At 49.3% G+C, this 57,671-nt stretch carries 42 protein-coding genes, 1 tRNA gene and 1 rRNA gene (1 of these 44 running past the window's edge); 18 read left to right on the top strand and 26 right to left on the bottom strand.

The annotated features are described in order from the left end of the window. The 3 genes from alr to JMI88_RS33980 all read left to right on the top strand — a co-directional run. On the top strand, nt 1-1,658 hold the 3' portion of the coding sequence (gene alr, locus JMI88_RS33990) for an alanine racemase (protein WP_201366478.1). It extends 1,000 nt beyond the left edge of the window; only the last 1,658 of its 2,658 coding nucleotides appear in the window; its start codon lies beyond the left edge, outside the window; it ends in the stop codon at nt 1,656-1,658. 205 nt (nt 1,659-1,863) lie between these two features. Next, nucleotides 1,864-2,844, top strand: a complete 981-nt coding sequence (locus JMI88_RS33985; RefSeq protein WP_201366477.1) for a diacylglycerol/lipid kinase family protein — start codon at nt 1,864-1,866, stop codon at nt 2,842-2,844. Nucleotides 2,845-2,913: 69 nt separating this feature from the next. Further along, nucleotides 2,914-4,665 (top strand): dynamin family protein, encoded by a 1,752-nt coding sequence (locus tag JMI88_RS33980; RefSeq protein WP_201366476.1) that lies wholly within the window; start codon nt 2,914-2,916, stop codon nt 4,663-4,665. A 71-nt stretch (nt 4,666-4,736) separates the two neighbouring features. Here the strand turns inward: JMI88_RS33980 and JMI88_RS33975 are convergent, their stop codons facing one another. Next, nucleotides 4,737-5,147, bottom strand: a complete 411-nt coding sequence (locus tag JMI88_RS33975) for a hypothetical protein (protein ID WP_201366475.1) — start codon at nt 5,145-5,147, stop codon at nt 4,737-4,739. 323 nt (nt 5,148-5,470) lie between these two features. Here JMI88_RS33975 and JMI88_RS33970 point away from each other — a divergent pair, with 323 nt between their 5' ends. Continuing rightward, on the top strand, nt 5,471-6,667 hold the full coding sequence (locus JMI88_RS33970; protein WP_201366474.1) for a phosphotransferase: 1,197 nt from the start codon (nt 5,471-5,473) through the stop codon (nt 6,665-6,667). A 113-nt stretch (nt 6,668-6,780) separates the two neighbouring features. Here the strand turns inward: JMI88_RS33970 and JMI88_RS33965 are convergent, their stop codons facing one another. The 9 genes from JMI88_RS33965 to JMI88_RS33925 all read right to left on the bottom strand — a co-directional run bounded on the left by JMI88_RS33965 (nt 6,781) and on the right by JMI88_RS33925 (nt 16,123). Next, entirely contained in the window at nt 6,781-7,557 is a 777-nt protein-coding gene (locus tag JMI88_RS33965; RefSeq protein WP_201366473.1) for an SDR family oxidoreductase, read from the bottom strand. A 38-nt stretch (nt 7,558-7,595) separates the two neighbouring features. Next, on the bottom strand, nt 7,596-8,693 hold the full coding sequence (locus JMI88_RS33960; RefSeq protein ID WP_201366472.1) for a Gfo/Idh/MocA family protein: 1,098 nt from the start codon (nt 8,691-8,693) through the stop codon (nt 7,596-7,598). A gap of 243 nt (nt 8,694-8,936) precedes the next feature. After that, entirely contained in the window at nt 8,937-9,545 is a 609-nt protein-coding gene (locus tag JMI88_RS33955) for a TetR/AcrR family transcriptional regulator (protein WP_201366471.1), read from the bottom strand. A gap of 280 nt (nt 9,546-9,825) precedes the next feature. Further along, complete coding sequence (locus JMI88_RS33950) at nt 9,826-10,035, bottom strand: helix-turn-helix domain-containing protein (protein WP_201366470.1); 210 nt, start codon at nt 10,033-10,035, stop codon at nt 9,826-9,828. A 459-nt stretch (nt 10,036-10,494) separates the two neighbouring features. After that, on the bottom strand, nt 10,495-11,709 hold the full coding sequence (locus tag JMI88_RS33945) for a hypothetical protein (RefSeq protein ID WP_201366469.1): 1,215 nt from the start codon (nt 11,707-11,709) through the stop codon (nt 10,495-10,497). Beyond that, on the bottom strand, nt 11,690-12,358 hold the full coding sequence (locus tag JMI88_RS33940; RefSeq protein WP_201366468.1) for a sigma-70 family RNA polymerase sigma factor: 669 nt from the start codon (nt 12,356-12,358) through the stop codon (nt 11,690-11,692). Before JMI88_RS33940 ends, JMI88_RS33945 begins: the two co-directional genes overlap by 20 nt. Nucleotides 12,359-12,962: 604 nt before the next feature. Beyond that, complete coding sequence (locus JMI88_RS33935) at nt 12,963-13,493, bottom strand: DUF4352 domain-containing protein (protein WP_201366467.1); 531 nt, start codon at nt 13,491-13,493, stop codon at nt 12,963-12,965. A 186-nt stretch (nt 13,494-13,679) separates the two neighbouring features. After that, nucleotides 13,680-14,228 carry an RNA 2'-phosphotransferase gene (locus JMI88_RS33930; RefSeq protein WP_201366466.1) on the bottom strand — a complete coding sequence of 183 codons (549 nt, stop codon included), beginning with the start codon at nt 14,226-14,228 and terminating at the stop codon, nt 13,680-13,682. Between the two features lie 86 nt (nt 14,229-14,314). Beyond that, a complete protein-coding gene (locus JMI88_RS33925) occupies nt 14,315-16,123 on the bottom strand; it encodes an FAD-dependent oxidoreductase (RefSeq protein WP_201366465.1) in 1,809 nt (602 codons plus the stop codon). A 693-nt stretch (nt 16,124-16,816) separates the two neighbouring features. On the opposite strand from JMI88_RS33925, the gene JMI88_RS33920 reads away from it, so the two are divergent. The 3 genes from JMI88_RS33920 to queG are packed head-to-tail and all read left to right on the top strand — an operon-like array spanning nt 16,817 to nt 20,103. Beyond that, on the top strand, nt 16,817-17,893 hold the full coding sequence (locus tag JMI88_RS33920) for an ABC transporter ATP-binding protein (protein WP_236023186.1): 1,077 nt from the start codon (nt 16,817-16,819) through the stop codon (nt 17,891-17,893). Beyond that, a complete protein-coding gene (locus JMI88_RS33915; RefSeq protein WP_201366464.1) occupies nt 17,890-18,798 on the top strand; it encodes an ABC transporter permease in 909 nt (302 codons plus the stop codon). Before JMI88_RS33920 ends, JMI88_RS33915 begins: the two co-directional genes overlap by 4 nt. A 57-nt stretch (nt 18,799-18,855) precedes the next feature. Then, nucleotides 18,856-20,103: a tRNA epoxyqueuosine(34) reductase QueG gene (gene queG / locus JMI88_RS33910; RefSeq protein WP_201366463.1), complete on the top strand. Its 1,248-nt coding sequence runs from the start codon at nt 18,856-18,858 to the stop codon at nt 20,101-20,103. A 363-nt stretch (nt 20,104-20,466) separates the two neighbouring features. Here queG and JMI88_RS33905 read toward each other — a convergent pair. After that, nucleotides 20,467-23,432 (bottom strand): 23S ribosomal RNA (locus JMI88_RS33905). 634 nt (nt 23,433-24,066) lie between these two features. Here JMI88_RS33905 and JMI88_RS33900 point away from each other — a divergent pair. Then, the gene (locus JMI88_RS33900) at nt 24,067-24,357 is read left to right on the top strand and encodes a hypothetical protein (protein ID WP_201366462.1); all 291 of its coding nucleotides are present in this window, start codon (nt 24,067-24,069) and stop codon (nt 24,355-24,357) included. Nucleotides 24,358-24,471: 114 nt separating this feature from the next. Here the strand turns inward: JMI88_RS33900 and JMI88_RS33895 are convergent, their stop codons facing one another. Continuing rightward, complete coding sequence (locus JMI88_RS33895) at nt 24,472-24,807, bottom strand: winged helix-turn-helix transcriptional regulator (protein WP_201366461.1); 336 nt, start codon at nt 24,805-24,807, stop codon at nt 24,472-24,474. Between the two features lie 204 nt (nt 24,808-25,011). Here JMI88_RS33895 and JMI88_RS33890 point away from each other — a divergent pair, with 204 nt between their 5' ends. Continuing rightward, nucleotides 25,012-26,367, top strand: coding sequence for an NYN domain-containing protein (locus JMI88_RS33890; protein WP_201366460.1), 1,356 nt, complete (start codon nt 25,012-25,014; stop codon nt 26,365-26,367). Nucleotides 26,368-26,516: 149 nt separating this feature from the next. Further along, nucleotides 26,517-27,584, top strand: a complete 1,068-nt coding sequence (locus JMI88_RS33885; protein WP_201366459.1) for a M42 family metallopeptidase — start codon at nt 26,517-26,519, stop codon at nt 27,582-27,584. Between the two features lie 172 nt (nt 27,585-27,756). Here JMI88_RS33885 and JMI88_RS33880 read toward each other — a convergent pair whose 3' ends face one another. From JMI88_RS33880 to JMI88_RS33870, 3 genes are all read right to left on the bottom strand, one after another. Continuing rightward, on the bottom strand, nt 27,757-28,215 hold the full coding sequence (locus JMI88_RS33880; RefSeq protein WP_201366458.1) for a hypothetical protein: 459 nt from the start codon (nt 28,213-28,215) through the stop codon (nt 27,757-27,759). Between the two features lie 389 nt (nt 28,216-28,604). After that, complete coding sequence (locus JMI88_RS33875; RefSeq protein WP_201366457.1) at nt 28,605-29,600, bottom strand: DUF6585 family protein; 996 nt, start codon at nt 29,598-29,600, stop codon at nt 28,605-28,607. Between the two features lie 24 nt (nt 29,601-29,624). After that, nucleotides 29,625-29,695: transfer RNA gene (locus tag JMI88_RS33870), tRNA-Gln, on the bottom strand. A 317-nt stretch (nt 29,696-30,012) separates the two neighbouring features. Between JMI88_RS33870 and JMI88_RS33865 the strand changes: the two genes are divergently transcribed. After that, nucleotides 30,013-31,230: a Gmad2 immunoglobulin-like domain-containing protein gene (locus JMI88_RS33865; RefSeq protein WP_201366456.1), complete on the top strand. Its 1,218-nt coding sequence runs from the start codon at nt 30,013-30,015 to the stop codon at nt 31,228-31,230. Between the two features lie 867 nt (nt 31,231-32,097). On the opposite strand, the gene JMI88_RS33860 is transcribed toward JMI88_RS33865, so the two are convergent. Then, on the bottom strand, nt 32,098-32,952 hold the full coding sequence (locus JMI88_RS33860; RefSeq protein ID WP_201366455.1) for an LLM class flavin-dependent oxidoreductase: 855 nt from the start codon (nt 32,950-32,952) through the stop codon (nt 32,098-32,100). A 351-nt stretch (nt 32,953-33,303) separates the two neighbouring features. On the opposite strand from JMI88_RS33860, the gene JMI88_RS33855 reads away from it, so the two are divergent. Continuing rightward, nucleotides 33,304-34,479 (top strand): glycosyltransferase family 4 protein, encoded by a 1,176-nt coding sequence (locus JMI88_RS33855; RefSeq protein ID WP_201366454.1) that lies wholly within the window; start codon nt 33,304-33,306, stop codon nt 34,477-34,479. Between the two features lie 82 nt (nt 34,480-34,561). Here JMI88_RS33855 and JMI88_RS33850 read toward each other — a convergent pair whose 3' ends face one another. The 4 genes from JMI88_RS33850 to secG all read right to left on the bottom strand — a co-directional run bounded on the left by JMI88_RS33850 (nt 34,562) and on the right by secG (nt 43,677). After that, a complete protein-coding gene (locus JMI88_RS33850) occupies nt 34,562-38,776 on the bottom strand; it encodes an MBL fold metallo-hydrolase (RefSeq protein WP_201366453.1) in 4,215 nt (1,404 codons plus the stop codon). Nucleotides 38,777-39,293: 517 nt separating this feature from the next. Further along, a complete protein-coding gene (locus JMI88_RS33845; protein WP_201366452.1) occupies nt 39,294-42,551 on the bottom strand; it encodes an ABC transporter permease in 3,258 nt (1,085 codons plus the stop codon). After that, a complete protein-coding gene (locus JMI88_RS33840) occupies nt 42,548-43,333 on the bottom strand; it encodes an SGNH/GDSL hydrolase family protein (RefSeq protein ID WP_201366451.1) in 786 nt (261 codons plus the stop codon). The genes JMI88_RS33845 and JMI88_RS33840 overlap by 4 nt, the downstream gene beginning before the upstream one ends. A gap of 95 nt (nt 43,334-43,428) precedes the next feature. Beyond that, nucleotides 43,429-43,677 carry a preprotein translocase subunit SecG gene (gene secG / locus JMI88_RS33835; protein WP_201366450.1) on the bottom strand — a complete coding sequence of 83 codons (249 nt, stop codon included), beginning with the start codon at nt 43,675-43,677 and terminating at the stop codon, nt 43,429-43,431. Between the two features lie 638 nt (nt 43,678-44,315). On the opposite strand from secG, the gene JMI88_RS33830 reads away from it, so the two are divergent. Beyond that, nucleotides 44,316-45,221 (top strand): glycosyltransferase family 2 protein, encoded by a 906-nt coding sequence (locus JMI88_RS33830; protein WP_201366449.1) that lies wholly within the window; start codon nt 44,316-44,318, stop codon nt 45,219-45,221. Nucleotides 45,222-45,297: 76 nt separating this feature from the next. Here the strand turns inward: JMI88_RS33830 and JMI88_RS33825 are convergent, their stop codons facing one another. Next, on the bottom strand, nt 45,298-46,053 hold the full coding sequence (locus JMI88_RS33825; RefSeq protein WP_201366448.1) for a glycosyltransferase family 2 protein: 756 nt from the start codon (nt 46,051-46,053) through the stop codon (nt 45,298-45,300). Nucleotides 46,054-46,346: 293 nt separating this feature from the next. Between JMI88_RS33825 and JMI88_RS33820 the strand changes: the two genes are divergently transcribed. The 3 genes from JMI88_RS33820 to JMI88_RS33810 all read left to right on the top strand — a co-directional run bounded on the left by JMI88_RS33820 (nt 46,347) and on the right by JMI88_RS33810 (nt 50,069). Further along, entirely contained in the window at nt 46,347-46,997 is a 651-nt protein-coding gene (locus tag JMI88_RS33820; RefSeq protein ID WP_201366447.1) for an MBL fold metallo-hydrolase, read from the top strand. A gap of 71 nt (nt 46,998-47,068) precedes the next feature. Then, nucleotides 47,069-48,742: a CTP synthase gene (gene pyrG, locus JMI88_RS33815; protein WP_201366446.1), complete on the top strand. Its 1,674-nt coding sequence runs from the start codon at nt 47,069-47,071 to the stop codon at nt 48,740-48,742. Between the two features lie 19 nt (nt 48,743-48,761). Continuing rightward, nucleotides 48,762-50,069, top strand: a complete 1,308-nt coding sequence (locus JMI88_RS33810) for a magnesium transporter (RefSeq protein WP_201366445.1) — start codon at nt 48,762-48,764, stop codon at nt 50,067-50,069. Between the two features lie 29 nt (nt 50,070-50,098). On the opposite strand, the gene JMI88_RS33805 is transcribed toward JMI88_RS33810, so the two are convergent. From JMI88_RS33805 to JMI88_RS33795, 3 genes are all read right to left on the bottom strand, one after another. Continuing rightward, entirely contained in the window at nt 50,099-50,824 is a 726-nt protein-coding gene (locus JMI88_RS33805) for a hypothetical protein (RefSeq protein ID WP_201366444.1), read from the bottom strand. A 287-nt stretch (nt 50,825-51,111) separates the two neighbouring features. Continuing rightward, nucleotides 51,112-51,624 carry a transcription elongation factor GreA gene (gene greA / locus JMI88_RS33800; protein WP_201366443.1) on the bottom strand — a complete coding sequence of 171 codons (513 nt, stop codon included), beginning with the start codon at nt 51,622-51,624 and terminating at the stop codon, nt 51,112-51,114. A 593-nt stretch (nt 51,625-52,217) separates the two neighbouring features. Further along, nucleotides 52,218-52,886 carry a DUF5679 domain-containing protein gene (locus JMI88_RS33795; protein ID WP_201366505.1) on the bottom strand — a complete coding sequence of 223 codons (669 nt, stop codon included), beginning with the start codon at nt 52,884-52,886 and terminating at the stop codon, nt 52,218-52,220. Nucleotides 52,887-53,325: 439 nt separating this feature from the next. Here JMI88_RS33795 and plsY point away from each other — a divergent pair, with 439 nt between their 5' ends. Next, nucleotides 53,326-54,009 (top strand): glycerol-3-phosphate 1-O-acyltransferase PlsY, encoded by a 684-nt coding sequence (gene plsY / locus JMI88_RS33790; protein ID WP_201366442.1) that lies wholly within the window; start codon nt 53,326-53,328, stop codon nt 54,007-54,009. A gap of 37 nt (nt 54,010-54,046) precedes the next feature. Here the strand turns inward: plsY and pgsA are convergent, their stop codons facing one another. Together pgsA and JMI88_RS33780 are read right to left on the bottom strand one after the other, a co-directional pair. After that, entirely contained in the window at nt 54,047-54,664 is a 618-nt protein-coding gene (pgsA, locus tag JMI88_RS33785; RefSeq protein WP_201366441.1) for a CDP-diacylglycerol--glycerol-3-phosphate 3-phosphatidyltransferase, read from the bottom strand. A 123-nt stretch (nt 54,665-54,787) separates the two neighbouring features. Further along, on the bottom strand, nt 54,788-55,783 hold the full coding sequence (locus JMI88_RS33780; protein ID WP_201366440.1) for a TRM11 family SAM-dependent methyltransferase: 996 nt from the start codon (nt 55,781-55,783) through the stop codon (nt 54,788-54,790). 357 nt (nt 55,784-56,140) lie between these two features. Here JMI88_RS33780 and JMI88_RS33775 point away from each other — a divergent pair. After that, nucleotides 56,141-57,671 (top strand): NAD(P)H-hydrate dehydratase (locus JMI88_RS33775; protein WP_201366439.1); only part of this gene is annotated, 1,531 nt, incomplete at its 3' end.

The following is a 57,671-nucleotide window of genomic DNA, read 5'->3' as shown; positions in this document are numbered from 1 at the left end:
AGGCTCTGACGACCTTGCAACCACTGCCGGGACGACTCAATCCACTACCCGGCATCCGACAATCCATGCTGCTGGACGACACCCATAACGCGGCCCCCGCCTCTGTTAAAGCAGGCTTACAAACACTCAGTGCATTAGCGGGAGAGCAGAGCCAACGTATCGCGATCCTGGGCGACATGCTCCATCTAGGTGATGCTGCAACTGAAGCGCACCGTGCCATAGGACAAGAAGTTTCCCAATACGCCGACTATCTGATCACGCGTGGCGAATGGGCCACTTTGATCGCCGAAGAAGCACAGCTAGCAGGTATGGATAGCGAGCGTATCATTATGACCTCAACGCATGAAGATGCGGCCCAGGCGGCACGACGCATTCTGGCAAACTTGCCGGACAGCGACAAAAGAGCCGTCATCTTGATCAAGGGCTCCGAAGAGACGCGCATGGAGCGCGTGACAGAGCTATTGATGGCTCGACCATGGGAGGCCTCAGAACTGCTGGTACGCCAGACACCGGGCTGGAAAAAGACTATTTTCAGGCATGCCGAGCGACCCACCTGGGTAGAGATCGATCTCAATGCTATCGGCAGCAACACACGCCATATCGCCTCACTGGTAGGACCTCAAACCCAGGTACTGGTCGCGCTCAAGGCCGATGCCTATGGCCACGGCGCGCTTAAAGTTGCTCGCACGGTGTTACAAAACGGAGCCAGCATGCTCGGAGTCGCAACGGTCAGCGAAGCCCTGCCCCTGCGCGAGGCCCATATTACCGCCCCGATCCTTGTTTTTGGCTATGTGCCACGCTGGCAAATGCGCGAAGCCCTACGCCTGGGCATCAGTGTAACCATCTATTCCAAAGAAGAGGCGCAGGCACTCTCACAGGCCGCCCAGGCGCTCAATAAAACAGTCAAGGTTCATGTCAAAGTCGATACCGGCATGGGACGACTGGGAATCCGCTTTGAAGAAGTGCCAGCCATCATGGAGCTGGTGCGCGAGGCTAAACAGCTTCCCGGTTTGGAGCTTGAAGGTCTCTATACCCACTTCGCTCAGGCCGATGCTGAAGACCAGAGCCATGTGCGCCTGCAACTGGCACGCTTTCAAGAAGTTTTACAGCAGTTGGAAGCGGAAGGTCTAAGGCCACCGATCGTCCACGCTGCCAATAGTGCAGGCACCCTGACTCTTCCCGAAGCCTACTTCGATATGGTGCGTCCAGGCATCGCCATCTACGGTCTGGACCCATCGCCTTATGTACGTCTGCCAGAGGGATTCCGCCCAGCCCTTGCGTTCAAGACGCAGGTATCACAGGTTAAATGGATACCTGCAGGGGAAGGGATCAGTTACGGCAGCACGTATATTACGGAGCGCCCTACCCGTATCGCCGTCCTACCTGTTGGCTACGCCGATGGCTTCCGCCGTAGCCCCCAGAACTGGGGCAGCGTCCTCATCCATGGTCAGGAAGCGCCATTGCTAGGGCGAGTGTGTATGGATCAATGCATGATTGATGTCACCCATATTCCGCAGGCCCGCATGGGCGATGAGGTAGTATTGATTGGACGTCAGGGGGAAGCCACCCTCACTGCGGAAGAGATTGCCAGCCGACTCGGAACCATCAACTACGAGGTCGTCTCAGAACTGTTGGCCCGGATTCCACGTGTAGATTAAATTCGTAGCGCTCACGAACACTATCACTACAACCGAATGCGCCGATAATACGTAACAAAAATGCGTGGAATAAACCCATGCATGCATAAAATTTTATACGCTCATTTGGTCATTTGACATAAATGATGGCGTATCAGAAATAAAAACTTAAACGTGTAAAAGACGTTACAGGTGTATTGAGCATTACACACTAATGAGGTCCGTGATGCAGGAAACGACAAACAAAGCTAACTCATCCCCTGGGCAGCAACGCACAAAAGCTATCTTGATCGCTAATCCAACATCAGGTAGCTACATATTCCATGAGCATCAGATCAAACATATCGTTTCAGGGCTCAAAAAACAAGGGTGGCAAGCAGAACTAAAACTCACCCAGGCGGGAGGGGATGCCAAACGCCTGGCGCGCGAGGCGGTACAACAAAACATGGATGTTGTCATCGCCATCGGCGGCGATGGCACCATCCATGAAGTAATTCAAGAGCTAGCTGGCAGCGAAACAGCGCTGGGAGTGCTTCCCAGTGGAACCGTCAATGTCTGGGCGCGCGAGGTAGGCATCCCATTAGATCTCAATGGTGCCAGCAATGTGTTACTCAATGGTCAAACTCGTCGCATCGATCTGGGCAAGATCCAGGGTCGCTATTTCTTGCTCATGGTTGGCATGGGGGTCGATGGTGAGGTAACGCAGGCGGTTGAGAAAAAACCCGTTAAACGCCTGGGAGTTATTGGCTACTTGCTGGTGGCCGCATGGTGGGGAGCCCGCTATCCAGCTTTTCGAACCACAATCAGCCTGGGAGAACGTGAGATCAAAGCTAATGCGCTGCAAGTGATTATCGGCAACACCCAGCTCTATGGTGGTGCACTCAAATATACCTGGCAAGCCAAATGTGACGACGGCTTGCTCGACCTATGTGTCGTACGTCGACAGAGCCTGTTACGTCGGGGAGCCATGCTGATCGACTTCCTGTTGCGGCATCCTAAGCGCCACCAATGGGTGCGCTACGAAACGGGGGAAACCATCAAAATCACGACCCACGAGCCGGTTGCCATTCAAGTCGATGGAGAACCGCTGGGCCATACCAGCACTTCAGAAGCAGAGCCTACACTCTTGAGCGTTGAGCCACAGGCCCTAAAAGTGATTGTACCGGCCACAGTTCCCAAAGACCTGTTCTCTCGCCAGCCTCTGTAACGTATTACTACTACAGCACCATCAATCATGATGGCGAAACAGTGGCCACGCAGAGGAGATATAAAAAGTATGGCCAAATCTATCTTACAAGAGCGACAACGTGCCCTGCTACAACAAGAAAAACAGCTAGCAATTGATCTGGCAAGTTGCCTGGAGAATTTTGAGGGCGGTGAGTCCTATGAGAAAACCCTGCGACAGGTCACAGCCTCGCTCGATGATCTATTCTTGCTGGTCATTGTAGGCGAATTTAATGCAGGCAAATCCGCCTGCATTAATGCCTTGCTTCATGACGAGGTATTAGAAGAAGGTGTTATCCCTACAACACACCAGGTGACTATCTTGCGCCATGGTGCGGAACAATCGCAACATATGCTGGCACGAGATATCCTCGAAATGGACTATCCAGCAGAGTTCTTGCGCGACATCAGTATTGTGGACACACCCGGCGTCAACGCCATTCTGCTCAAACATCAACGCCTGACCGAAGAATTCGTGCCTCGTAGTGATCTGATATTGTTTGTCACCTCAACTGATCGACCCTTCACGCAGAGCGAAAAAAGCTTCCTGGAGCGCATCCGGGCCTGGGGTAAGAAAGTCATTTTCATTCTTAATAAAATCGATCTGTTGCGCTCACCAGAAGAGCTACAGAAAATTACCACATTCATTGCTAACAACTGCCAACAACTACTGGGCTTTCGGGCAGATATCTTTCCAGTTTCAGCTCTACTGGCGCAGCAGGCACGCCAGGCTGTTGGACACCAGGCTGTTGAGCTCTGGGAACGTAGCCGCTTCGGCAAGCTCGAAGAGTATCTGTTTGAAACATTGGATGCCAAAGAACGGGTGCGCCTGAAGTTATTGAGTCCACTGGGAGTAATGCAACGTCTGCTGGATCAAACGCGGGCCTCGGTAGAGGAGCGCGCCAAATTACTGGCCGAAGATGCGCGCACCGTCACCAATATCGAGAAGCAACTGACCTTCTATCGCGAGGACATGGAGCGCAACTTCAAGCATCGCCTCACTGAGATCACCAACATTGTCCTGGAGATGCGCCAGCGTGGTGATTACTTCTTCGAAGATACCATTCGCCTGCGCCGTATTCTGGATCTGGTACAGAGTGAGCGTATCCGCCGCGAATTTGAGCACGAGGTCCTGGGCGATAGCGCCGCTCGCATTGAACATGCCGTCCAGGAGATGATCGATTGGATGGTTGAACAAGAACATCATTTCTGGCAAAACATCATGGAATATATCGATCGGCGACGCGAAGTAAGCCTGCGCCGTGATGATCACATGATCGGAACCGTTAGTCGCCAGTTTGATTATAACCGCCGTCTCCTCCTGCAATCGGTCTCGCATACCGTGACGGGAGTAATCCAAACCTATGACCAGGAAGCAGAGTCTACACAGTTATCTCAGGACATGCGCAATACGGTGGCCCAGGCAGTGATCACTGGAGCTGGAGGCATCGGCCTGGGAGCATTAATCGTCGCTTTTATGGGTACACTGGCAGCCGACGTTACCGGCATCATCGCGGGACTGGGCCTGCTGTTGGTCGGTTATGGTATTATTCCGCTGCGCCGTAAGCAGGCAAAAAGAGCTTTTGACGAAAAAATGATGGAGTTGCAACAGGGTCTGACTTCGGCCATGAGCGAGCAGTTTCGCAAAGAACTACAGAACTCCATCAATCGTATCGAAGATGCTATCGCTCCATATACACGATTCGTGCGTGCCGAGCAGCAAAAAACCACCGAGATCCAGGCTCGCATTAGCCAGCTGAATGACACTATCACCACCATCAAAAACGAAATAGAGAAAGGCTAAAAAAGGTGTTATGATTGGCAGCACATTTTCTGCAACTCATAACACCTTTTTTTGGGCTCCCATTTTTGATGTTATCCTAACAGGTTAAAAATCAGGTTGACAAGGGCGATAATGCCACCAGCCACGATAAGTGAGGCAAAGCCGATAGCACCACCTACACCACTCAGGAGAATACCTGAAAGAGGAACAAGTACTCCAATTGAAACAATTGCCAGCGCCAGGCGCTGTCCGGATGAAGCTTTAGACCTGGTGCTGCCTGGCTGGTGTATTTTGCCACCAAAATTTTGATTTTGTGTTAAGCGCTGGCCCAGACGTTGAGCCACAGCCTCCACAAAATTATCGTCTGCAAATTTATTCTCACCAGCCGGCTGACCATAAGCTGCCTGCTCACGTTCATAGGGTGGTATATTCTGGCGATATGCTGCCGTACCTTCGTAACCTTGATAGGTAGAAGGATTAGGGCGCTGCTCCTGTGAATCCATCTGGGGTGCCATCCTGTAAGACCTCTCTCTCGAAGAACACTAAAGATGAGTATACACTTTCCTTTTACATTACGTCTACTATAACCCTGAAGTTGTATTACATGCCCTATATTTACATGCCAATCATCTGAAAATGGAGTACACTATAGTGAAAAGCAAGTCAACAGGATTCTCAAACGCTGTCTATTATACTGAGGCGGCCTCGCTCCGCCGCAAACTGATCAGTAACCATGGAAGATTTGATGCAGAGGAAAAATAATTTCTATCGGCGTACTAAGCATACAATCAGTCATAACCAGAGATGACTATAAAGGACGGAACCTATGTCACAGGACCAGACAACGCAGCCTCTGCAAGTAGTTGAGACCATTGCGCAGGCTGAAAAACTGTTGAGTAGTCACTATGGCACTACCATTCGCCTTGGCGCGGGCGAAGATCTAGGAGGTAGCCAGCGTTCCCGGGTCTACCGTTGCTCCTTACTGGAAGGACCAGCTTTACTGGCTCCCGGCGTCATTATTAAACAGGCCAGTGAACCCGATGGTACGCCACTACCACAGGCCAATCAGCTCTTCTTGAATGAATGGGCCAGCCTGCAATTCATACAGGCATTATCGCCTGAACAGCCGCTGGCACCAAGATTCTATGCTGGCGATCAAAATCTAAGCATGTTTGTTATGGAGGATCTTGGACCTGGTCAGCAGCTCAATCAGATATTGTTAGGTCATGATGGCGCGCTGGCTGCAGCCGCTTTGCTAGATTATGCAGGCGTACATGGACGTCTGCATGCACTCTCAATAGGCAAGCAAGCCGAATACACAGCCATACGGGCGGCACTGGGACAGCGAGAGGAAAGCCGGTATTTTAGCTTCGACTGGCTACAGGCACAAATAGAAAAGATCGTTACGACCCTTAATGTGCAACCTGAACCTGGAGTCGACCAGGAACTGCAAACCCTACAAGCAGCCTTGACCAATCCAGGTCCATTTCTGGCCTTTATGCAAGGAGATGCCTGCCCCGATAATATCATTCAAACTCCACAGGGCGTGCGCATGATCGACTTTGAGGGTGGCATGTATACCCATGCACTGCTAGAGGGAGCTTACGGCCGGGTACCATTTCCAACCTGTCGTTGCCTCTATCGAATACCTGAAAGCGTTGTTCTTCGCATGGAGGCACGCTACCGTAGCGAGCTCAGCCAGGGTTGCCCGGCTGCAGCGGATGATACACTGTTCTACCACGGTCTGGTTGAAGCTGCCATATCCTGGGTGCTTGGCTTTCATACCATGGTACCACTAGAAGTTATCCTGCCCCAGGACCGCTTTATTATGGCCTTGACCGATCGCCAACGTTATCTGCTGTTCTTCGAAAACGCCGCGCACTTGAGCGCGTCCTGTGGATATATGCAGGCCATCGGCAATACGCTCTACAAGCTGGCCCAGAAGATGCGCTTGCTCTGGCCAGATACGGAAGAGTCCCCTTACTATCCAGCCTTCCAACCAGCTCAACCAGTGCTCTCGTAGCTCAAAAAAAGCAGGAGGCCGTGTGGCCTCCTGCTACCTATTCTCTTGTCCAGCCGCTCCTACCAGAGCACACAACCCAGGTCAGCTCACATAACAAATCCTGACCTCATTTATTATGAGGCGCTCTCAGAGAGCAGTGATTCGAGGGAGCCACCGATAACGATGGTATGCCCGTCAGGAATGGTTGCATCGGTAGCAGCAATAGCAATAGCTTCACCCATTTCGGCAGCGGTAGGCAATGGGCCAGCCTGATGGCTACGACTGGCAGCCAGACCGGGTGCTGAACGCTCTAAAAGCTTTGGAGTAATGGTACCTTCAATGAGATCGCCCGTTACCACTACAAAACGAATGCCCCGGTCAGCAAACTCTTGCTGGCGCGCTCTCAAAGCCTGCTCACCAGCATACTTGGATTTCGCAACTGGCTCATAGGTAGGTACATGCTGAATGCCATGCCCATACAGATGGGCCCAGTGGCTGGTAATAAACACAATTGCGCCACCGGGACGTAGCAGGGGCAGCGCCAGGTCAACCAGGGCCATTTGGGCATCCCGATTGATATGCATGGGATAGTCAGGATCGAGCGCCAGCGCATCCTTCTCCAGACCACCAGAAGCATTAAGGATTAACACATCCAGTTGAGCGTGCCACTGCTGCACTTCGACAAACAGGCGAGCTCTGTCCTCAGGGCGCGTAATATCGCAACCCACTGCCAGAGCCTGCACACCTCGCCGGATAGCTTGAGAGACAACTTCATCAGCGCGCGCGGCCTTATTGCGAAAGTTAAAAGACACATCATAGCCACGATCGGCCAATGCCAGGACAGTCTCCGCCCCAATTCCACGGGATCCCCCTGTGATTAAAGCGGCCTTTGTCTGCGTTGTCTCTTCCATAAAAATCTCCTTTAATACAAAACCTGATTTATGAATGATTATGACTCGATCATAACCTCGCGTCCCTGCAAAGCGGATGCATAACAGGCGTCGATAATACGAGCGCGGCGCAGGCCATCAGCCCCATTGTAAAGAGACCAGTTGCCACTGGTGATACGCTCGATAAACTCCCTGGTCACCGCATTATGGAACTGGCCACCACGCGTATGAGGATGAATCTCAGATGGCACACCGGCAATATCGGTATAGATGGTCACGGTATTCTCTGTATTATAGTTCTTGACGCGAATATCAGCGCCGCCCTCGGTTCCATAAAGAACAATTCCATAATCATCCTGAGCGCTGCTATGGGTTGCCCAGCTAGTCTCCAGGAGCAGTGTTCCACCGGTTGAGAGGCGCAGGAAGGCGGTAGCCAGATCCTCAACCTCATAACCATGGCCAACTCCCGATTTGCGTGCATTTGGATCAAAACCGACACCGCGACTACCCAGTTCATTATAAGTCGAAGCGCTCACTGTCAATACAGAAGGTTCTTCAAGCAGATAGAGAGCCATATCCAGCACATGCACACCCAGATCAATCAGCGGACCGCCGCCAGCTATGTTTTTATTGACGAACCACGAGCCAGCACCTGGAATACCGCGACGACGCATCCAGTAAGCTTTGGCATAATAAATATTACCTAATTTACCATCATCAATATAGCGTTTTAATGTCTGTACATCATTGCGCTCGCGATGATTGAAGACAACCTGCAAGACGCGGTTCGCCTTAGTCGCGGCCTGCACCATAGCCTCGGCCTCTTCGCTGTTGCGGGCCAGAGGTTTCTCACACAGCACATGCAACCCCCGCTCTAAAGCAGCGGTAGCAATGGGAGCGTGTAAAGCGTTAGGAACAGCCACACTGACTGCATCAAGATCCTCAATGGCCAGCAGATCTTGATAATCCCGGTAACGGCTCGTAGCTGGAATACCAAATGTATCGCCTAAATAGGCCAGGCGATCCTCCTCAAGTCCAGCCAACGCTACCGCCTCAACATCTGGCAACAATCGAAAACCCTTGAGCGCACTCTCTCCGCCAAACCCTAAACCAATAATGCCTATACGAATTTTTTTATTTTGCGTTTCGCTCGTCATTCCCGGTAACACTCCTTGTCTACTAATAGATAGAATAAGTAACATACCGTTGAGGCGGTTATAGACATATATACATAGAATGATAATAACTCTACTGCATACCAAAGCCTACCCAACAGTACGTAGCATACCATATATAGTAGAGATTTCAAGGGAGGAACTTATGTGGGAAGAAATCGGCGTGTGATAATCGATAGCAGTGGATCATTCGCGTTTGTCGATACAGAGGCAGGTTGGAACACTCTAGCGTGGTAATAGTCCCCTAAAGGTTATATCGACGATCGTGTCAACAATCTGTGCATGGGTATAATGCGTGACAAGAGGATCACGCAAAATCTGACGGCGCATAACAAAGCCGACAACGTTGCTAATTATAGACTGAGAAACCAGGCTGGCATCAACCGTTCGAAGGTCACCTAGCACCATCCTGCGTGTAAGGTACTGATCCAGGAAGGCTGTTACTTGTTGGAAAATACGGGTGCTCACCGGTGTAATTTCTGGATTGTATAACACTTCAGGCAGAAAGACACGGATAAGCTGTATAAAGGTTTCGCTTTCAACAACTTGCAAAATCTGCGGCAAAACCGCATGCAAAAAGGCCTCTGGTGGTAGTTCAACGACACCGGCAGGCAAAGAACGTAGCGCACTTAATGGGGAATAATTTTCTACTATTGCGTTGAGCAGCGCCTCTTTATTCTCAAAATAATGATAGATCAAGCCAGGAGTAATCCCGGCTTCACGAGCAATATCTTTGTTGGTAGCACGACTAAAACCTTTCCGGGCAAAGACACTGATGGCAGCCGCTAAAATTTGCTCACGCCGATCCTCCACTATTTTCGGAGTTCTTGCCATATATAATCTCCACTTTCCATACCACGGTCCCGCTAACCATGTAGCGAATAGCCCTCTATGTTATGTAAGAACAAAAACAATTAATTATCTAATCAATTAAAATATACGTAGCACAAAAGGAAAAGTCAAGGAATTGCCAACAAAAAATATTCGTTTATGCTCTGTTTTGAGTAGCAGAGCATAAACGAATATTTATAAAATGAAGGAAGAATGGCTAGAAAGGCATCTTAGAGATGTCCAGGCATTAATCCTAAAGAGTCACTTGCTTAAGAGACCAGATCTAAAGTAGGAACCCCAACACACGAGCTAAAATACGTAAGTGATATGGTTGAGCCTCTTCGCGACCCGTTTCAAGATGAGTAATAGTGTCGCGTCGAAGACCCGAAAGGTCAGCAAGTTGTCCTAAACTCAGCCCTTTCTTTTGGCGAAGCACACGTAAATTGGGGATACCGTGAGATCTTGTCATTCTCACTTTAGTTGCTACTTTCATGTCCTCTCCTTCGAGGTGTTATACTAGCCTCTCTGGCGCCATTGCAAGAGAAGACGACTGTTGCAAAACCTGCATACACTTTCTCTATTTTCATTAAATAGCATACCAGATGGTACAGGTTGTTGTCCAGTGACACAATAATAAGAACTTTTCAACGTCAACAATAACCTTTTAATCTAAAACACATCAAAGGCAGTCCTCTATAGTAAACGCATATAGAGGCCTAAACCTTGCAGTGAAATTGTCAAAACAGACGTATGATCGCTATTTAGCCAATCATTTTCGGGCAAGAACATTTTGAAGAATTTTCTCACCGTATAGTATACGGTTCAAGTGGAGATTTTGCTTCAGGCACTTCTGAATCGTGCAATATAAACAAGCTAGAAGTACGGAGATAGGAAAAGTAGGCCAGGTGTAATCGATATCCCTCTATTTTTATAGAGAGATATCGCCTGGATGCTATTGCATAAAGGGATACTGGCTGATCAGTGCATTACGACTTTGGGGTTGATCAGAGGTTGCGCCAACCAGTTTAAAAGAAGGACCACCATTATTATCAGGACTGTCCAATGAAATGACGTCATTGGCAAACTGGCTCGGAGTCTCTTCATCACTCTGTGTGACCCGATCAATACGGCCTCCGATATGGTGGCCAGCATGCAGATCAAACACCTGTAGTGAATTAGCCACAGAGGTCAGCTCAGCATTGTTTATACCATCGCTTGGATCGCCAACAATCCAGAAGACGACACCATTATTTTCATCAACAATCTCGCTGCGATCATTATAGACCCAGGTAGCATCAGCGTCACCAGTCTGTGTCCAGTGGCCCTCAACAAAGATGGCTGACTCGCTGTTGCCACCATGGTTAACAGGAATCTGCTTGGCCGCTCCATTTTTAACAACCAGGTACACTGTGCGCTGAGGTTTAAATTCACAAATAGTAATATGCTTAGGAGCTACGCCGGGGAGAGCGTATGTATACTCAACCACCATAATTGGACCATCGGCCCAACTATTATCTCCTCCATACATATAAAAGTCACTCTGATTATAGCGGCTAGGAACAGATGAAGGGACAAAAAGAGGGAAATGCAAAAGATGCTGAGCCTGGGCCAGGCTAATTTGCTGCGTCTCATTTTTGGATGTGCCCTGATCATGCTTCACATTTGAAACCGTTGAAGACACAACGGGGGCATTATTAACCAACAATACCCCGCTATGAGCACCAGCCAGAAGATAACTCAAGCCCGACGCAAAGGCCGGAGCAGTTGCTACGACAGTGAGTAACATGAAGAAGGCACAGGACGCGCAGAAAGCCAACAAGGGACGAGAAATGGTTGTCAGCCCATCAAAGAGTGTCGAGCGTAAAGAAGGATGTGGAGAGTTCACAAGGCAGCGTTCCAGTTGAAGACGACGAAATACAGCAGCCTTCGTCTTCAACTCAAATTCATGTTCAGCAGGTTGTAAACGCGCATCTTCAGAATCCATTAATGTCTGCACAAACAGAGGTGGAAGCTCCTCGTGCTCAGGAGAAAATAAGGCATCTAGCTCACAGGCAAACTCAACTTCATCCATCGAGAAATCATCAGGAAATACACCTTCCATATCGAGACGACAAAAGGTTTCAGGCTGTGATTCTGAAGGGTATTTCTCAAATTCGCTCATACTCATGGGCATGCTCCTTGAGCGCTTCGCGTAAGCTTTTGCGCGCTCGCCAGAGTCGCGTGTCAACGGCATGGCGGGTCAATCCCGTCTTTGTCGCTAATTCCTCAGTGCTAGCAAATTTAAAATAGCGATGATAGATGAGAAAGCGGTCAAGTTCGGGTAACGTCGCCAACGCAAGACGTAATTCCTCACGCCTTTCGCTTTGCTCTAGCAAATGTTCCATACTTGCTTCTGGATGTGGAGGCAAAGTTGCACGTGTATCGTGTTCGTATCCCCAGCCAGAAGCTTTACGATTTCCAGCAGTATCGGTTGAACCCCATTGACGAATTTCATCAGCAGATTGGACATTGTGCGTCTGACGACGGCACAATTGACGTCGACGATCCAGGGCAATATATTTTGCCCGCATCGTGAGCCAGGTACGTAAGGTCCCGCGTGTAGCATCAAAGGTATCAATCTCTTGCCAGACGGCAACAAAAAGGTCGTTGACACATTCCTCTGCATCCTGCGTTACCCCAACGCTATCAAGTACTAAACGAATAAAATAAAAAACTTCACGAGAATACCGGGATATAAGAGTTTCCAATGCCTCGGGGTCTCGATCATGCAGCTTTTGGGCCAGATCCTCATCGGACCATTCATGTCGCACCATCATTGCTCCTTGCAGACCTACATATATCCTTTCAGGTCAGTGAGCCGCTGGCACCTGCTTATCAAACTACAGCAAGACGACTCAGAAGGGGGGAAAGAATATACCTTGATCGGTGGTACACTCGCCTGATTCATGATAAATATACGACTAATAGAGATGCATATCTCTCACAAATCGGGCTTTTTTTCAATTTTGCTTAATACGGCGAAAATTGTCAAGTACCTATGCCAATGTACTACTAGAATGAAGTGGGCAAATAGCATATAACTTGAAAGATAAAATAGTTAAAGAAAATATAACATGGCAAACTAAAAGTCCTTGTTATCATATTTTCTTACTGCTACTCCTGATAAGCCATTATTCATTCTATGTAAATTAGACTCATGCGACAAAATCAGCATGGCAAGCAGAAATGATGATTAGCTGGATAGATCCGAAATGGTCCTTTTTAGCTGTGTTTAACCAACGATGGTCGTTAAAAAGTTTCTGTCTCGACAAAACAAAGAAAAAGGATAGATAGCTGCAGCGAGCTAAGAAACAAACATGGCCCTGTACCCATACGCCAACTGGTGGCGCAAATTCAAAATTATAGGAACTTTATCCATATTCATATATTTAGTGGTACAAGTGCTGTCTGAGTTGATCGCTCGGTATGATAAAGTAAGCGCAACCTGGTGCTCACACTAATTGGAATGCTAAAGGTAATCGTACCACTAAAAGTTTCACCCACACCAATGATACGGTCAAACTGCGCGGACGTAGCGATCTGTTGCCCAAGCGTATCGCCCTCAGAAGTCACCAGACGAAAATACGAGGCATGATTCACTATTGGCTGTCTACCAGCATTCTTTAGCAGCAGAGTAACGCTAATTTCGCGGGTAGTGGCGTCTGAGTCATCTTTTCGTTGGACATGGGTAATTGTCAGGCTACTATCCCCCAATGGCACCAGAATTCGTTCTGTACGATTGATTGTAGTAGGGACAGATCCAAGGGGTGATGAAGAATTATTGCCAGATGGAGCGGTATTTGCACCTGAAGTATGCGAGGATGACATGCCACCTGGAGCACAACTGATCAAGCCAAATAAAATTAGCAGCCAGCAACTAATATTGATGCAGTAGAAACGTACATGAGACATAGTTATGATATCCCTTTCCCTGACAACATAAAACACATACCCACCACATACCTATGTAGCAATAATATTTGCAGCCTGCGTACATACAACATAGCACTGCACAAAGCTATCTGTTATCTAGTATGATCGATAAGTGTAGATAATGCAATCCAATAGGACAAAAGGGATAAAGGGATATCTCTAATATTATTGTCTGGTGAGGTAAAGCGGAGGAATGGTATCAGCCAACCAGACGCTATCGTTGCCCAGATAAAATTGAATGCCGGCTTGATGAGCATCTAAGGCAGCCACAACCAGAATAACTGGCTGCGAGGTGCGGCGCCGGGCAACCTGGAGCGCCGTCTCTCTATCTTCTGAAAGGTGAACATACTGACGCCCCATGGGCAACAAGCCAGACTGACAAATCTGCTTATATGCAGCGGGAGTGGTGCCATGGAAAAGACGCGCTGGTGGAACCGCGGTTTCACGACGCATACGTTGTTGAATAGAATGTCCATAGTAAGCACGGATGCGGCCAGCACGCAACTCATAGCGCTTCTTCCCCGGCAGAGCCATTACTTGCTCGATATCGCTCACATGTAATTGCTGCCAGGCCGAACGATGCTGACGCAAGGCACTAACCAGCAAATCCACAGAGACCCAGCCTTCATCATCCAATATCAATCCAAAACTAGCTGGCTGATGGCGCAAGGCATAAGCCATCGTACGGCTAAGCTGTCGCAGATCAATTTCCATCAATCCTCCATAGCATTATTACCGTGTATACACAACATAAAAAATGCGGGGATGACAGTGATCATCCCCGCAAAATCCACATTTTCCTAATTGACATTGATAACAGGTATTTTCGAAACTGTCCAGCGCGCATTGGGACTGGCAACTTCGAACTGTACCATAGAGATCGCATCAGTGGGGCAGCGTACAATACACAGTCCACAGCGAATACATTTTTCTTCATCAATGATCATATCAGCACCACCGCGCCAGTCTTCGGTATCCTCATGCATCGGATCCCCTTTGACTACGCGAGACAGGCCTTCCATGCTAATACAGTCATAAGGACAAATGTCCACACAACCAGAGCAGAGAATACAGATTGAAGGGTCAATCATGATATTCAACTGACACTGCAGGCAGCGTCGAGCTTGAATCACGGCCTGCTCGGGTGTATAGCCGGTCTCGGTTTCACGGGTATGGGCATAACGCTCTTTCAGAGGCAGCGAAGGCAACATCTGGTGTGGAATGGATTCGTAGTTATCAACCATGCCACGGCGGTAGTCAGGCAGTTCAACCTCTTCGGCGGGTTCCGCAGGCTTATCTACACCACCCAGGTAGCGGTTAATGGCGGCTGCGGCATCACGGCCATCGCCGATCGCCGAGATCAGGTTACGAGCACCTTGCGTGAAGTCGCCGCCAGCAAAGAGCCCGGGATGGTTTGTCATCCAGGTCTCGATATCCAGCAGAGGCACACCCCATTTGTTAACCTCAAGGCTCAGTTCTTCGGCTGGCAACCAGGATACGTCGCTATACTGACCAAAGGCTGGAATCACCGTGTCGACATCAATCTCGAACTCGGTGCCGGGAATGGGAACAGGACGACGGCGACCGCTGGCATCAGGATCTCCCAGTTTATTGCGAATAAAGCGCATGCCACTAACGTGGATACCGTCTTCACTCTGTACTTCCAGCTGCGTCACGAGGTAGTTGAACTCAACATGCTCAAACATAGCCTCATCTACTTCATACTCGTCCGAGCCAGCTTCCTCTTTCGAGCGACGATACATGATATAGACCTTCTCGGCGCCAAAGCGGACCGCGGTACGGCAACAGTCCATCGCAGTAAAACCAGAACCAAGAACTGCTACGCGCTTACCGAAATAAGCAGGCTCGCCATAATTCGTCTTTTCCAGCAGACGAATACCGTCGATCACACCATGCAGGTCAGCACCTTTGATCACTTTGTTATCGGGACCAGTCAATGCATTAGGTACATAACAACCAGCAGCCAGGTAAACAGCATCATACTCTTCAAGCAGATCTTTAACCTGTACATCGCGGCCAACACGTGTATTGTACTTAATTTCAACGCCGATATCCGCCATGTATTCATCACACTCTTCGGTGGTCACATAACGGGGAAGGCGCCAGACCGGGATACCATTTACCATCACGCCACCGGCGGTTGGATACTGCTCATAAATGGTGACCGGATAGCCCATATCGCGTAGATCACGAGCACAGGCCATACCAGCCGAGCCAGCACCCACAATTGCAACCTTTTTATCTTTGGTCACAGGAGGGCACTCTGCATGATGGCGATATTCACGGTGATCGGCCGCGGCACGCTTCAACCAGCAGATGGCAATTGGCTTACCATCGACTTTATTACGACGGCAAACAGGTTCGCATGGTTTCGCGCAAGTGCGACCCAGCACGCCAGGTACAACATTTGCTTTACGGTTCAACAGGTACGCTTCATCGAAACGAGCCTGTGAAATCAAACCAATATAGGTAGAAACATCCGTATGAGCCGGACAGCCCACCTGACAAGGAATATTTGTTTGATACCAGTCCGGTGTTACAGCCACTGAACGATATCGAGCTTCCAATTCGCTATCGGGATCTATCATTTTAACCAAGTCCTTTCCTGGGCGCCGGGCACTCTCTACCAGGTAGGGAGGTATGCTAGCACCCGGAACAGGGGAGACAACGCTGGCGGCATAAACCGCTATTACAGTCTGGTCTATTCCCTATTAAAATTGCAAATAAACGTTAGACCAATACTCGTAGGAAACATGATTGCGTTTTTGCTGCGCGGCTAGCACGCTTTGCTTTGAGATACGAATATCCTCATAGGCTAATTTTCCTTGTCAGATTATAGCATAAGGCCAGTCTCTGGAACAAGAAGAGAGCATATAGGAGCAACGTTACTCAAGGAGAAGGCCATGAATATGCCTTCATGATGGGTTCAATTTTAGCGCACAAACTAACTCTGGCCAATCTAACAAGGAAGATGATTCTCCTGATGGACCGGCTCTACGATGTACATATAAGTGTGTATTGTTTCTATGGCTAAAAAATGCCCACGCCCGCGTCAACTCTACAGAGGATACCACAAAAATACGGAGGTCTTCATAAAAAGGTACAGGTGGAAGTGCATTGCGCCCTAACCGTATACTATTCGAATAGGAGATAAAGTCTTCCCTATAGCCAGGAAGTCAGCTAACACACAGCTCTGTATCTGATAAACTGCCTGGCGAGCGAAAGTAGCTATAAAAAATGTACATCATAGAATATAGAACATAACAGAGAAGGAGTCGTCAGTGAGCGATATAAGCATACCCCCATATGACGGCATGCCAGTAATCAGTACTCAAAGATTAACAAAAGCTTTTGGAAATCTTGTCGCGGTCAATGATCTTAATTTGCAGGTAATGCGAGGAGACGTATTTGGTTTTTTAGGTCCCAACGGATCTGGCAAGACAACCACCATCCGTATGCTGCTTGGACTTATTCATCCAACGGCTGGCCGGGCAGTGCTCTTTGGCATGGATAATGCATACCAGTTACCAGCTATTTTACAGCGTATTGGTGCTATCGTGGAAACCCCTACTTTTTATCCATACCTTTCGGGCCTGGATAATTTGCGCGTGATCGCAGCCAATTCAGGCATGGTTCTGGGACGCGCCAATAACCGACGCTATGAAGAAGTGCTGGATATTGTTGAACTCAGGCAATATCAACAACTGGCCTATCGCAATTACTCGCTAGGAATGAAGCAGCGTTTAGGGATTGCCGCAGCCTTGCTGGCTGATCCAGAACTGGTAATGCTGGATGAGCCCACCAATGGCCTCGATCCAGCCGGCGTAATTGAGATTCGCAAACTTATTCAACGCCTGGCCGGATTAGGCAAAACCATTTTCTTGTCCAGCCATATTCTGTTTGAGGTCCAACAAGTCTGTAACCGTGTCGCCATTCTACGCAAAGGCAATCTGGTAAAACAAGGCGATGTCAAAGAGCTTCTGCGTGAAAAAGAACAGGTAGAGATTCGAATGAACCGGGCTGAGGAAGCGCAGGAAGCACTACGCATCTTACAGCATTTAAAAGGACAGGAAGCCAGCTGGATCGGCCACATCGCGATCGAACAGAATGCTTTGCGACAACCGCTACTGTTAGTGGATGCGCCGGCGGCCCGTTCGGCTGATATCAATCGACTGCTGGCACGCCATGAGCTGTTCGCCGCCGAACTACATCCACGCGAAGGAAGCCTGGAAGCTGTATACTTACAGGCGACTGCGCAACCCAACCAACCAGGAGAGATGCCAGTGGTTGAGGCTCCATACGAGCAGAAGAAAGCGGCTGATCGTACAACTGATCGCACAAAAGGAGTGGCAAAATGAACAATCAAATAGAAACAGCTGTAGATCAGCTCATTCCAGCCCCGGCACGCAGTGAAAATGTTATTATGGGTAGCCAGCATTTTCTGAACGTGCTGGCCCGCTCAATCGCTGGTGAACTGTACAAAATTCATCAGCGCGCCATGTCCAAGGTTCTGAGCACAATCGCTATCGTTACGGTAGTGTTAGCCTTGCTCTTTACAAACTCAACCTCGTCACGGCTCTTTTCCGACATGATCTACACCACTATTTCGATCTCCAATTTCATTGGAACGATCCTGTTTATTATTCTGGCTGGCACAATCGTTGGCGGCGAATATTCAGTTGGCAGCATTCGCCTGATGCTGACGAGAGGGCCTACCCGTATTCAGTTTTTGCTGGCCAAGCTGGGAACGATGCTGGTATGTGTTTGTATCGCGTTCATCTCATTGATGGTTGTTGGTATAATAACGTGGATGCTACTAAATTTGCCTGCAGGTCGTACCATTGATTGGAGCTTTATGAATGCGAAATGGCTCTTGCATACAGCGCTCTATTTTCTGGTAACCTTGCTCAGCGTGTTTACCTATTGCGTACTGGCGATCAGCCTGTCCACATGGGGAAAAGCAACCGCGGCCGGCGTCACAGGCGTCTTGATCTGGTGGTTCCTGGAAGGTGGTATCAGTAGTCTGTTTACAATTCTGGGTAGCCGTATGCAGAATGCCTTTGGCACCTTTTTTGCCGCCATACCAGATTATTTTATTGGCAATAATCTGGGTGCCCTGCGTACTAACCAGCAAAACTACCTACTTGGAGAGGCCGCGGGCTCTATCAATGATCTCCATGCCGGTATTGTCATTATTGTCTATCTGGCGCTGTGCGGCGGCATCACCTGGTGGGCCCTGCAGACACGCGACATCACAAATTAAGGTAGCACAGTAAAACGGGATAGCGGCCAGCAAATATAGAGATAGTGTGAAACCTCAATGCTCAACGCACAAACGATTAAAGAGTATGCATATAACTTAGGTTTTGATGCGGCGCGCATTACCAGTGCTGCTGCATTTCCTGAGACCAAACAGATTATTCAAGAACGCATCGGGCGTGGCTTGATGGATGGCCTGCCGTGGTTTACCGCCGAGCGGGCGGAGACCTCCTGCCATCCAGACGCCTTGCTGCCCGAGGCGCAATCTATTATCACGCTGGCGCTGTGTTATCTGACCGAACAACCAGCAGAGCCAGCCGAAACGGAACCACATGGTCGGATCTCGCGCTACGCCTGGGGAGATGATTACCATGATATTATCAAACCCAAACTACAGCAGTTTGCCAGCTGGCTAAAAGACTACGCACGGGATCAATGGGATAATGAAGTAGAGACACGCTTATTTGTGGACACGGGCCGTATGGTAGATCGTGCCGTCGCCCAGCGGGCTGGCCTGGGCTGGTATGGAAAGAACACCAATATCTTGACCAAAGGGTGGGGCTCCTGGGTCTTTCTGGCCGAGATCGTTACCAATCTTCCCCTGACTCCCGACGAGCCACTCAAGGCCAACTGTGGAAGTTGTGAGATATGCCTCCACGCCTGCCCAACAGGCGCATTACCTAATCCATATGAGCTAGACATTACTAAATGTATTTCATTTCTTACCATTGAGCTACGTGGCAGCATTCCATTGGAAATGCGACCACTGATAGGCAATCTTATTTTTGGCTGTGATATCTGTCAGGAAGTGTGCCCGGTCAATAAAGTTGCCGAAAAACGTTTAGGTTTACGCGATGCACATGGCAAACCTATCATTCCCTTACAGACAATTCAGAAGCGCACCGGGGAAGCAGAAGTGACGCCCAGTTCATCGAATAAAGTGTTTCAACCGCGAAGCGAATTTCAGACACGCCCAACCGTGGGCAGTACGCCTGAGCTTATCCCCCTGCTGTCACTGACAGACGAAGAATTTCGAGAGCGCTTTCGCCGTAGCCCGATCAAACGCACCAAACGGCGGGGCTTTTTGCGCAATGTATGTGTGGCACTGGGCAACAGTAAAGATCCACAGGCCATCCCTGCTCTAACAAAAGCATTACATGATGATGAATCGCTGATCCGTGGACATGCAGCCTGGGCACTGGGCAGTATTGGCGGTCCAGTAGCTGAACAGGCACTACATGAAGCCCGGCAGGCCGAACAGGATGCAGAAGTGCTCAAAGAGATTCGCTATGCGCTCAGCATAGTTTGATACGCATTTTGTAGCAGAATACGTATAGATGGGCGTTTGTGCCTCCGGCCCCTGATACTACGCACCTACGGCGCTTAAAAAACATAGAGAGTAAAAAGCGGTGCGTGACAAACGTGCACATGCACGTTTGTCACGCACCGCTTTTTACTCTCTATAAAACGAGTGGGGGCGCTGACGCCTCCAGGCTGGCGAGCCATACAATGGCGATAGTATAAAAACAAAAAACCACCAGTGACCTGAAGGTCATTGGTGGAAACACTACTAAACTAAAAAATACCATTTCCTCAATTTTGCCGAGCGCACTGCCATCCAGAGTGTGAAGCAGAGGGCTCGCATTCTTGAGCCACGATGAAGATACAATGGTGAAACAAGCCGTACGATCATTAGGGCGACTTCGCTCCGCCTGTTACCAGGTGTCCACGTGTCGTCTATCCACCAGGTCGTCTTCCTGGGATCTTGATTCTCCGCAGAGAATGGGAGAACTCGTCTTGGGTGCGGCTTCGCGCTTAGATGCTTTCAGCGCTTATCCCTTCTCGACATAGCTATCCAGCTCTGGCCCGGGCAGGCCAACTGGCACACCAGCGGTCGAGCCATCTCGGTCCTCTCGTACTGGAGATGACGCCCCTCAATTCTCCTTCGCCCACGACGGATAGAGACCGAACTGTCTCGCGACGTTCTGAACCCAGCTCGCGTGCCGCTTTCATGGGCGAACAGCCCAACCCTTGGGACCTACTCCAGCCCCAGGATGCGACGAGCCGACATCGAGGTGCCAAACCTTGCCGTCGATGTGAACTCTTGGGCAAGATAAGCCTGTTATCCCCGGGGTAGCTTTTATCCGTTGAGCCACACTCCTTCCACTCGGGAATGTGGGATCACTAAGCCCGACTTTCGTCCCTGCTCGACCTGTCCGTCTTGCAGTCAAGCTCCCTTGTGCCTTTACACTCTCATGGGTGATGTCCATCCACCCTGAGGGAACCTTTGGGCGCCTCCGTTACTCTTTGGGAGGCGACCGCCCCAGTCAAACTACCCGCCTGATCCTGTCCACGTCCCGGCTCACGGTGACGTGTGAGAAACAAAACACACCGAGAGTGGTATTTCACTGCTGTCTCCCCTACCCCCACAAGGATAGGTTCTCCGACTCCCACCTATGCTACGCACGCTCTGCCTCGTTTCCGGGTCAAGGTGTAGTAAAGCTCCACGGGGTCTTTTTGTCCTGTCGTGGGTAACCCGTATCTTCACGGGTACTTCAATTTCGCCGAGTCCTCTGTCGAGACAGTGCTCAACTCGTTACTCCTTTCGTGCGGGTCGGAACTTACCCGACAAGGAATTTCGCTACCTTAGGACCGTTATAGTTACGGCCGCCGTTCACCGGGGCTTAGATTCGCAGCTACGCACACCGCTCCTCGTAACCTTCCGGCACTGGGCAGGAGTCAGCCCCTATACTTCCGCTTGCGCGTTCGCAGAGACCTGTGTTTTTGGTAAACAGTCGGTTGAGCCAATTTCTTGCAACCCCCTCACCCCCAGGTAAACCTGAAAGCTACTAGGGCACCCCTTCTTCCGAAGGTACGGGGTCAATTTGCCGAGTTCCTTAACAGAGGGTCGCTCGATCACCTGGGGAGTGTTCCCCCTGCCTACCTGTGTCGGTATGCGGTACGGGCGGAGACGACTCTGGCGAGAGGCTTTTCTTGGCGGCCTAGGGGCCGATGACTTCCGCGGACTTGTCGTCCGCTCGCTGCACGTGTCATGCACAGGAAACCGGGATTTGCCTCGGCTTCGCACTTCAACGCACAGACCCATCCTGTCCAATCGATGGGCTCACCTTCCTTACCGCGTCCCCCCATTGCTCCTAACGAGCATCTCCGGTGCAGGAATCTCTGACCTGCTTTCCATCGCCTACGACTGTGACGTCCTCGGCTTAGGACCCGACTCACCCTGGGACGATTGACGGTGCCCAGGAACCCTCAGGCATTCGGTGTGTCTGGTTATCACAGACATGACGCTACTCATTCCGGCATTCTCACTTCTGTTCGCTCCACCAGTCCTCACGATCTGGCTTCTCTGCCCAACAGAACGCTCCCCTACCAATCTCTCGTGACGAGAGATTCCATGGCTTCGGTACCATACTTGAGCCTCGATACGTTGTCGGTGCCACGACACTCGACCAGTGAGCTATTACGCACTCTTTAAATGGTGGCTGCTTCTAAGCCAACATCCTGGCTGTTTGGGCGTTGTGACCCCCTTTAACACTAAGCATGGATTTGGAGACCTTAGCCGATGGTCTGGGCTGTTTCCCTTTTGACGACGAAGCTTAGCCCCCGCCGTCTCACTTGCATGCATGCTGTCCTGGCATTCGCAGTTTGCTTGGGTTTGGTAACCTGCACGAGGCCCCTAGCCCATCCAGAGCTCTACCTCCAGGATAGTACAACATACAGCTGTACCTCAATACATTTCGGGGAGAACCAGCTATCTCCGTGTTCGATTGGAATTTCTCCCCTATCCACAAGTCATCCCCCAGTTTTGCAACACTGGTGGGTGCGAGCCTCGACGGACTGTCACATCCGCTTCACTCTGCTCATGGATAGCTCACACGGTTTCGGGTCGCATCGCCGCAACATTTCGCCCTCTTCAGACTCGGTTGCCCTGGGGCTCCCCAGCTTTAGCGCTGGTTAACCAGGCTACGACGATGCACTCGCCGGATCATTCTACAAAAGGCACGCCATCAGCCCTTGGTAGCTCGTGCTACAGTGGCCTCTGACTGCTGGTGAGTACGTGGTTTCAGGGTCTCTTTCATCCCCCTCTCGGGGTGCTTTTCACCTTTCCCTCACGGTACTTGTTCGCTATCGGTCGCTAAAGATGTGTAGCCTTGGAGGGTGGTCCCCCCAGCTTCCCACAAGATTGCACGTGTCTCGTGGTACTCAGGATCCCGACCCAGTCCCCTCGCTCGTCCTCTACGAGACTCTCACTCGCTCTGGTCACGCTTTCCAACGTGTTCAAGTAAGCCAGGGTCCTTTGTTGTCGGTCCTACAACCCCACTGGTTCCGAAGAACCACTGGTTTGGGCTCTTCCCGGTTCGCTCGCCACTACTACGGGAATCTCGGTTGATTTCTGTTCGTCGAGTTACTGAGATGTTTCAGTTCACCCGCTGCCCCCCGTCACTGCCTATGTGTTCAGCAGGCGGTCTCCAGACATCACTCTGGAGGAGTTGCCTCATTCGGATTCTCGGGGTTCATCGCTTGTATGCAGCTCCCCCCGAACGTTTCGCCGGTCTCCGCGTCCTTCTTCGGTCTTTAGCGCCAAGGCATCCACCTCGTACTCTGTGTAGCTTGTTCTCTTCGTTCAGATCTACATCATGTCTCTGAATGCTTTGACTTGTTCTAAATCGAACAAATCGATCCTCTGCTTCAACTCTGGCTGGCATATCAATCGCTCAGCAAAATTGAAGAAATGATAATTTTTAGTTGTTAGTGTGCTTTTTGTGCGTCTCGCATCGCTCTCGTGCGGCGCTCAGATAATATGCCATACATTGCTGACTTTGTCAACACTTTTTTTGCTGTTTTTTTATCAATTAGCAAAATTGGTGCATCTGAACTTAAAGCTAACAACATCATGGCAAAACTAACCAACACGTTACTGGCGCATTGGGGTGAACCAGAAACGCTCACTATTGGCGATTCCAGATCAACGAACCGCTTAATGCTAGCGATAAAGATACAGAAGTAGCAAATACGCCAGTTCGTAGCGCATGGGCTACAACAGGTGCCTAAGCCAGTGGGATGTCAGCGAAAAGGCAACTTGACGTTTAAAGATTGTTATGCTAAAATTGTCGGAGTGTAGTATGTACCTGACAATCCACCTAATCAAAAATGTGGTGTGTTGTAGTGTGACAGACAGAGTAGTCTCGACGAGAAAATATTAAAGTAAGCAATTGAAAAATTTTTCTTCCAATTATTTAGGGAGGGAGAAATGCCGGCCACGTTCAGTTACGCGAACATCTTACATGCAGTCGGTCAGGTTCTTGATCAGATTGGTGTCAAGAGCATCGCAATCCATGAAGAAGAGGACGGTCTCTTCGTAGAGGGTTTCAATAGTGACGGCCAGCTGCAGGTACAGATGCGCTACGATATTGCCAGTCTGTATGAATTAGTGAACAGAGCGGATATTGAGGCAGAAGAACTCACCACATCTCAAACTTCCGGTGTGTTAAGTCGCTTCCTCTCTGAGCACCATCGTGAATTAGTTGGAGCATCACTTTAATACGTCTAGAAACTTCATCAGAAAGAACCGGGGGCATTCCTCCGGTTCTTCTAGCTTAAAATTATGTGGGTAGGGGAAGTAAACTGACTACAACAAGATCTAGTGCATGGAAATCTACTTATCACATAACCACTGTTTACCGTAGTTCCGCATACTATCGATTACAGGTACTAGATCACGCCCCTTCTCGGTTAGTGAATATTCAACGCGAGGAGGTGCTTCAGCAAATATCTGACGACTGATAATTCCCTCTTCTTCTAAAGAGCGCAGTCGTTCGGAGAGTGTTTTGGGGCTGATGCCCTGGAGAGAGCGTTCTAACTGATTAAACCGCTTGACACCAGTGGCTAAATCACGAATAATAAGTATCGTCCATTTCCCGCTTAAAATCTGAGCAGTGCGGGCAACCGGACAAATCGATTTATCTATTAGATGAGATTCTATTAGCTCCATTACTAGTTACTCTTTGTATCTCTTGTTCTTTCTCAACTACAGAATATACCATAGTAGGTACGCAAAGTAAAGCGCAGACCTCTCGACTTTAACCATAAAGTATGATATGCTCATAGCTAAGAGGATACACTGCTAGGTAATCCGAGCACCTGAACAATCATAAATCTTGGCCTGCGCGGTTTCTCCCTATGAGAGGAGAAGGTTGTGCCCGAAGATATTGCTTTATTCATCGATTTTGAGAACATACGTTACAGTATGCTGAATATACAACGGCGAGAGCCAGACCCACAGGAACTTATTGCTGTGGCTCGCCGCTATGGCACTGTTATGGTCGCCCGCGCTTATGCGGACTGGTCTCGGCAACCAGAGCCATTTAAAGGGAGCTTGACGGCAGCGATGATTGATCGTGTTGATTGTCCTGCCAAGCAGAGGGACCGTATTCGCATGGGCACGATTCATTATGCATCTGGTAATACGCCAACTGGTTCTCTTGGTTCCTCAAGCTACGTTGCTGAGCAAGGAACTGGCGCTTATCCCCGGCAGTGGCCCTCGAACATGACTGGTAATTCTGGTTCACTTCCCGCTATTCAACCAGGAATGCTGAGCAATGGTTGGCCCACTGAAACGGAGCCGTCTCTTCCCTTGCAAAATGATCTGGACGAAAATCTTCTCGACGAAGAGGAACAGCCTACCGAAGAGCAGTACTCTATGTCAGATGATCCGCAGCGTGAGCCCTATCGCCAAATACCCTATGGGAATACCTATGGTCAATCCAGCCCGACTGGTCCACTTGGACAAAGTAATACTGGTCCTTTAGGATATTCTAATAATGTTCAGCAGACTGGCAATACTGGCCATATGCCCGCCGTTAATCCTGGCAATAGTACTATTGTACAGAGTACGGTCGTGCAGAGTACGGTCGATCTGAATATGTTGATGGATATTATTGAAACTGTTTTTGATCGTCCAACCATTTCGACATTTGTGTTGATGACAGGCGATAAAGATTTTACTCGCATTAGTGCCCGTTTAAAGTTACGTTTGAACAAAACTGTTATTGTTGTTGGTATTCCAGGAACCGTCAGCCGAGATTTAATCAGTAGTGCGAATCAATTTGTGCCTCTTGTTCCAGGTGGTGTAGGCAGTACTACCGGACAGTTACCTATTGTCCAGATGTCACCCAGCAGCTCGCTCAGTGCGAGTACTGGTTCTATGCCCGCGGTCAACTTTAATAATAGCGGATCTCAGTATCAGCAACCTCCCTATGGCAGCCCACCAATGGATGTGCTTGACCCGCAATTCTTACAGTTTCTCGACTACATCGACCGCAACTGGTCCTGGCGTACAATTATCGGGGTGTCTAATTTCATTGGCGATCCAGTCAATCCGAAGAACCGTTTCCGTGGTCGCTTAACACGGGAATCTGCCCGCGAGTTGCTGAATAGCTGTATCCAACAGAATATTCTGCTCGTACAGGCCGATGCGACAGGGGCAGAGGATTTGCGCTTGAATCGTACGCATCCTGGTGTTGATGAAGTACTAAAACAATTTGTGCGCTAATACTTACGTTAAGCTCATTATGTTTATTCTGTAATATACTTAAAAAGAAAGAACGTGAACCCGGTCATGGCCTCCTCTAACAAAGAGTGAGGCCTGCCGGGCTCTTTGTTTTACACTATGCCTATTTTGTGCTTTTTATGGAGGTCTTTATGATAGATGAGTCGCGTGTGTCATTTCTAGAACGCTTGATTAGCAGCCCCAGCCCTTCGGGCTTTGAGCAGCCAGTACAACAGGTTGTTCGTGAAGAAATCAAGAAATATACCGACGAAGTACGTACCGATGTACATGGCAATGTAATTGCTGCTCTGCATCCAGAAGGTACTCCGCGCGTTATGCTGACCGCTCACGGAGATGAGCTAGGTTTCTTGATTCGTTATATCGACGAGCAGGGCTTCCTTTATTTCGCTCCCGTTGGAGGGTTCGATCCTTCCACGCTACCTGGCAACCGTGTACATGTGCATACTCCCTCTGGCCCTATCCTGGGAGTCATTGGCCGACCTCCGGTACATACCTTGAGCAGCGAGGATCGAGGCAAGAGTCCTAAGCTGGCGGATCTGTGGATCGATATTGGCGCCAATAGCCAGGAGGAGGCCAGGAAACTGGTGCCTTTGGGGAGCGTGGCAACGCGGGCGGCTCAATTGGAGCGTATGCAGAACGATACGATCGTGTCGCGTGCTCTGGATGATAAATCCAGTGTCTTTGCTTTGGTGGAAACGATGCGCCGCCTGCACCAGAAACGTGAAGCCTTAAAGGCTGGCGTCTTCTTCGTCTCAGCGGTTCAGGAAGAGGTTGGCTCACGTGGTGCCCAGACCGCGGCATTCAGCGTTGATCCTCTCATCGCTGTTGCGGTGGATGTCACCTTTACTTCTGATCATCCTGGTACCTCAAAGAAAGACCTGGGAGATATAAAGCTGCATGGTGGCCCGGTTCTCTCTATTGGTGGACACATCAATCCGCGCGTCTACCAACTGCTGGTGAAGGCAGCGGATGAGGCTGGTATTGCCTGGCAGGTCGATCCACAGGCAGCCCGTACCTCCACCGATACCGATGTCATCCAGGTAGTACGTAGCGGTGTAGCCACCGCCCTGGTGAGTATCCCTTGCCGCTACCTGCATACAGGTTCAGAGATTGCCTCGTTGAAGGATATTGATGAAGTTGCTGAATTGCTGACGCGCTTTGTGCTGGCCCTGGATAAAGACACCAATGTGATTCCGTAATTACCGGGTTCAGACGCCTGCACAGTAGTATGTGCATAGCAAAAGGCACGATACTCAAAGTATGCTTCGAGTATCGTGCCTTTTCAGTATCGCCAAATCTGGTCGTCATTCACCTCTATATGCGGCAATCTCTCTAACCAGTTCACAGCGTCTTTAGCTTCGATATTATGGACTACATGGGTGGCATCTGCTGAGGATACTCAGCCTTGGGTTGATAAGGGTCCTCTTGTATCTGTTCAGGAGCTTGCCCATAAGCTTCTTCAGTATAATTCGCACGCTCATTCGCTGACGCTTGATATTGATAGCCCTGCTGATATGGCTGATAATAAGGCTGGTCCGCTTCTACCTGTTCATGCGGCTGTGGAGTCGGCTGATAATAGGGCTGTTGAGGTGGATTCTGAGCGCCTGGATTGTAGTAGGGCTGTGACTGATTCATCCCCTGGGAACGTGAGTTCATATAACTGATAAAAGTCAACAGCGCCAGAACCAGAAATCCTATAAAGATGAAGCCCCAGAACTGTCTTGGAATAACCCAGAAAAAAGCAAAGAAAAGCCACCAGGGAAAACCATAGAAGCCTCTGCGCCTACGACGATATCGTGGGTATCCTGAACGATAGTCAAACCAATACATGATATAGTCCTCCTCGCAGAAACAGCTGCGAGCACATCTCTATCTTTATCTCTACGAATAATTATCACCAATAGTTATAACGAACTACGCAAAATATAACATTTAGCAATTTCAATGTCAAGTGTTACAGAATTTTTCAAGCACACCAAACTTGAAATGCGTCCAAACAATAACACCCCTTACAAAGTACCAACGTATAGCAGGCGCTGATATCCAATTGTTACTACTGTAGCGGATAGCTAGCTCTACAATGCAATTATCGCTACCATTGTGATGCGGGATAGCCCACTTCTTAAATTGGCGACTGAATCCGGCATGGGCGGAAAGTAATCTGTTACAACAAACGATATAACGTATTACGAAATGGGTATCTAAAAAGTTGAGGACGGTTACAATGTACCTATGTAGCGATGGGTGACATCAAAGGATAGAGAAGTCTGCTTCTGGCGCGAAACCAGGATATATTTAACCAGTTCTACAAAAACAGCGGCATCTGGCAATTGCGATAGATAGGTTACATCCAGGCATGTATCATCGATACCTATCAATGCAAGCCCTGAATCGATATACACACAGGTGCGCAACTGCTCCCAGCGGAAAAGTTGCTGGCCATTATCAATGCCCTTCCAGGTAACGGTAAAACGACCGAACAGGACGGGCTCGCCAGAGTGATAGGCTGAGCGGGCACGCGCAAAAAGATACCGGAATGCCTTACCGTAAATAATATGCTGGACCGTTGTACTGTTGGCCCAGCTACTCCGTAATTTCAGGCTGCTACCATTGCTGCACACAATACGCACGAAACCTTTATCTGATCTCATCGAAGTAATCTGTTCCCAGCGTATAATGCGCCGGCGTTGTAATTTATCAATAAACAGGCATCCATCAGTACAGATCATGATAGAGCGAGAGAGAGGCATAAAGTTGAGTGCGATCACAATGATTATCGATCCTGCTACGCAAAGAAACAAGCCGCCAAAAATATAGGCAATGGGATCAGGCGGCGTAGCACGAATCATGACCAGGTAGCCTCCCAGAAAGACCAGTAGCTGACTACCAATCGCGCTGAACAGGTTAAGCACAAATAAGTGTCGATTGCCACGTCGATACATCATCCAACCAGTTACAGTGGGTATGGCGATCATTGCCAGTATCCATAGCCAGTCCTGGTAAAGACTATTGTTTATAGTAGCAGAAATGGTCAGTATAGAACCACAGGTAAAACAAAATAAGCCCAGTATTACCACAATAATGAGTTCGGCAAACAAAATGAAGGTATGGGATAAGAAAGAATGAGGAAAGTCAAAGCGAAATTTCCGGGTTGGAACGCCTAATTTATACTTTTTGGCAAGTAAATGATCTTGAGGTAAGATATGATTTGCCACGAGCAATGTTCCTTTAGATTAAGGCTGGAGTGCAGGGATTCGAACCCCGATTACCTGATCCAAAGTCAGATGTCCTACCATTGGACGACACTCCAATATGCTCACCTCCACTATAATAGCTCTTTCTTTGCTGGTTGTCAATACGCATCCCAGGCATTTTCTTAAATCGACCATGTTAGTACCGCAGAGAAATACACGATTGAAAGCTTCTTCTTAACTGATGTCATATGCAGACTATTCGCTGAAAGATATATTACAAATACAAGGCATGCTTGAGTTTATGTAAATAGATAGCAATTATGTTTAGTTTTTATCTTCGCGCGTTTACAATTACTTGTAGCATTGGTGACTATACTGAATTCGTGACATGGTGGTAATACAAACACGACAAAAAATCGAGGGGAGCAAGAGTATGTACAACTACATACACCGCATATCAGTGCGATCATTATTCAAGAACACCACCGTATGTCTGCTTGCTTTGTTTATACTGGCAGCCTGTTCGCTGGGAAATGGAAATTCAGCTTCAGGTACAACCAATAGCAAACCTGCGACCCCAACCTCAAATCCTGCTACAGCCACAGCATCGGCGACACCTTTTGTGAAATTAGGAACACAAACCTGCCCGGCTTCCGTTAGTCAGTCCTCTTATTGGAACTCCAAAATACCAACCCAGGCTAATGTTAATCAAGTTGAAAACGTCTCCTGTGCAAATTTGATGGGAAGAGCCGATTTACAGGCATTGGTTACCGTCCGTTATGCGGGTACTGGCCATATCCTCGATGTACATGTATACAATAATATAACCAATCCTAAACCCAGTGAAATTTTTCAACTCACCAACCTGTATAAAGGTGAAGCCAAAATTAGCGCGTATAATACCCTCTTAACCAGCGAAGCCAATCAAAAATCTCCCCAGAACATCAATCAGTCTGCTGCTGCGATCGTCAATGATCTGCAACGTGAGTTCAAATGGTCAGATAGCAGCCAGACCCTCGTATCGATCGCTTTTCCCGGTTTCTTCCCCAGCACAACACGCTATCAGGCTGAAACGGATCAGCAAAAAGTGAACCAGGGTCAGGAAGCCTGGCAGCTCAGTGCCCAGCTAGTGGCCACTAAATTTGTGGCGCAAAACAAACTCTTCAACTGGCAAAATGACACACAGACAACTATCGTCAGTGGAGGAGGAAAAAATGATGTAAATGCCATCGTTAAAGTTGAAAAGTCGTCGCCGGCCGGTAAAAATATGGTCACCATCACAATGAGCCGGCTGGAGAATAATGCCAATGGCGGCATCTGGATTGTGACCAAAGTAGATAGTCCACAGCTATCCATCACTTCACCAGATCAGCAGAGCCATATCCAGAGTCCCGTTAACGTGACAGGTAAAGGAACAGCCTTTGAAGGGGTAATTGGTAAGATCTCGATTTTCGATAGCCAATATAATGTCCTGGGCAACACCAATGCTCGAGGACAACAGGGCAATGGCGCGACATCTTTCTCATCTAATGTGAACTATACGCGCACCTTCAAAAATAGTAGTGAGGAGGGGATCGTCGCGGTATTCTCTTACAGTAATGCCGATGGTAGTGTCAATGGCCTTGCCATGGCGAAAGAAATCTTAAGCTAGAGTGCTTGTTCATAACTTTTTCTAGCACGCAAAAAAAGGGGAGACCGAGGGCGCAGACCCTTGTCTCCCTAATATCATCTCAGAAAAAGAGATGACACCACCTGAGCGAGCTAAGCATCATGGTTGGTACATCAGGTGTTTTCCTGATGCTTTATTTTCTTATCCTCATTTATAACACAAGAAGCGGTAGAAGCATACACTTTTAAGGCATTTGCCAATTTTTTTTATCTTTTTTTAATACGCTCGATTATAAGCCGAGATTAATACATGTAAGCGAATGTAAACTATTTTGAAGCGATCTCAATTCCCTTATAAAGACTCTATAAACTATTAACGAGATATACGCGAGCTTTTACAGTATACATGTGCAACAACGCAACAAAACAACTCCCCACCTATATCACCAGGTAATCAAAATTGCATAATTATCTTCCTATGTCTCTTTATAATCCAAAGTGGATAAGATACCTTAATAATAGCTTCGTCCGCTTGTAGAGACCTGACTGACATTTTATCACCTTTCCAAATGCGTCGGACTCCCCATCATCATGAGGGTTGTGTCGCGCTTCCCTGGGTGTGGGTGCATGCGCGCCTGAGCGTTTTTTAGAGTGGGTCTGAATGCCATGCGTTTCACCGCCTATGGCCCCTGACACTACGCGCCTTCGGCGCTCAATAGGTCTTTATATTCGTTGGTGCAGCTATCCGCGCAAAGCACGAGTAGCTGCACCAACGAATATAAAGGGCTCGGGCGCGTAGGCGCCCGCCTGTATGGGGGCGCTTTGCTTCTGATGGTGATAGGCTTCAGACACATACTAAAAGCTCTATTGAGCTCCGAAGGTGCGAAAGTTCATACTTTGTATTGTGCTTTTAGGAGTGAACTGGAGGGCCTTGATGGATAAACGGACGCAATTCTTGTAGGGAGCCTCGCTCCCAGCTTAAATTTTCTATCCACCAGTTAGCACCTACCTCGGCATAAACGGAGACTAGGGCGGCATCATGGCCGCGATCCTTGCCATCTAGAATACCCCACTGTACACACGCATAATCTTCGGTAACCTGCTCTGGACTCTGCTGCGAGCGTACATAATCAAAGCAGGCATGTGCCTGCTCAGGGGTCATCTGCTCTGTCATGCCCACGCCTTTGCCAATTGGACACACTCCATCCCACTGTGCAGCCCGGCGCATCGGCTTTTTATTTGGCCAGACACCGCCAACCCAGATCGGAATACGCGGTTGCTGAATGGGGCGCGGCAAATGGCGAACGTTCTCAATCTGATAATACTGCCCAGCATAAGAAATACGCTCTCCGTTCCAGAGCAGTGATAGCAATTCAAGCGCTTCATCCATGCGCTCGCCATATGTTTTTGCATCTCCAGGCTCGTGGTAATTGACATATTCAATACCTCCGCCACTGCCAACCCCTAAAATCATGCGTCCGTTAGAAAGATGATCCAGCGTAGCGACCTCACGAGCTAGTTTCCAGGGCCGGCGCCTCGTCACAGGTGTCACCATAGTACCAAGCCTGACAGTGCGTGTGCGCATCGCCATCGCGGACAGCATCACCCAGGGGTCAAGTACTTCATCACCCCATTTATCACCAATGTGATCCCAGACAAAAAGGCCATCCCAGCCAGCTTGTTCAGCTTCATAAGCAACTTCTGACACCAGATGAATATCGGCAAAATCCCCATGGCAATTAGGGATCGCAAGTCCAAATTTCATACACATTCTCCTTGGTTAACTCTCTGCCCTCTATTATACGTTACAGCCAGGTTACAATTGTCCAGTGCAATTTTCGCAGCCTGCCTTTCATTTGGATGAGCGCAGCAAGCCGCGTCCAGGCAGCGTTTCCATATACTTTTCACAGCACAATATTTTTTGACGGCTATATCTTTATTAATAACCGAGAAATTTTGCAGTCTATATATATACAAACAGATAAAACACTTACATGAAATAGAATCTGAATTAACATGGGCGTAAATACTATCACATCATACACTTAGTGTTTTTCCTGTTGTCATCTTAGAAGCGGCACAGAATGTACAGGTCAACAGAAAGAGTGAGGCACGTATGAAAATTGCACAGGTAGCACCACCCTGGATCACGATACCTCCCAAAAATTATGGTACTACTGAATATGTAATTTATCATCTTGTTGAGGAACTAGTCGCTCTTGGACATGAGGTGACCCTGTTTGCACCTGCAGATGCACATACATCCGCTAAACAGGTTTCTTTTATTCCAAAGTCTTTGATTACAGAAGGTGTGCCCTGGCAAGCCACGTTGAAGGCATACTATCATTTACATAAATCACTCGAATATATAGCTGAGCACGATTTTGATATCGTGCATACCCACCTCGCCTCTAGTAGTGATATGTATATTTTTCCGTTGGCGGCGATGATGTCGACTCCGCTCGTCGCTACCTTACATGGCTACTTTCCATTCGATCGCACCATGGATAATTGGACGGGTGATGCAGATGACTATTTTATGGAGTGGGCGCAACAAGTACCCCTGGTTGCCACGAGCGAAAGTGCGCGCGAGCAAGTAGCACGACACTCACCGGAGACACGCTTTGCGGGCATTGTTCATCATGGCGTTCACATCGATACGTGCGACATCGATCCTCAGCCCACTGGCGATTATTTTATCTGGCAGGGACGCTTTACCTATGAGGCTGGCGCTCATCTGGCTATTGAGGCCGCCAGGCGCGCACAGCAACCATTGATCCTGGCTGGCATTAAAGAGGCCCACAATCGAGATGCGATGGATTACTATCGGCATCTGGTGGAACCGTATATCAATGGACAGGATATTCAGTACGTCGGACCAGCAACCTATCAAAATAACATCGAATTGTTAGGTCAGGCCCGAGCCCTGCTGGCTCCTCTGCAACGGGGAGAGCCTTTCAGCATTGAGATGATCAGGGCGATGGCATTGGGCTGTCCGGTCATCTCTTTTGCTGCTGGCGCAGCCACAGAAATTATTGCCCACGGACGTACAGGATTTCTCGCGCACAATGTGGTAGAAATGGCACACTATATGAATCGCATTGCTACCATTGATCGTCATCTTGTCCATGAACATGCTGAGCGCTATTTTTCGGCCCGCGTCATGGCCGAAAAATATCTGACTGTTTATGACAACGTTCTAGCATCTCATGACCATGGCAGGCTGGCCACGGCTCCGGTCACGACGCAGCCTCTGGTCGGTGCCTCCACCTCAGATATGCTCTCCGCGTAGCAATGGCGCTCGTGGATAAGTATATATTTCGGCCTCGCAGGTCTCTCCCCCTGCGAGGCTTCCTTTTTCTATTCTATGCAGCTCATGTTAACTGGATATGCCAGCCCGTTTCTTTTTCCAATTCTGCCAGGAGCGCGGCATCGATGTGCCGTTGTCCATTGGTAAACTGGAAATTGACCAGGAGAATATGGCGAATAGCATCTACCAATAAACGCCGTACATTTCCATACGTGCCCAGTTTGGTCTGCACTATAACCTGAGCATCTCGCTCATGTAAAGGTTCTCTGGACGTACTTTCAGCCAGCGCTTTTTGCTCGCTTCCATTGGAGGCCAGATAAAACGCTTGTTGACCCGAAAAGTCCAGAACGAGGTTCCAGCCGGTTTCCTCAGTAAAGCGTTGTTGGATATGCCGCAACTGCTCTGGTTCCAGAGCACCGGTACAGGTCAGCCGCAACGTCAATTGCTCGTGCAGGACGGATTTCTTTCCAATAATGGTTACATCCGCTGGCAATAAGCGTATAACAGTTTCGATCAGAGCTTTTTGATGGACATCTTTATCAACATCGATTCTCCAACCGGTCTCCAGAGACAGGCGCTCGAGTTCTGCAGCGTAGCGGCTACGGGCCAATTCAGGAAAGTAAAAATGCAGCCAGAGGGTGGTGCGCTTGTCATCTACACCCAGTTGATAGAAGTCAGGCGCAGACCCAAATGTTTCAATCACTCTGATCATTACCATGCTGCGAGATAAAATGGGGGTATGCTCTGGTACGCTTTCTTCGACCAGGGGCTCAACGGAAGATCCGCGTAGTTCAAGCTCCCAACCGGTATCTTCAGTGAAACGTCGTTGCGCCTCCTCTACCAATTCGGATGCGGCCTGTCCGACGCAAACAATACCTACTTTGCGCTTTTCTTGATAGATCGATGGTGTGTCAACGCATGAGAGCCCTTCGGGTAAGATGCGAGCCAGTACCTCTTTCAGCGCCGGTGGATAAATAATCATGTGCAAACGTACATTCCAACCGGTCACCGCCGAGATAGAGGCCAGTTGTTCCGCATAGCGTTCCCTGGCGATATCTGGAAAGGTAAAGCGTGGTATCAGTGTTCGACTATCAATCTCTACTTTTACCCGTAAATAACCAGGCAGAGGTTTCAATAACTCTTGCGCATAATGTAGCGCGTCCTCCATGCGATATGGCTTGTCGGAAGAACGTGCCGCAACCGCCCGGCTATGCTGGTGGCCGCTGGTTGCAGTACTAGCAACAGATGAAGTATGCAGCAGTGATAGCATCCAACCGGTCGTGACCTGAAATTCGGTGCGCGCATCGTTGATGTCTTCATGAGAATCATAACCGTCATAGATGAGGCGTACAGTCTTTTGAGCAGGCAATACTTCCGGAATTCCGACGCAGACCAGGCCCTCAGGCAGTGAGCGCCGGGCGACCTCGATCAGGGCTTCGCGCGCAGCGATCGGGACGATCTTTACGTGCCAGCCAGTTGCATCGGCAATTTCCTGCCATAAAGAGGCATGGCGTCCACGGGCAACGTCTGGAAACAAAAACGAAACAATTAAACTATAGCTGGCTTCCTCTACATCGATCTGCATAAAGCCTGGTAGAGAACTGAGGCGTTGTTCGGCTATATTCACCGCATCTTCACGTGCAAGTAGCACGCTGGCAAGTGGCTCCGCGACCGTCTCGGGCAATGTCTGAGGAACAGCAGTAGAGCCAATAGTTACGCCGGTAAACGTTATATGCCAGCCTGTTCGTTCACGATAACGGGCCTGAGCTTCTTTCAAAGCTCGTGGCGTTGTTTGCCCTATCACTTCAAAATGGATATGTTTGGTTTCTTGATATACTGAAGGATGGCTCTGGATGCTCAATCCCTCCGGCAACACCTGCTGAGCCACCTCACTAAGCGCATCCTGATGGGCATATGGCGATATGGTGATATTTACATCAGCCTCTTCAGCGGCTTCGGTCAAAGCCTGCTGGTACTTCTTCTTGGCGATATCTGGGAAGTGGAAGGAGAGCGTGAGGTCGCCTGTATCCGGATCAAAGCGTCTCCGGTAGAGGTCTGGTGGATTACCGATATGCTGTTCCAGAATCTGTAACACCACACGGCGATCAATCTGGGAGGCCGGAAGCTCGCTCTCGTCTTTCTTAAGCGCTTCTTGCCAGCCGGGGGCCAGCGTGTAGATGGTCTGGCCTTCTTCAAATTGGGGCATCTGCTGCACGTAAAAGAGCGAAGAGGTACGCTGGACCAGGTCGGCGACAGCCAGGCGATCGACCAGTTCGGTGGAAGAGACGCCAATCAGTTCGCAGAGTTCGCTCAGTGTATAGCTGGTATTCTCCTTACAGGCCAGGGCCAGATTCTGGGCAGAAAGCGAGCGTCGTAGCACGCGCGCCTGGCGGCTCAGTTCAGTTAGATAGGATGAGACCTGGCGTTCTTCCAGGTGCTCAGGCAGGGCTCCAAGCACATCCAGAATCGTGGAGTAGGCGTAGCGAATACGGTCGGAGATACCTGGAGCAAACTGCACACGTACGGAGGCAGTCGGCAAGAGACCTCGACATAAAGCGGGCATTGGGCTGCCGCTAAAGGCGACCTGTACAAAAAGAACCTGGCCAATCAAATCGCTGAAGAGTTCCGAGGAGGTGCTTTTGCCACGCACATAAAATGCTTCTTCAAGTGCTCGATGCGGCATAAAGTAGCGATAGCGCGGATCTTGTTTGAGTACATCCAGAATACGAGTAATTGTCTCTTCATGCGCCTGCCCTTCCCAGATCAGAGCCAGTTCGCGCGCGGTCACGATACGAAGGGTCGGGATCTGAGAGACAGCCTGCCAGAGTTGCTCCACATGCGTACGCTCGAAAGGTTGTCCTTTGCCGATGCCGACAGCCAGTTGGGATAGTGTGGCCGCATGATGCTGCATGATAGGATGTACAACCCGGCCAGCCGAAATGGTAAACTCTGCCGCATTGTCGGGCAATAAAACCTCGGCATCAGGCAGGCGAGCACGTAATGCCAGGCGCGACTCTTCATCCCCATGAACAAGAGCTACATATAATGGTTGCAGGGAAGCGGCATAGCTGGCCAGTTCGCCAGCATCGGCGTGGGCCGACAGGCTATACTTGCCAATGTGACAATGTATCGGGGTGCTGACGCCATCCAGGTCGAGGTGATCCTGCCGCCGATCCACCACATCCAATAAGCGCTTGCCTGGCGATTCCTCATCCTGATAACTGGTAATTAAAATAGAAGCCTGTGGATTAGAAATCAGACGCGAGGCATACCAGACGCTTGGGCCACCTGTCAGCATGCCAGAGCTTGAAACGATGCAGGCCGGTTCGCCCGCCAGGATACGTTCCCGATCATGCTCATCCTTGACGTATGTAATGCGCCGTCCCGCAAAAGGATAATAGCCTTTGCTAATCTGACGCGTTAACCTTGGGATCAGTGCTTCCGGCAAGAGATGATAGGTTGAACATACACGGCGCACCAGGCCATCGACATAGATTGGAAATTCTGGAATCAATCCTTTCTGCTGGGCATCGACCAGCAGCAGCAGTACTTCCTGCCCTCTTCCCAGGCCAAAACAAGGGATCAAAACATGACCGCCACGCTCAATACCTTCGGCGACTGCTTGCGCCAACCGCTGCTCTTCTGCTTGCCGATTGGCATGCAGCCGCGCACCATAGGTGGCCTCTAAAATGAGGAGATCGGGTTTCTCAATCGGTGGTGGCTGGGCTCCTGAAACGGTGCGCTGCTCGGTTACGCTGATATCACCAGAGACAACCAGAGAGCCGTCAGGCGCCACAAAACCCAGGCTAACGGCTCCGGCAATATGACCAGCCGGACTGGTAAGAACAGTCACATCAGGCAGTTCTGGAATCGTGACAGCTTCGCCAACTGGCAATGGACGAACTTGATTGAGCATACGCTCAACCAGGTCACTGGGATAAAGAGGCAGCTCCATTTCGTCAACGGCCCGACGTTGCATGATACGCTGAGCATCTGCCAGCATCACTTCCATCAATAAACCGGTCGCGCGTGAAGCAAAAATAGGGATATTTGGGTACGCCTGATGTAAAAGTGGCAATGCCCCGATATGGTCGGCATGGGCATGTGTGACAAAGATTGCGCGGACATCTTTGTCCTCCAGTAATGCAAAATCAGGAAGAGGATCGGCACTGCGGTCTACGCGCACACCAGCATCAATAACAATCCATTGACTGGCAATTTGAACAGCAAGACAACTGGCGCCAACTTCATTGGTGCCACCAATAAATAGTACATGCATAGACAGTCCTTCGTCACATGATGATGATGCAACGCGTGTTCATTACATCATCAGCCTAAGTATCCTTCTAAAGTAGAACCCCAAACACGCTGCTTGTGAGAGCGGCACTCTGACAAGAGCCCTTGAGAACACATCACAGTTCAACCAATAATTTACTTTTTCTGGCTGGAAGGCAAAACATTGCCAAAAAATCCACATTTATTGCCACGCCCGCGTAACAACATCTCTATCATGTGGTCACAGAGAAGAGAGGACACAAGTAAGCATTTCAAGACAAACTACTTTTACAATAGATATCCTTTCTTTGAATACAAACTATGAAGTAAAATATCACAGCAAACGACATCTATTCTATTATTTTAACGCATAGATTGATACTTTTACAATCTTTTTCATTTGTATGCAGGCACCATAAATTCTTATACTGCTAATATGCAATATTTTCCTCGTTGCTTGCTGAGCTAATTTGTAGAAATGAAGCCCATCATACATAAAATATGGAATTATGTGGTCGGGCTTATGAATAGCGCAATGCTTCTGCTGGTGCGACACGTCCAGCCTGCCAGGCAGGCAAGATAGCGCCGAGGAATGAAGCGAAGAGGGAGAAGACAACAATCAAACCTAACTGCTGCCAGGGAATGCCAAAAGAGAGACCTGTTTCGTATCGCTCAAAGAAGTTGGCGGCAAAAATATTGCGGGACAGAATTAAACCTAGCACAATTCCTAGCAAGCTACCGAGCGCTCCTACCAGAAACGATTCGAGTAAAAATGCACCCTGGATCAGGGCGCGTGAACTGCCCATGGCGCGTAACATCCCTATCTGCTGACGGCGTTCAATGACGGCTCGCGTTCCAATCAGCGCCAGGGCAGCCATACCCAGCAAAAGGATCAGGCCAACTACGGCCAGCAACACATTGCTCAATAGAATACGTGGTCCGCGAGCCTGCCAGATAACATCTTCCAGGACCGTTGTTTCCAGTCCATAATCCAGATAGGCCGAACCAAGCTGTAGCGCCACCGTCCGTGGGTCATGCCCGGGAGCTATTTTGAAATAGTAGCTCTGATCCTGCGGCGAATCAGAGCTCCCTGGCACGATACCAGACTGTTTAGCATCATAAGCGGCCTGAGACACGTAAAGTCCAAAATGGGCAGAATCACTATTGTCTACCACCCCGATCACGGTTAATTTTGTTGCGGTCTTCCCATGTAAGCCAATCACCCAGAGAGGGACCGCCAGGAATGATGTATCTCCCTGCGCCACACCACTCATGGCAAACGTTAAGTCTGGATCAAAGCCCGGAGGAGTTTTGGGCACATTGGCCGTTGTAGCATTCATGGCAGATGGATCGTATACATATGCACGATTGGGGTCATAGGGAAGGGCGCTGCTATCAATCAAGGCATAATTGGGATGCTGCCGTAGCGCCTGCCAGATCGCGGCATCGCTCTGAAAGCCTTGCGCACGAGCGATGAGATGAACACCATAGCCCTGCAGGAAACCACCGTTAATAATCTGGGTAGGATAGATGGACCAGCGTGGAGAGGGCGCTCCGGGCTGCAATATCCCCAGGGCGGTAGTATGTCGAAACCCAATCGCGGAAAAGTCAGCTGGATTAATCCCGTGGGTGGTTAGCGATTTCTGCAGGTCAGGTATAGATTTAAAGTATGCAGTAGCCTGGATATCATAGCCACCGGTCTGTGTCTCGATATCGACATAAGAGTTCTGCATCGCATTAGTAATGATCGCCATCACAGTCATGGCAAAAACAACCAGGCTGAACATGATTACACTTAAACCGGTACGTAAACGCCGCTGTAGCGGATAGGCCAAAGCCAGCTTGATCAGGACAAAGATAGCGGGTATGCGCATGCATAAGGCCAGGAAAGGGGCTGTCAGGATGCTAGCATTGGCGATCATGGTCCAGACAGTACCCAGAACCATCATGACGCCAGCGACAAAAAATACTTCGATGCCCGCTTTAAAGCGCGGCAAACCAAGTTGCGCCAGCACATCAAAAGGTAGCGCCCAGTAAGCCAGCCAGGATAGTCCGATCAGGGCCGCTACGGCACCATCGATCCAATGAAACCAGGGCTGGAAATCTGCTTTCCCATACCTATGGCGCAGCTGCAGATAGACGGTCATGCTCTGTAGCAGCAAGGCCTTGAGCAATAGCACGCTACCAAATACAAATAGGGAGAGGCCCAGGGAGAAAGGGACAACCTCAGCATCGTTCAAACCCAGATGCGCCAGGAAAATGCCGGCCAGCAGCGGGATTATACCTGTGACTGTTAGCGTCATCAAGAAGCTCAATAATACTTCAGGTACATGCTCAAACAGGATCTTACGGACACGCCGCCAGTTGCGCACGCCCGGTCGTAAACAATCTCGCAACTGCCCGCACAGTTGATAGAAGTGCGCCCCCTGCTCATGCAATGACAGGCGCACTCGCGCTGGCTCTGGCAAATCCCGAATAGCTTCACTCACTGTCATCCTGCTGACTAACCAGGATGCCAGGGCCACCGAAATAAAGGTGAAGATTACTCCCAGGCAGTAGGCGATCAGTAAACTATGCGGTTGGAAGCTAAATTTCAGCGGAAAATTGAAACGCTCCAGCAGGGGCCCTAATAAATAGATCAGAGCTGCACCCAGACCAAAACCAGCCTGCAACCCAATCAAGGAGGACAGCAAATCATATACTGTTCCTTCAAATAGATACATTAAAATGAGATGTCGCCGCTGCACTCCAATGGCACGGGCAATCCCTATTTCTGAGCGTCGCTCAGCCGCCAGCAACACGAATATAAGAAATATCAGCAGCAGGCCAATAGCCAGGGCAAAGAGAGCAAATAAGGAGAAGATGCGCGAGAAGATTTCCTGCGCGTTCTGTGAATTCTGGACTCCCTGTTGCTTGACCTGTATAACATGGACGTCTCTCGGTATCCAGTCGTCAATGCGGTCCTCTACCTGCGCTGATAGAGCAACGCCATTAACGCCACCTTGATTGGCGATCAGAATCTGATTAATTTTGCCCGGTAATTTTTCTATTTTTTGGAACGTATTTAAATTGCTGATCAGGACCGGCTGGTCGCCTACGATGTTGGCATTACTTACGATGGCGACTACTTTCATTGTATAGCGATGTCCAGGCCAACGTAAGGAATAGAGATACAAGCGATCGCCCGCTTTCGCGTTGAGCAGGGTGGCACAGGTCTGGTTGAGATAGACGGCATTGTCTGGCAAGGCACTGATACGGCGTGGACGTGCAGTACTGGCATCAAATAAACCGCCAAAACCCAGTTCGCTACCTGGCAATACTGCCAGTGCCCCTACATTTGAGCGCACCTGGCGCGACGTTTGATCAGCGAGCAGTAGTCCAGTCTCGTGCAAAACCGCACCCACCGCCGCGATCTCTGGTGTATGCTGGGCATGCCGCTTGATTTGAGTGTAGATGCTCTGAGAATAGCTTCCCAGCGGTCCATGTCCCCCCTCTACCAGTTCATCAATATTCCCCCAGTTGTAGACGGCGACGCTCTGGACAGCCGCTGTCATTACATCGCCCGTGGCCAGAACTCCCGAGAGGAGAGTAGTGGATAACATCAGGGCAAATACAATCAGGCCCATCTGGGTACGGCGCCGGCTGACATTGCGTAGCCCAATCTTAAAAAAGATAGCATTTGCGATGGCCAGTAGCAGGATACCACTTACAATGATACCAGTCACAATCACCAGCATGGGTGTCAATTGATCAAGCGAGATGCCAAACAATTGTGTCATGTTTTTAGCGTCTTTAACGTATGATAAAAAATATCAGCTACCTGTGCATAACCGAGCTCATTGGGATGAAAGCCATCCTGACTGATATATTCAGGATGATCGGCCAGGGCCTGCCAATCTTGATAGAGATCAACCAGCGCGACATGATTATGCTGTACAACTGTAGCAATAGCAGTGTTATATGAGCCGATCAAGCGGTGTAATGCCTGTATATCGTTATGCTTGAAACGTGGTAGCCGGGTCAGGTCTGGCACATTAGCCACCATAATCTGAGCTTTGGGATTAGCGGAACGCAGGCGTTGCAATATGCTATCCAGGTCGCGCTGATAGCTGGCAAGCGGTACTTTATCAACCAGGTCATTGACTGCCAGCCAGACCGTAACCAGACCGGGATGGGCATCCAGCGCCACCGGTAACTCGATGTTGAGTGCATCGTGGGCATTGATTCCTGGAATACCCAGATTTATCAAGCGTGTATGTAAGCCCAATGCGTTGGTCAGATCTACCGGCCAGCATTGAGAGGCAGGATCAGTAGTACCTGTGCCAAAAGTATCAGATGCACCAATAGCTACATAAGTCAAGCGGGCGGCAGGAGGTGATTGTACCTGTAATTGTGTGGATGTGGGAGAACTGGCACAGCCGGTGTTGAAAAGCAGGCAAAACAGCAGAAAAAAAAGGCTGCTAAAAATAGTCCCGGCTGGTTGAAAAATAGAACAGCCAGACTTCTTTAACAGCCATCTTCTATATTGCGGGTAAGCTATCCGTGCATGATGTACCAGCATAACCCCTTAAGCGTGAACGTAAGTTATATTTACGAAGATCGCTTTACAGATGACTGCACGGAACAGAGCACACAAAGGAGGTGTCCGAGCGCGACTTATAATCCGCGAGCAGCAATAGCAGCGCTCAACACAGAAACCAGGGCGAAGAGAACTATAAAGATTATCGTCGCATTGAAAATCAAACGCTCAACGCCGCGACGTGTTTTGAATACTGAACCGGCGCTACTGCCACCAAAGGCACTTCCCAGGCCTGCACCACGTGCCTGTAACAAAATAAAAACTATTACGGCGATGCTCAAGATAATTTGAACAATACGAATTGCCGGAAGCCACTGTTGCAGCAAGAGTTTTCCTCTCTTTCGTGCTAACCCATTTCAACCAAAAGTGAATCAATTTCGGACAGATTATACCATAGGATATATAAGACGTCGAGATAGTACATATGTATATACTAATATACCATTTCATGGCCTGAACGCTTGAAAGAACAAGGCATCCGCATGCACTGTGCATGGGTTTGCGCACATTCCGTGCTCAGGATATCCTTTCATGGCTGGTGCAGCAGATGCTTGAATGTTCATCTGCTGCACCAACCATGAACAAGAGAGTGGGGACGCCTACGTTCCCCAGGCTCAGAAACGCTCTGCTTCCCAACATACTGGGAATCATACCCTTTCTTACCAGTAGAAAAACATAAAGAGATACGAAAGATATCGCACTTGTATACTTTGGCATATTGCTATGACGCCTGGTTTAACGGCATACTGTGTCTGTCAGACAAAACATAGCATTTTTGATTACGCCGTGTAAAAACTAATATCAAAATTTTTTGACAGGATGCTTGTTTTAGCAAGCATTTGGTGGAGAGATGGTAGAAGTGGCAATAAAAGTATATTCGACCAGGCAAAAGATAAGTGCGTGCTGTCAGCAAGATTCTCCAGCATCGCATGAGACGCCAAAATTGGGCTGCAGTGTGGGCATTATGGCATACAATGAAGAGGCTAATATTGCCCACACACTGGCGGCTGTACAGGCCCAACAGCAGTTGTCCTTCAGAATAGATGAAATTGTTGTGGTCGCCAGCGGTTGTACTGATCAGACGGTGCCAATTGTGGCGGCCCTGGCCCGCGACGATGCACGTATTCATCTTTATACGCAGGCCCGGCGCGAAGGCAAAGCCTCAGCGATCAACCTTTTTCTACAGCATGCCAGTAGCGAGATCCTTATTCTGCTCAGTGCCGATGTGATACCCGAATCTATGGCCTTTGAGCATTTGTGCGCTACATTTAAACATCCACATATTGGCATGAGCGGAGGAAGACCAGTACCCATCAACAACAAAGACACATTTATGGGGCATACAGTTCACCTGCTCTGGCATCTCCACGATCGCCTGGCGCGTCAAGAGCCAAAGCTCGGAGAAGCTATCGCTTTTCGCAACGTGCTTGCCACCATTCCCCATAAAAGTGCCGTGGATGAAATTTCTATTCAAGCCCTTATTTCCCACCTGGGCTATCACTTGCAATATCAGCCAGCCTGTATTGTCTATAATAAAGGGCCCCTAACCGTCCAGGAGTTCATCCAACAGCGTAAAAGGATCTACGCAGGCCATCTACAGGTGCGGGCTACACAAAACTATGCCGCATCAACGATGAAGATCTGCCCCATTTTCAGACAACTGCTGGCCTGCCGTGATCTCAGCATGAGAACGCCACAGCGCCTACTCTGGACGTTGGGGGCCATACTGCTCGAAAGCTATGCCCGGCTGCAAGGTTACTATGATTATCGGCGTCACAAAGATTACCACATCTGGCCTATGATAGACTCCACCAAAAATCTGCATACAAATATAGAAACCTTGCAATACACGCCCCAGGCTAAAGGATAAGTATCAGATGCACAGTTCTCTACAACCAGCAGCCCCATTCTCGTCTCGAAACCTTTTGCCATAAATAGCCGCATAGCTACTTACTAATGTTGGCATGTTCGGGCCTGGTTTTGTTGCTCTGAGATGGCTCAGCTATAGGAAGAGCCTTATTAAAACGCTGCTTTAATAGCATAGCCAGGGCTGGCCAACCATCTTTCCAGGGAGAAAGTTTCTTTTCCTCACGAGGATAGTAGCTAATGGGAACCTCAAAAATAGTGTATCCGGCTTTGAGGATACAGGTAGTAATTTCTGGCTCAATCTCAAAGCGACGACCTGTCATAGGCAATGCATGAGCAACTACACCTGGCATCAATTTATAGCAGGTTTCCATGTCATGAATACGACTGCCAAATAATACGTTGGTCACAGTTGTCAGGAAGCGATTTCCCCAGCGCGTGGTGAATTTCTGGCCTGACAGATCGCGATAACCATAAATAGCCACACGCTTATGGCCTGCCGCTATGACGTCTTCCCATTTACGGACCAGTGCAGGAATATCCTGGGGATCATATTCCATATCGGCATCCTGTACCGTAACCAGGTCACCCGTAGCCAACCTGAACCCTGTGCGCAGGCCTGCTCCTTTGCCTTGATTGTGTTCATGACGCACATACTGGTAGGAATCATAGGGCGCCGTTTGACGCAATTGCTGAAGGATTTCCCACGTTCGATCGGTTGATGCGTCATCAACAATAATAACCTCAAGATCCAGTTTCACCTGGGAAAGCATCTCTACAATTTTAGCCACTGTCTTTTCTTCATTGTAGACAGGGACTACAACAGAAATCCGCATATACAAAGCCTCTCCTCTTAAAAATAATGCCCCATACAGGCAGAAATAATGACTCAAAAAAATGACTCTATTTCATATCAAGTAAACGAATAAGTAAGCATATAGCAACAAATTTGGCGACTATAGGATCTCCGGGCCCAAAAAGGTTACATTAATCATCCCTTTGGCGGTAATATACAAAAGTATTGCCCTTCCATTCGTCCCTTGTAGAACACTTATCCTGTATGATACAATACAATCCGGGCGAGGACATTGGGTCCCCGCCCGAACTTATGTGAGAGAGTATTACAGTTATGGAAATATCCTGGCTTGGCCACTCTTGCTTTCAGCTGCGTGGCAAAAATGTCATTCTAGTTACAGATCCCGTTACTCCTCGGCAGGCTAACTCAGAAGAAGCTGCCAGCTTGAGTAAGGTGAATGCCTCTATTGTTACAGTCAGTCATGATCATCCAGGCCATAACTACGTACAGGGTGTGGGTGGTAAACCACGGGTCGTACGTGGACCGGGTGAATATGAAATTAGCGATGTGTTGATTACCGGCGTTGCATCTTATCATGATGACGAGCACGGAAAAAAACTGGGACGCAACACTATTTACATTATACATATGGACGATCTTGTCATCTGCCATTTAGGTGACCTGGGTCATGTTTTACAAGAGCAACAATTAGAAGAAGTTGCCGATGCGGACATACTTCTCCTTCCAATTGGCGGTGGGAACTCAATCGATGCAACACAGGCTGCTGAGATTATCAGTCAGGTAGAACCACGGGTGGTTATCCCTATGCATTATCACCCGGAAGAAACTGAAGGCATACCGGCACAATTAAATAAATTTTGTCGTGAAATGGGTGTTGAAGCTATTGAGCCACAGCCTAAGTTTACAGTCACGAAGAATTCTCTACCAGCCACCATGCAGGTTGTTTTACTGACACCACGGTAAAGGCTGTGACGATACTGTCAATGTTTCAATTGCTCAAGGCAAGGCTCCGGGTATAAGGAGGAAGCGAAGTTATGTCAAAATTTATCTTTGTAACAGGCGGTGTGGCGTCTTCAGTAGGGAAGGGTATTAGTGTCGCCTCACTCGGGCGTCTCCTCAAAAATCGCGGAGTCTCCGTCTCGCTCATGAAATTAGACCCCTACATTAATGTTGATCCAGGAACAATGTCACCTTATCAACATGGTGAAGTGTTTGTTACCGATGATGGCGCCGAAACAGACCTGGATCTTGGCCACTATGAACGCTTTACCGATGAGCCATCATATCAGGCCAATAACGTTACAACTGGCCAGGTCTATGCATCTGTTATCGGCAAAGAGCGCCGCGGCGAATATCTCGGCGGTACGATTCAGGTTATCCCCCATATCACCAATGAAATTAAGGATCGTATCCATGCGGTCGCTCGTCGGTCAGATGCTGATGTGGTGATTGTTGAGGTTGGCGGAACGGTTGGAGACATCGAGGGCGAGCCCTATTTAGAGGCAATTCGCCAGATGCGCAAAGATGTCGGACGTCGGGATGTCCTTTATATCCATGTTACACTTCTCCCATACCTTGGCGCAGCTAAGGAGCTCAAAACCAAGCCCACACAGCACAGTGTTAAAGAACTCCTGCGCGTTGGTATCCAGCCCGATGTTATTTTGTGCCGCTCCGACTATCCAGTACCCGATGAGCTACGCGAGAAGATCGCGCTTTTCTGTAATATCGAGGAAAAAGCAGTCATTGGGATGACTAATGCTGAAACTATCTACGAGGTTCCTCTAAACCTGGAAGAGGCTGGTCTGGGCAAATTTATTGTGCAAGAGCTGAACCTTCCCAAACATGAGCCTCAGATGCATGAGTGGGAAAACCTTGTGGCCCGTATCAAACGTTCTCGACCCGAGCTCACTATTGGCCTGGTTGGCAAGTATGTCGAGCTGCATGACGCTTATATGTCGGTGGCAGAGGCCCTCCATCACGCCGGTTGGTTCCATGATGTAGATATTCGTATCAAGTGGATTAATTCGGAAGCGTTGGAGCAAATGGGCGAGAACTACGAAGAGGCGCTGGAAGATGTCGCCGGTATCGTGGTTCCCGGTGGCTTTGGTCATCGTGGTATCGAGGGTAAGATCAAGGCAGCCAGCTATGCACGCCGCCATAATATTCCTTATCTGGGCCTGTGTCTGGGCATGCAGGTGGCTGTGATTGAATTTGCACGAAATGTGCTCGGCCTAACCGATGCTGATAGTTCCGAATTTGATCCCCAGAATGAGCATCCTGTCATTGATCTTATGCACACACAGCGCAATGTCTCTGATAAAGGTGGTACCATGCGCCTGGGCAACTGGGTCTGCTGCTTGATGCCAGATACTAAAGCCCATAAAGCTTATGGGGAGGCAATTGTTTTTGAGCGCCATCGCCATCGCTATGAATTCAATAACGAGTATCGCAAGCGCATGGAAGCTCATGGCCTGGTGGTCAGTGGCCGCTCAGCGGATAATAGCCTGGTCGAAGTGGTCGAGATCAAGGATCATCCCTGGTTTGTCGCTTCGCAGTTCCATCCTGAATTCAAAAGCCGACCCAATCGTCCCCATCCGCTCTTCCGCGATTTCATCGGTACCAGCGTCAAGCTCAGCCAGCGGCAGGATGGCTCATTTACTACGTTAGAACCAAGTAAAGTGTTGCCTGATTCACGGGTAGAGATGTAATCGGTAGAGATATAATTATATGTTATATTTGAGCCAGCTGCTCGGCGCGCCAGTTCTGGACCAGCACAATGTGCGCGTTGGCAAAATCATCGATATACTAGCGCAAGCATCTCAGGTAGGACAGGACAATCCAGCCTATCCTACCGCTCTGCTGGTAGAGGTTGAAGATGATCAACAGAGACGTGTTCCGATCACTGACGTTATACGCAGCGAGGGAGCATGGCATCTGCGTTACCCTGGTGAGCGGCTCGCTCAGCTACAGTCTGATCTCTTGTCTGAGGATGAGTTTCGCCTGGCACAAGAGGTGCTCGATAAACAGATCATTGATCTAGAACATAAGAAAATGGTCCGCGTCAATGATCTGTGCTTTAGCGATACCTGGCAGATTCTAGGTGTCGATAAGAGCTCTCTTAGCCTGGTTCGTCGCCTGGCCCCTTCCTGGTTAGCCAATGCGATCAATCAACCTACTAGCAGTACCCTGGTCCCCTGGACAGAGGTTGAGCTGGTGCAGGCGGGCTACTATGAAGATGAGGGCAAACAGAAGGTCCCTACCGCTCCTTTAACTACTCCTACTCCCCGCACCCTCAGTGGCCATCTTTCAGAACTCCATCCGGCAGATATCGCGAACATCGTGCATCAGGTCTCGGTTGAACAGGGAGCACGCCTGCTAGAACGTCTGGATAATGAGCTGGCCGCAGATACTATGGAGGAGATCGCTACTGAGCGCCAGGTACAGATCCTTGAAAATCTGTCTGACGAACGAGCTACCGCTATCCTGCATGAAATGGGACCCGATGAGGTTGCGGACCTGCTCGGCCAGTTGCCTGAGGAACGCCAGCAGGAGCTATTGCATCAGCTGAACCCGGAAGACTCTGAAGAGGTGCAGGATCTACTGGAGTATGAATCCGATACGGCCGGTGGCTTGATGACCACAGATTACATTGTGCTCAATCAGACGCACGCGGCACAGGATGCATTAATGGCGATCCGGGCTGAGATCATTGACAACGATGTACGTATCGCCTATGTGTACTGCGTGGAAGATGAAAATGCCGATGAGTGCCGCCCGCTGGGAGTTGTATCGATCTGGGATCTACTGGTCGCACAAACCGGACAGACTCTGCAAGAGATTATGGAGACAAATCTGATTACGGTGCTACCAGATGCTGACCCACGGACAGTAGCTGAGACGCTGGCGAAATATAATTTGCTGGCCGTGCCCGTGGTAAATGAGAATGGTATACTTGAGGGCGTTATTACTGTCGATGATGTATTGGATGTCTTGCTACCCGACGGACGACGACGTAGACCAAATCGTATGTACTAAAACTACTTCTACACCAGTCTAAAACTATCTCAAGAACGGTCAGAGGTATTTGAGAATACGGCCGTTTCAAGCGCGGCAAGCACATGGATAATGTCCTGACAGACTTCCGTCAGCACATTGGGCAGCCACTTTTCTGGCTGAGGATCATCTGGCAGGACCAGTTGCTCCATCTCTCCATTCTCCACCTGTAACAGAATACTTTCGCTGGAGACGGGTTGCTCTTCATGCAAACCGCGCATACCCAGTGGATGCCAGATGGGGATCTCCACACGTTGTTGCAGCGTCAGCACCTCGGGATAGAGACGGTTGTCTCGTAAGATCATGCTCACACCTGGAAGTGTTTCGGTGGTTCTGCGACTCTGTTCGCTGGCCTGGAGTTTGAGCATCTGTGACAGCGAGGGTAGCGTCTCTTCAGCAGGCGCTACTCCATGCAAAGCAAGGGAATAAGAGAGATCCAGTACCAGAGGTGGGATCGAGCTGGTATGCAAATGGTCGCAGTCCTGCTCGACTTCATGAAAAAATTCACAAACCCCAGCAGGTCCATCCGTTGAAAGCGCGGTATCCAATACTCCCCAGGAAAATGATACAACGCACGAACTCTGTTGTTCAACTTCATCACAGGCGCCTGTATGGCAGATACAGGTAAATTCACGTTCCAGTGAACGTGTATTCAACCATGACTCAGGGTGTGCGACCAGACCAAGATCACGCGCTGCCTTGATGAATAATCCGGTCAAGTCTTCAAATGTTAACACTGATAAGCTCCTTATTGCCCCTGACAGACTGCTGACTGGCTGATGGTACTACAAACCAGGACCCAGCAATAAATGTGCCTCTCTATATTACCGACGAGTATGGCATATGTCAAATAAAGGACCTGCTTGCCATAGCATCCGCATTCACGGTGCATGGGCTTGCGCGCCTCCCGTCCCCGGGCCCAGGGGCGCTCAGATTCCCAGTATGTTGGGAATCTGATCCTTTCTCAAAAAAACAGGGCACCCACGCTGTGGGGTGCCCTGGGAAAAAGTTCTGTTGTGCGAGACTACAGCATTGGACGAATAGAAATGATAGAGTATGTCGTTACACCGCCAGGAGTTGAAACATTAACTTCATCACCCTCACGGTGACCCATCAGAGCTTTACCCACAGGAGCCTGATCAGAGATCAATCCTTCTTTTGGATTAGCTTCGAACGTCTCAACGATCTTAAACGTACGCTTGGTGCCTCTATCTGTCTCTACTTCGACTTGCATACCAATACGGACGGTGCCGTCTGTGTCAGCGTGCATGTCTGGAGTCATTACTTCAGCATAGGCCATGCGCTGTTCAAGTTCGAGAATCTCGCCTTCTAGCATTGCCTGGTCATTTTTGGCTTCTTCGTATGCGCTACTCTCACTAATATCGCCCGCTTCCTTGGCTTCATGAATATAGTCAGCGACCTCACGGCGTTTTACGTTACGCAGGTAGTCTAGCCGCTCTTTCATTTTCGCAAAGCCTTCAGGTGTGAAGCGATAAATTTTGCGATCCGATGCATCACTCTGTCCACCAATACTCATTGTCAAATTCCTCCTGGTAGTGAGGCTCTCGACCCCAGCGGGTCCATTCCCGGTATCCGCCTCTGATTACCTATCTAGCTAAAACTAAAAGCTTCATCCTGCTTTTGTGTTTGGCTTGTGTTGCTTGCCCCCTGCTTTACTACCATGCGCCTTACTAGAGGCGACAATGATAGCAAAAACTACACCCGACGTCTGATCAATCCCTGCAAGCTTTCGTAAAAGAGGATGAACTAACCGACAGCAAATAAAACGCTTGCGCGTCTGGTTATTGGTTGCTGTCTTTTTGATCATCGAGGCGACATAATTCCACGCCTCGTTTCAACGCGAAACGTAGATGCTCAACACACATGAGGGAGATTATACGTTGAGAATGATGGAACGTCAAGTGATTTGCTCCGTTTTTTCATTACTGTGATATGAAAACTGTCCGTTTCATATCACAGTAGCGCAACATGTGTCCATCAGCGTGTCAGGCCCCTTCACATGCCCATCATCGCCTTAAATTATCTCCACATCATCTATCAATTGTGTGCGAAAATTGCGATCTCAAATTGTTCCAAACCGTTTCAACGTTTTTCAATTGGGGCTTTTAACTATTTTGTTGTGATAAAACGAAAAAGTCGTGTACCACAGACGGGGCATGTACCTTCCATAGCGTTCCTATTATTTTTTGTAACAATCCTTTTGGCATCTTTCATCCCGCGCCGGGTACGACATTTCACACAATAGGCTTCGGGCTGCGTGATTGCTGGCTCTACAGGAATTTTTTCCGCCTCATTCTGCGCTGACGCTATTGTTTCGTCTTCCCTGGTCAGCTCAGCAGCGCTCTCCTCAGCTACGGGTGTTTCTGTGACAATGCTCGTCTCTTCTGGCACTGGTATTTGTTGTGCCAGCGGTATCTCTTCAGTAACCACCGCTTCTTCGATCACGGATGAATCATCTATCATCACAGGTGATACTGTTTCAAATATCGGCTCTTCGCTGGCCGTAGTTAATTCCGCTGCGCCTGGCTTTTCCACCGCTGTCACGGTTAATTCTGGGGAGGAATTTAGACCTCTGTCTATTTCAGCTCCAGTTATGTTACTTTTAACAACAGCGCCAGGCAATTCTTCGGGGGTGCGCAAACTAGCAGCGCTCAATTGGGTCGTCTGTATACGGCTTGAGATACGCTGCACGATACAGCGCCCCAGCATAATCAGACCTCCAATTGTATCTAAAATAATTTTGACAATAACACTGCTATACTTTCTAATACGCTGCATGTACGACCTCCTTACACACTACAGCTTAACTCTATCCAAGAAATAATAATAATGATCAGACCAACCAGCTATCCCAAAACCTTTTTGGGCTAGTAATATAATAGAACTATTTCCTTGCTGATTTTTTCGGTACCTTAGTTGAGTATATCACCGTCTGTCATCTCTCGCTTCGCTGTCATCACTCATGCAAAATGCCTTTCCTACTTGTATAGTCGATAGCACATAATGAGTAGACTTGTAGCCAGAAGTACTGACTCCGCGCTACATCCAACTATGAAAATCAGGATAGGGATCATATCTGTTGCTCCCAACCAGCCGGGGAAGACGCATAATAGCTACTGACAGCGTTTTTTGCCCAAAACATATCCTCTAGTCAATTCATGAGAAGCAGTCTATAATGTGGCTGGCACTGGGTGTACATCATACAAAGGAGAATTCGATGTCTAACATCATCGGTTCACTTGTTCTGACAACGATCGTCGCTTATTTGTGGGGTTCGATCCCCGCCGGCTATTGGATGGGAAAGCTGCTCCGTGGCAAAGATTACGACATTCGGGAGCATGGGAGTCGCAAGATTGGGGCAACCAATGTACAGCGCACGTTAGGGACTGGTCCCGCACTGATTGTTCTGGTTATTGACCTCTCAAAGGGATTTGGTCCAGCTCTGCTGGCTACGCTGATTCCGCTCTTTAATGGTGGCGGCTGGGGTATTCTGGTAGCTGGTCTGGCAGCCCTGCTGGGACACTGCTATCCTGTCTTTATTGGCTTTAAAGGCGGTCGTGGCGTTCTTACAGGTGGGGGCGCGCTCCTGGTCTGTTCACCACTGACATTCCTGATCTCAGCAATCACTACCATTGGCACCATTAGTATTTGGAAGTATGTTTCGCTTGGCTCCATCGTTGGTGGTCTGACCAGTATGGTTTGCGGGATCATTTTTTATATCCTGGGCGTTACGCATCCAGGTTTCTTTGCAGCCGTTAGCCTGCCTCAACTCCTCTATATGCTTATCGCACCATCCCTGATTATTATTTTTCATCGCGATAACATTGGCCGCCTGCTTGCGGGTACAGAACGCAAGTTAGGGCAAAAAGTTCCAGAGGCAGGAGCAAATCCAACCACATAGCGAGAAGAGCATGCTCTTCTCGCTCCTCTTCACAGGCTTACTGCGCGCGCTCATCGCTACTGCGGAGCAGTGGCCACCCTCCAATCAAGTATTCGACGCCCGACAGAATGGTCCAGATGGTGGCAACCACAATCAGGCCATCTGCCACCAATAGCAGGATCTCGGCTGCGTTGACGGTCTGGCTATTGAAGGTAAGTATGAGTGGAAAGAGCGAGAGCATATGGGCGCCCAATCCTTTCGCCAGCAGTAATGCTCCCAGAGCTACAAGCGTAATAAAGGTCTTTTGCTTTCCCCAGATACCTGCGGGAATTACCTTACCCTTGGCAGCCGCGATTGAACGCAAACCGGACACCATGAATTCGCGCGTAATAATGATAAAGGTGACCCAGGCGGGCACCAGGTTGAGTTGTACCAGAGCGATCAGTACCGCGGCCACAAATACTTTATCGGCGGTCAAATCGAGAAAAACACCCAGTGAAGAAACAACCTTAAAACGCCGGGCCAGGTAGCCATCCAGATAGTCGGTCACAGAGGCCAGGAAAAACAGTACGGTGGCGACCAGAAAGGCCCAGGGTTGATTCACTAGAATCAGGATAAAGACCGCCACAGTGGCGACCAGGCGGCTGATACTCAGTATATTTGGGAGATTGCGCATACATACCCCTTATTATAGAGCTATCCGTTTTCAGCAGATAGCTTTGGTGTTCCGATTGTTACGGTGATAATTAGTAACATTATATGCGAAGCCAGCTAACAATGTATAGCTACAAAGGAGCAGTTACGCTTTGACAGCAACAAGTATGTCGCGCCGCTTGATTACGCGATCCACAGGATGGGCGAACTGTGTATACAAAGCTTCGTTCAAAACCTGGAGTTGCGTATGCTTTTGCAATGCCGCTATCATGTCATCACGTGTAATACGGGTGGCGTTCCAGGATAAGGCGATACTTCCACCAGGCAATAGCATACGTTCCCATACTGGCAGTGCTTTACTCAACAGGGATGCGATTTCGCCGAAATGCTGAATGCCATAGGGCAGATCGCCAACAATCGCATGCATATGAGGTCCCCCTACTACCTCTCGCATATGCAAGGTTGCATCTGCAGCATCTCCATTAGCCAGTACCAGGTGGTGAGTATTGCCCCTGGCACCGATCTCAAACTGATAGCGCCGACCACTGCGCCTCCCGCGCTCATCTGTCTCTTTAACCCTGATACGCTCGCTCTCAAGATACTGGCGCACAAATACCGCTGTAGTATCAACATCCTGTCGATTCAATTCAATGCCAAATGCATCATAGCCAAAAGCCAGCGCCAGGAACAGAGTGGTTCCTCCTCCGCACAAAGGGTCCAGTACCCTGATACGCTCGCTCTCCGCGAGTTTAAAACGGCCAGAAAAGATGGCCGTATTGAGCAAGACGCGCGTAAAGGTTTCGTTGGTCTTACCTCGATAGCGGCGCGCCTCGGCCATTTCGAAGGGTACAAAAGGCGTAAACTGAGGCTCAATAGGGCGCAACAGGGGGCCTGGAATCTCACCCACCTGTTCAAAATATTCATACCCTTCACTCAGGCCCCCCAACCTGGGCAATACAGTGGGGAGCAAAGCCAGGTAGCGATCCTTTGTATCGTCTGGGATCGTCACCAATAAATATTCTTGACCAGCCAACGTTACAGGTTGTATGTCTTGAACAAACTGGCCCAATGGACAGACAAGCAGTTCTGGAACCGCCAGGAGAGCGGTCATGTCTGCGTACTGTGTACTACGTTGTGGCATGATTTTGAGCGCTATTTTCATACATAGCAGTATAGCATAGCACTGAGCCAGTTCATAGCATTCAAACGTACTCAGTAACAGGAGAGGCTCCATACTGTCTCTAATCATATCAATAAACGAGCATGCTATTCATTTGGATGAGCACAGCTGCCTGGGAAGCCGCTACTGTTACTGGAAACAGAACAATACCAAAAGGCGATCTTTGGCAGCGCAGCTAGCCGTGATCAAGCGGCATTTCCAAATGCTTTTAATTATTAACTATCATTTATCGGTATGCTCCCCTTCCCTATTTATTAACCAGTAAGTACAATACAAAAAGACAGAGATCATTCAATAAAACAACATGGAGGATGTTGTATGCATATCGTCACCATCTCAGAAATGAGAGAGCTGGAAGCACGGGCCGAAAAAGAGTATGGTTTGACCTCAGAGATCCTCATGAACAACGCGGGGAAAAGCGCCGCAGAGCTCTTCGAGGCAAACCTGCTTCCTACACAGAAACTTAAAGGATTAAAAGTTCTCTTCCTGATTGGCCCCGGTAACAATGGCGGGGATGGGCTGGTTATGACCAATCATCTGGAAAAAGAGGGAGCGCTGATTAGTCTTTATTATTGGAAAGAACATAAGCTGGTCGTGCAAGGTGCCCGCAGGGCGGATGAGGTGGTCGATGAGGCTCTGACAGAGCAGATTCAGCGGTCGGACTATATTATCGATGCATTGCTGGGCACAGGACGCTCTCGTCCCTTACCCGACGATATGCGTACCTTGCTGGCCAGAGTAAAAGATGAACGCGCCCGGCGCACTAATCTGCGCCTGGTGGCCATTGATCTTCCTACGGGCCTTAACGCAGATACCGGTGAAGTAGATCCGGGTACTATCCCCATGGATATCACGATTACGCTGGCATGCCCCAAACAGGGCTTTTTCTTCTTTCCCGGCCGCGATTATATAGGAGATTTAGAGGTAGGGGACATTGGCTTGCCCGCCGATTTAGAAAGCCAGCTACAGACAGAGATGCTCACAGGTCAACAGGTACACAAACTCTTACCTGAGCGGCCTCTCAATAGCAACAAAGGGACCTTCGGCAAGGTAATGTTGCTGTGTGGCTCGCTGCCCTATCCTGGCTCGGCTTACCTGGCAAGCAGTGCGGCAGCTAGAGTCGGAGCTGGCTTAATTACGCTGGCCGTGACCGAGAAAATGCTGCCTTTCTATGCCAGTTCATTTCATGAGGCGACCTTCGCTATCCTGCCCGAGGAAGATGCTGAGAGCTATGAGCGCGCCAAGGCGTTGATTGATAAGCTCGATGGCTATAAAGCTCTGCTGATCGGACCCGGCCTGGGACAATCGTCTAACACGCGCGAGGTCATTCTACAGATTCTTGAGCATCTGCGTTCGCTGCCGGACGAGAAACGCCCCCACCTGGTTATCGACGCGGATGGATTAAATAACCTTTCCGCGCTGGAACGCTGGTGGACCCTCTTACCAAAGGATACGGTGATTACTCCTCATCCTGGTGAGATGGGACGTCTCAGCAAGGGTATCAAGGTATCCGGTGGCAATATAGACCGACTGGAGTTAGCGCGAACTAAGGCCAAAGAGTGGCAGGTCAATCTAGTTTTGAAGGGCTCCTGTACTATCCTGGTCAATCCAACAGGACGTACGCGCATCAACTGGTGGGGAAATCCCGCGCTGGCCACAGCGGGCACCGGCGATGTCCTGGCAGGCATGATTAGCGGATTCCTGGCCCAGGGAGTTCAGCCATTTGATGCGGCTAGCGCTGCTGTCTATCTACATACAGCAGCCGCGGACCTGGTGACCGAAAACATGCACATTGGTCGGGCGGGATTGCTGGCTTCAGATCTGTTACCGAGCATTCCCAGATCTATAG

This window comes from Dictyobacter formicarum, assembly GCF_016587435.1.
Note: the sequence above shows the minus strand (reverse complement) of the source record. Positions and strands in the feature narration are given on the sequence as shown.

Bases quoted from the DNA above. Each gene is read 5' to 3' on its own strand.
- JMI88_RS33985 (WP_201366477.1), top strand. From the start codon at position 1,864: ATGCAGGAAACGACAAACAAAGCTAACTCATCCCCTGGGCAGCAACGC.
- JMI88_RS33980 (WP_201366476.1), top strand. From the start codon at position 2,914: ATGGCCAAATCTATCTTACAAGAGCGACAACGTGCCCTGCTACAACAA.
- JMI88_RS33975 (WP_201366475.1), bottom strand. From the start codon at position 5,147: ATGGATTCACAGGAGCAGCGCCCTAATCCTTCTACCTATCAAGGTTAC.
- JMI88_RS33970 (WP_201366474.1), top strand. From the start codon at position 5,471: ATGTCACAGGACCAGACAACGCAGCCTCTGCAAGTAGTTGAGACCATT.
- JMI88_RS33965 (WP_201366473.1), bottom strand. From the start codon at position 7,557: ATGGAAGAGACAACGCAGACAAAGGCCGCTTTAATCACAGGGGGATCC.
- JMI88_RS33960 (WP_201366472.1), bottom strand. From the start codon at position 8,693: ATGACGAGCGAAACGCAAAATAAAAAAATTCGTATAGGCATTATTGGT.
- JMI88_RS33955 (WP_201366471.1), bottom strand. From the start codon at position 9,545: ATGGCAAGAACTCCGAAAATAGTGGAGGATCGGCGTGAGCAAATTTTA.
- JMI88_RS33950 (WP_201366470.1), bottom strand. From the start codon at position 10,035: ATGAAAGTAGCAACTAAAGTGAGAATGACAAGATCTCACGGTATCCCC.
- JMI88_RS33945 (WP_201366469.1), bottom strand. From the start codon at position 11,709: ATGAGTATGAGCGAATTTGAGAAATACCCTTCAGAATCACAGCCTGAA.
- JMI88_RS33940 (WP_201366468.1), bottom strand. From the start codon at position 12,358: ATGATGGTGCGACATGAATGGTCCGATGAGGATCTGGCCCAAAAGCTG.
- JMI88_RS33935 (WP_201366467.1), bottom strand. From the start codon at position 13,493: ATGTCTCATGTACGTTTCTACTGCATCAATATTAGTTGCTGGCTGCTA.
- JMI88_RS33930 (WP_201366466.1), bottom strand. From the start codon at position 14,228: ATGGAAATTGATCTGCGACAGCTTAGCCGTACGATGGCTTATGCCTTG.
- JMI88_RS33925 (WP_201366465.1), bottom strand. From the start codon at position 16,123: ATGATAGATCCCGATAGCGAATTGGAAGCTCGATATCGTTCAGTGGCT.
- JMI88_RS33915 (WP_201366464.1), top strand. From the start codon at position 17,890: ATGAACAATCAAATAGAAACAGCTGTAGATCAGCTCATTCCAGCCCCG.
- queG (WP_201366463.1), top strand. From the start codon at position 18,856: ATGCTCAACGCACAAACGATTAAAGAGTATGCATATAACTTAGGTTTT.
- JMI88_RS33900 (WP_201366462.1), top strand. From the start codon at position 24,067: ATGCCGGCCACGTTCAGTTACGCGAACATCTTACATGCAGTCGGTCAG.
- JMI88_RS33895 (WP_201366461.1), bottom strand. From the start codon at position 24,807: ATGGAGCTAATAGAATCTCATCTAATAGATAAATCGATTTGTCCGGTT.
- JMI88_RS33885 (WP_201366459.1), top strand. From the start codon at position 26,517: ATGATAGATGAGTCGCGTGTGTCATTTCTAGAACGCTTGATTAGCAGC.
- JMI88_RS33880 (WP_201366458.1), bottom strand. From the start codon at position 28,215: ATGTATTGGTTTGACTATCGTTCAGGATACCCACGATATCGTCGTAGG.
- JMI88_RS33865 (WP_201366456.1), top strand. From the start codon at position 30,013: ATGTACAACTACATACACCGCATATCAGTGCGATCATTATTCAAGAAC.
- JMI88_RS33860 (WP_201366455.1), bottom strand. From the start codon at position 32,952: ATGAAATTTGGACTTGCGATCCCTAATTGCCATGGGGATTTTGCCGAT.
- JMI88_RS33855 (WP_201366454.1), top strand. From the start codon at position 33,304: ATGAAAATTGCACAGGTAGCACCACCCTGGATCACGATACCTCCCAAA.
- JMI88_RS33850 (WP_201366453.1), bottom strand. From the start codon at position 38,776: ATGCATGTACTATTTATTGGTGGCACCAATGAAGTTGGCGCCAGTTGT.
- JMI88_RS33845 (WP_201366452.1), bottom strand. From the start codon at position 42,551: ATGACACAATTGTTTGGCATCTCGCTTGATCAATTGACACCCATGCTG.
- JMI88_RS33840 (WP_201366451.1), bottom strand. From the start codon at position 43,333: ATGCTGGTACATCATGCACGGATAGCTTACCCGCAATATAGAAGATGG.
- JMI88_RS33830 (WP_201366449.1), top strand. From the start codon at position 44,316: ATGGCATACAATGAAGAGGCTAATATTGCCCACACACTGGCGGCTGTA.
- JMI88_RS33825 (WP_201366448.1), bottom strand. From the start codon at position 46,053: ATGCGGATTTCTGTTGTAGTCCCTGTCTACAATGAAGAAAAGACAGTG.
- JMI88_RS33820 (WP_201366447.1), top strand. From the start codon at position 46,347: ATGGAAATATCCTGGCTTGGCCACTCTTGCTTTCAGCTGCGTGGCAAA.
- pyrG (WP_201366446.1), top strand. From the start codon at position 47,069: ATGTCAAAATTTATCTTTGTAACAGGCGGTGTGGCGTCTTCAGTAGGG.
- JMI88_RS33810 (WP_201366445.1), top strand. From the start codon at position 48,762: ATGTTATATTTGAGCCAGCTGCTCGGCGCGCCAGTTCTGGACCAGCAC.
- greA (WP_201366443.1), bottom strand. From the start codon at position 51,624: ATGAGTATTGGTGGACAGAGTGATGCATCGGATCGCAAAATTTATCGC.
- JMI88_RS33795 (WP_201366505.1), bottom strand. From the start codon at position 52,886: ATGCAGCGTATTAGAAAGTATAGCAGTGTTATTGTCAAAATTATTTTA.
- plsY (WP_201366442.1), top strand. From the start codon at position 53,326: ATGTCTAACATCATCGGTTCACTTGTTCTGACAACGATCGTCGCTTAT.
- pgsA (WP_201366441.1), bottom strand. From the start codon at position 54,664: ATGCGCAATCTCCCAAATATACTGAGTATCAGCCGCCTGGTCGCCACT.
- JMI88_RS33780 (WP_201366440.1), bottom strand. From the start codon at position 55,783: ATGCCACAACGTAGTACACAGTACGCAGACATGACCGCTCTCCTGGCG.